The following is a 57,671-nucleotide window of genomic DNA, read 5'->3' on the forward strand; positions in this document are numbered from 1 at the left end:
TGATGATTTCATAGACGAAGCTTTATCATATGCAAAGCGAAATTTAGAGCAATCCAAAGAAACTTAGAGCAATTCTATGAAGATATTGTACTATTTTTTCATATTTAGTTTACAGAGCCTAATTAGATTCTATGTATTTTTTTCATGATGTAGAGATAATCTTGTAACTGCTCTCCAACGCAGTAAATATGCCTCAATCTTATCAAGAATAAAATTAAGAATAATACCTACTATTAATAAAATAAAAATACATGACATAACACGAGCAATTTTAAAATATGATGACGCATAAGCAATCATCCATCCAAACCCTGCTGAAGCCCCCATAAATTCTCCAATGATTGCGCCAATCAAAGAAGCCCCTACACCATTACGAATACCAGCTATTATCCAAGGCATACTAGATGGTAGCACAACATGGTATAGTGTTTGTATTGTTCCTGCACCCAGTAAATTGGCGGATTCAATAAGCTTAGGTTCTACATTTTGAATACCTGCATAAGTAGAGAAAAAAACATTAAAAAAGACCATTAATGCTGCAAGAAATATCTTTGATGTTAAACCTAGTCCAAACCATAATATATATACTGGTGCTAGTGTAAGTTGGGGTACACCATGAATAGCTGTAATCATCGGTAAAAAAATTTTACCTAATGATTGTACTTGTCCAAATAATAGACCAACAGAAATTCCTATAATAGTACCATAAAACAATCCAGCAAGTGCCTCACGTAAGGTTATAGATGTATGTTTTACTAAATCTCCGCTTAAAAAAAATTGTTTTAGGTCTAAAACAATCTCACTTGGATAACTTGTAAAAAAAGCATTATAAAGCTTAAATCTAGCGGTAATTTCCCAGAAAGATATAAATAGAATAACAATCAATATTCTTGTAATAATTATAAAATTATTTTTTCTCTTCTCCATAATCACCATCCTTTCATATTGGTCCAAAATTGTCGAATATTGTCAACAATATAATGCTGTATACATATAATAATCTATCAATATAAGATATTGAAGTGTTATTAAAAAAAATAATAGTAATTTAATTACTATTATTTTTCTTAATAATATATTTAATTTAAAATAACCTTGACATTGTTTTAGCTAAAATCTATACTCCGAACTTCCTCAACAAAAGATATTACCACTTAACTCTGTCCCCTTTTGTAAAATATTGCTATAGGAATGGTTATATTGGTAATATTTTTACCTTCCTGCACATTGTATTCTAACATAAAGCAATAAGTTGTGTTAGTATATACTTTGAAGCAGATTAAAATAGTGTAGTTGGGAGGTATTAATTTTGATTAAAGTAATTTTTGACTGTGATAATACTATGGGATTGCCAAACAAGGATGTAGATGATGGTTTAACCTTCATGTACTTAATAGGTAATAAGGCTATAGATTTGCTTGGAATTACCACTACTTTCGGAAATAGTAATATAGAAGATGTATTTGCAGCTACTACTAAATTGTTTAAGGACTTAAATATTACAAATATCCCCTTAAAGAAGGGGTCAGCAAAAGGTTCGGATAGAAGGAGTGAAGCAGCTAAATTTCTTGTAGATATAGTAAATAAATATCCTAATGAAGTTACTATATTAGCAACAGGTTCTCTATCTAATCTATATGGTGCCTATCTTCTTGACAATGATTTCTATAAAAAAATTAAGGAAATTGTACTTATGGGAGGACTAACTAAACCCTTGATAATCAATGGTAAAAACTTAAATGAGTTAAATTTCTCTGTTGATAATGAAGCAAGTCACAATGTTCTGCACTCTGGTGCAAAAGTCACTACGATGACAGGTCATATCTGTCTACAGGCAGAATTTAAAAAAGAAGAGTATGAAAGATTGATGAAAAATGAAGATATACCTTCTTATGTATATATCAAGGAAAACTCCTACGCTTGGTTTGAGTATTTTAGAGAATTATTTAATACTGAAGGCTTCTTTAATTGGGATATAGTTTCTGCTATATATATAACAAATCCTGAACTGTTTGATGATAATTTTAAATCTATAGTTTCAGATGTAGAAGACTTAAAAACTGGATTTTTAAGAATAGATGAAAGTAATGAAAAAGGAAGTAAAATAAATATCCCTACTATGATAAAGAATGTGAAGTTGTTTAATGAATTGGTTTTTGAAGCTTGGAGTAATGTGGCTGTAGAAAATAATTGATGTAATAAACTATTAAGTGCCACACAACTGGCACCGATAAAAATTCAAACTCCCAAATAGGCTTATCTGGGAGTTTGTCTAATATATTTATTTTACTAATTCAAATGAATATTCTTTTACACCTTCAATAGAATTTACTACGTTTTCATAACCAAGGTCTTCTAATTGCTTTGCTACTTCAGCACTCTTAGTGCCAGTATTGCAGTATAAAGCAATAGTCTTGTCTTTTGGTAATTTATCAAGATTTGCCTCTATAGCATTAAATGGAACATTGATAGCTCCTGCAATCATTCCTTCTTCTGCAACTTGTTTCTCTTCTCTAACATCTACTAATAGGATATCTTTATTTTCATCAATAAGTTTTTGGAAAGCAGCTCCTCTTATATCTTGGTAGTGAACTAAATCATATTCAAATTCTTTAACTCCTGCGGCATTAGTTACATCTTTAAATCCATTATTAACTAAAATCTCTGCAACTTGTCCACTTTTCTTTCCTGAATTACAGTAAGTAATAATTGGGAATTCCTTTAAATCTTCAAGTTCACTAATTCTATCTTCAAAACCTTCCACATTAATATTAATAGCATGTGGAATATGACCTTCTTTGTACTCTTCTGGAGAACGTACATCAATAATTAAAACTTTATCTTTTTCTTTTCCTGAATTTTGTTTTACAAGTTTCTCACCTGTCATTGTTTTTATTGTAGCTACATCTGAATTACCATCTGCTTGTTTTCCTTCATTTTTTGTACATGCAACTGTTAATGTCAGCGTTAACATCATTACCATTAATAAAGTAATAAATTTAGATCTTTTATTATTCATTTCTTCCTCCTTATTATATACATTGATTTTCCTCGTTGATTATAACATTATCAATTTTTATTTTCAATTTATATAGCAAATATCTATCCATTAAATAATTGGCATAGATTTATTTAATGATTTCATATTTATCGTTATAATGTATCAATTACTTAAGGTTGCTTTTATCATATTTTTAAGAGTAGAATCTATACTCCAAACTTCCTTAATAACCCCTCCATAAAATCTATATCCAAGTACTCCTTTATCTTCTCAAATGTATCCATATTCTTTATTTCTTTCTTAGGATCATGGTATTCTACATAGGCATGAGCACACCAACCTAAAGCTCTTAAATACAAATAGGGAGTATAGAGATCAACTCTATCTCTTATATCTCTATCCTTTCCATTTAATCCATTAATATAGTTCTTAAAGAATTCTTCTTTTTCATCAGAGCTCAATATATAGCTTGCCTTCCACAATGTAGTAGTAGGTGCGAGAAATTGAGTTAAATCCTGAGCAGGATCACTAATCACCGGTTTTTCCCAATCAATTAAATAAGATCTCTCTCCTATGATAAAATTATGAGAGTTGACCTCTGTATTATTTATTACATACCAAGGATTATCTATAAAGTATCTCTCTTTGTCTTTATTAATCTTCGCCCACTCTAAGAATTTATCAAAAAAGGATTTAACTCTTTTATCCACTATAGGACTGTCCCAGATATTAGAAAGAAGTCTTTCCCCTTCACCTATCCTAGCACTAAATATATTTTTTTCTGTTATAAAATGATTATCCTTAGCTATTTCTAAGGAGTGAATTCTCGAAAATATCCTTGCTGCCTTCATTAAATCCTTTCCATAATCAAGAGGTGCTCCTTCTAAGAATTCCATAATGAGTATCCCATAATCAAAATACATTAAAGAACCATCTACAAAGAATACCTTAGGAGTTACTGAGGATTTCTCTAAATATTTTAGAGAATTGAACTCATATCCTATTTGATTTTCTAATTGCAGCTGGCTTCCAGTATTTACTCTAAATACATATTTATTAGGAAAAGAGCTTAAGGTAAAGTTAATGTTATATTCACCCTGAGCTAAGAATTCAATTTCAAAATCTTCCTTTAAATCAAGTTCCCTTAAAGTAGTTTTTCTATTAATATTAATATATCCTTTTATTTGTTCTATCAACTTGTCCTTGACCAGTGTTCTCCCTCCATTCTTTTATAAATTTCACTGTTTTTAAAGCTATCTTGTCCCTATGACCTTCATATTTATCCATAAATGCAAATAAATCTTCCTTAGTGTCAATATCCATATATTTAGCAGCAAGACCTACCGTTAATCTTTGATTATTTGCCATATCTATGGTGGATTCCAGTACTGACTTTCCACCCCATTTTTTAGATATATGAAATATCCCCTCATTTGGTTTTTTCATCCCTATTAGGTAATATCCTCCATCATAGGATGGTCCCAGTACTATATCTTTTTCCTCTAATATTTTAAAGGAATGGAGTATATCTTCATTTTTAATATGTGGTATATCTGAACCTATTAATATTACCTTTTCATAGTCTAAAGATAATATATCATTTATTGCATTATACATTTTATTGCCTAAATCTTCTCCTATTTGGGGTAAAGTCTTAACAAACTCAGGTATTATATTTTCTATAGTATCTAATGAATTTTCAGGAGTATAGGTAAGATATATATCTATTTCTTTCAGCTTCTTGAAAGTATTGAATAAATCCTTCAAAAAAGCCATATGAAGCTCCGCACATTCATCTCCAGACATAATATCCATCAATCTTGTTTTCGTTTGTCCTGCCATTGGTATTCTTGTCATAAGTATTAGTGCATTCATTATCTCACCTGCCTGTATATTTTAGCCAATTTATCTGCTGGAGTGCCTAGCATATATAATATTTTTATTTTATGCATCAATAGGAGAGTTTTAAGTTGTCCTCCTTCTTTAAATCTTCTAGCAGAAGTTCCTATTTTTTTATCTAATACCTTCATCTTACCAAGTTTATGAATTCTGCGGGAAAATTCCCAATCCTCCATTAGTTCCATTTCCTTATATCCCATTAATTCTTCAAATATATCTTTTCTCATAAATATACCTTGATCCCCAAATATCAGTTTCAAATATTTAGCTCTTCTATTTGAAGAGTTTGATACATATCTCATAAAAGGAGTATCTAAGTCATAAAAATATAGCTTGAAGCATCCTCCAATATAACCATCTTCTATTATCTGTTCCATTTCTAATATACTATTTTTCTCTAATTTCGAATCGGAATGAACAAACCACAATATATTACCCTTTGCAATTTTTGCACCTGCGTTCATCTGTCTTGCTCTACCCCTGGTGCTGTTGATAACTATAGCATATTTTTTTGCAATATCCACAGTTTTATCACAACTACCCCCATCCACTACTATTATTTCTTTATTTCCCTCTATTTTAATTAAATTCTCCAAGTTTTCCTTTATAGTTTTTTCTTCATTCAACGCAGGTACTATTATGGACACCATAGTTTCACTTCTCCTTAAATATCTTTATACCTTCAATATCTATATCTATTGACACCTTATCTCCTACTTTATATATTTTAGAGTTTTGAGATATTATCTTTAGTTCCTTTCCTTTTATTAATACAGTATAATAAACTCTCTCCCCAGCATATTTACTAGATGCTACTATTCCTGTTAAGTCAGTGGTTTCTTCGGGATATATTTTTATATTCTCTGGTTTAATCATGGCCTTTGCTTTTTTTATATCCTCCATTTCTACAGGAAGGTTGCAAATATCGGATATAAACATATTATTTTCCACTAAACCATCTATATAGTTTTTTTCACCAAAGAAATCTGCTACTTCTATTGAAATAGGTCTTTCATATAGTTCTTCTGGAGTTCCAAATTGTTTAATTTCTCCATTGAGCATAATAGCTATTTTATCAGAGGACATCAAAGCTTCTTCCTTATCATGGGTAACCAAAATCGTTGTGATATTTAGCTTCCTTTGTATTTCTAGAGTAAATTCTCTCATATCTTTCCTTAATTTTGTATCTAAGTTAGAAAAAGGTTCATCAAGTAAGAGTACTTTTGGCTCTATGGCTAAAGCCCTGGCTAATGCTACTCTCTGTTGTTGCCCTCCCGAAAGCTTATTCGGATATTTTTTATTATATCCCTTTAGTTGGACTAATTCCAGCATCCTCTCTACTCGAAGGCTTATCTCTTTCTTTGGTATCCTCGCCATTTTAAGACCAAAACCAATATTTTCTTCTATATTCAAATGAGGAAATAATAAATAATCCTGAAAAACTATTACAGTACCCCTCTTTTCCACAGAAACATTTGCTATATCCTTATCTCCTAAAAATATTTCCCCATTATCAGCTTTAATCAGCCCTGCTATTATCTTTAAGGTAGTAGTTTTGCCACAACCAGAAGGTCCCAATAAGGAGACTACATTTCCCTCTGGGGCTTCGAAATTAATATTATTCAAGACCTTAATTTTATTAAAGGATTTCTCTATATTTTTCAAGGTAATTTTAGACATAATTATACTCCTTCAACTTATCTTTATAGAACTTATTTGTAATCCTTTCTACGATAATTAAAAATATCAAAGTAGTAAATATAAAGACTACGCTATAAACAGATGCCATCATTCTATCACCACTCTGAATATAGGGAAACATTAGCATTGAGAAGGTTATTATTCTTCCTCCTCCTATTAGAAATGTAAGGAAATATTGACTAAAGGATACTATAAAAGCCATACTTCCAGCAGAGATTATTCCAGGAAGTATCATAGGAAATGTTACATAATAAAAGGTCTGAAATCCATTAGCCCCTAAAACCCTAGCTTGCTCTTCCATTTCTTCACCTATTATTTCAAAAACACTTTTAAGGATTCTAATACTATATGGGATACAAGGTATAAGTTGTATCAATACTACTCCTAAAAAGGTATTAGCAAGCCCCATTTTAATAAACTGAAGATGTATACCCATGGCTACTGTAACAGTAGGCACTATAACTGGTGCAAATATTAGCATTTCTATTAATTTTTTCCCCTTGAATTTGTAAAGAGCCAGTGCCTTAGCTGCTGGTATAGTTATACCTAGAGTAATCATTGTCACTGCAAAGGATAAAAACATACTAAATAATAGAGTAGATAAGCTCTTTGACGATGGATTTAAAAAATAAGACCATCCTCTTAACCCCCAATTTTCTGGCAATAAATGAGGCCACGGCCAATTCTTTGCAAAGCTCCATAGAAATATAATTGCTAAGGGTAATAATAAAAAGCTTAAAAATATTCCTATTATTATTTTATATCTTAATTTAGTTTTATCTTTCATATTATCACCTGCCGTATTTATAGGCTTTTTCAAAGGCCTTATAATAAAGCCATGTAAGAATCAAAGCTATTAAAGTAATTAATATATTATATACCATGGCATATGGTCTATTTGCAAGTACTGGGTTGTTATATTCTATAAATGCCTGTACCGACAAAGCCTTAGGCTGTGTTGGTCCCAATAATAAAGGTACTTCATATGCTCCAAAGGAAAATGCAAAGATAATAATAAAGGAGGAAAAGACAGAAGGCATAATAAGAGGGAGAAGTATATAAAAAAATATCTGCCTCTTATTAGCTCCTAGATTACCTGCTACATCTGATAGTTTACTGCTGACCTTACTAAGTATGGTATAGGTTGTAAGAGCAACAAAGGGTATTTCCTTCCATAGATATGCTATTATTACACCAATTCCGTTTCTCTCGTAGAGAATAGACGGAAACTGGCTTTGATCAGTAATCAAGCCAGCTTCATATAAAATTCTCGGAAGAATTCCTGATTGAGATAAAATATTATATACTAATAAAACAGAAACTATATGGGGTACTATAATAGGTATTCTATATAGAGATTCTACCATCTCTTTTTTTCCTTTTACTTGAAGAATTGCATAAGATAAAAGTACTCCACAAACTACTGCCATAATAGATGAGGTAAAAGAAGTATAAAGGCTGAATCTAAGGGATGATATAAATCCCTTACTAGTTAATACCTCTTTATAGTATTTTAATGTAAATTCTGTTAAACCTACTGCCTTAAAATATCCTAAGCTTTGTATAAGCCCCATTATTATTCCTGAAACAAAAATGGTAATCAAAACAAATAGTATTGGAAATAGCAATAGATAGGGTTTTAATTTCTCCCTCAAATTACTCACCTTCACCTGGTATCATTTCCATCCATATTTTTTCAATTATTGGAACTAGATCTGCCGGCATCTCCGGAATTCTATGTTCTAGCAATACATCCTGAGGTAAAGTTGCCATACCTAAAGGAATAGATGCAAATCTATCTTTTTCCCCTTGACTTAATTTATCGTTATCTAATACTGGTAAATCTCCCCATGTCTCCGGCTCATATTTCGTGGCTTGAGATTCTACATTTAATATATAGTTAATAAGAGCCATAGCTCCTGCCTTATTCGGAGCATTAAATGGTATAGCTAGAAAATGGGTATTACCTATGGTTCCTTTGTCAAATATAAAGGTTCTAGTAGATTCTTTATATTCTCCCGTTGCAATTTTTCCTGATGCTGAGTTTGGATTGTAAGTCATAGTCATCCACACTTCTCCATCTGCATACATATTATCAAGAAGAGGTGCATCCCCTGGATAAGTCTTTCCTTCATTCCATAGATAAGGCTTTAGTTCCTTTAAATATTCAATAGCCGGTTCTATAGCCTTCCTTACAGTTTCTTCATCAGCATCCATGTCCATAAATTGTTCATACCCTACTATATCACATATTATATTTCTAACAAAAGCAGATCCTGTAAAATCTGGTAATGCTGGGTAAGTAAACTTACCTGGATTTTTCTTTGCCCACTCTAATAGCTCCTTGTGGTCAACAGGAGTCTTGTCTACTTTTTCACTATCATATACCATTACCATCTGAGCTTTTCCATAGGGCGCTTCATAACCTTCAACAGGATAACCAAAATCATATTTTACATCTGGTGAATCCTTATCTACGTATTTATTGAAATTCGGTAATTTATCAGTAAAAGGTCCAAATAATAAATTGTTTTCCTTAGCAGTAAAGAAATTTTCTCCATTAATCCATACTACATCTATATTTCCTTTTTCTACATTAAGCTGCTTCTCATTTAGAAGACTGTTTAATATTTCATCTATATTCATTCCAACTCTTTTTACGGTAATATCATAGTCTTTTTTTACATTCTCTGATAAATAACCATCTATCCATGAGTTAGTTTGCTGACTGCCACCCCATCCATAGAAGGTAACAGTCGTCCCTTTTGCAGCTTCTAATAATTCTTCAAAATCTTGATCTAATATATTCCCATTATTCACTGTCTTCGTACTGCATCCAGCTAAATTAAATATTAATACTACTGATAATATAAGTAACCATAACTTTTTATTCATTGATCTTGTCTCCTTTTCCTTGAAATACTTTTTTCATTATAAAAGAAATTAAAAACAACCCTATTAATAAGCCTATAGAAATATAAAAATCCTTTGAGCCAAATACTGTTGTCTTATCTCCAAGGTTTGTATATACTATGATGCCCGGCATTGAACCTATGGTTGTGGCCAATGCAAAATCCCTAAACCTTACATCTGACAATCCTGCACTATAGCTTACTATTTTAAAGGGGAATAAGGGGATTAATCTTAACATTAAAATCAAGAAAAATCCACTATTCTTTTTATCAAATAAAACTAATTCCTTTTTTATAAACTTCTTCACCACTTGTTGCCCCAGCTTTCTAGAAATATAGAATGCTATGGCGGCTCCAATTAATGAGCCTATTGTAGTAAGCACTGTCCCCCAAAAAAGACCAAATATCATACCACCTGCTATTACCAAAACAGAATCTGGAAATAGTAGCAAAGGCAGGGAAGATAGTAATGCTACATAAATAACCGGTGCCATAATACCTTTTCCTTGAATAAACTCTTTAATCTCATTTGGTCCATAGCCTTTAAGAATATTAAATTTATTGAGCAATAAAGCTAAAGCTATTATTAAAATAATTATTGCTATTGCTTTTAATACTGAGCTTCTATCCTTCATATTTTCACTTCCCTATATTCTTTCCTTTGTACCTATTAGTCCATTTTGTTATTACCCCTTGATTTTTCTGCTCCATATTTTGAAAGCCTTCAGTGAATAATAAATCAAGTATATGGTAAGATTTCTTACCACCTCTTCTCATAGACTCTACACATTCCTGACAATAGGTGATAATATATTCTGTTTTTGCTTCTTGGGCTCTTCTTATGGTATGAGCCTCAGATACATGATTTTGAGTAACTGACACCATACCACCTGAACCACAGCAAAGTGTTTTTCCCTTGTTATACTCCATTTCATCTATTTTAAAGCCCAGTTCATCCACTATTTGTCTTATGGAGCTGTGAATTATATCTATATCTCTGGTAGGGCATGGGTCATGAATCGTAAACTCTACATTTATAGATTTCCCAATACCTATTTTTTCTTCCGGTATTCCCACATTAGCTAGTACTTCCCACAAAGATATTACTTCTATATCCTTACTATTATTTCCTATGGTCATAAAGCAGTTTTGACATCCTGTTATTATTCTTTTAATATTCTTATCTCTAAATTCTTTTTCAAGAATAGAATAATACTCCTTAAATTTCTCATCTTTTCCCATAAATGCTGTAGGCTTTCCACAGCATTTAGTATATATTCCTATGCCCCCTATTTTAGTTCTTAGATATCTATATGTATCCTCTACTATCTTCGGACTATAAGAAAGAAGCCCACATCCTGGAAAAAATATGGTATCTGATTGTAGGTTTTGAATATTAGATGTAAATAGATTAGAGAAACTAAGTTTTTGATGTAAATCAACTCCATTTGTGTTAAGATTCCTAGCTAGTTTACCATTGCTTTGATTAACTACATCTCTCCTAAGTTCTAAGAATAAATTCTTTAAATCTACTCCCTTAGGGCATACCTTTGTACAATATCCACATAGCATACATGAGTAGGGTAAGATATAGTCAAATTCTCCATTACATTTAAGTTCCTTTAGTAATTCCTTCGGAGAATCACAGAATTTATCTAACATAGGGCAACCATTCATACATAGCTTACAGCCTATGCATTTTTCTTCCTCTTCGTTTATTATTTTTATAATTTTATCTGATATTTTCATTTATTACATCCTTTTTATTAAAGCAATGAAAGGATTGCTCCTCTCGAAGCAACCCTAACACACTCTCTAATTAATAGTTTTTTTGTTCTTCTCATTCCATATCTTTTTTATTAAAAATCCTAATGCACTAACTGCAAATAATATGAGAAGTCCCGTGACAAAGGTCTTTGCTCCACCCGTTAGCTTTTCACCTGCATAGGAGTATACTATCGTTGCTGGAAGTTGTCCAAGTCCTGTAGCCCAAAAGAAAGACCAAAAGCTCATGGAAGTCAACCCCGCAGCATAGCTAACTATATCAAAAGATATAAATGGTAAGAGTCTAGCTATTAATATTGCATAATTACCATATCTATCAAAAAAACCATCTATTTCTTCCAAAGCAAATTTAGATGTTAACCTTTCGGCAGTATTTCTTCCATATATTCTTGAAATATAGAAACATAGGGCTGCTCCTGCCATAGCAGATGTCCAAGAAAGAATTGCTCCCTTCACCCATCCAAATAATCCTGCGTTGGCAAAGGTAATTAAAAAGGCTGGTAATGGTGCAGCTACTGACTGGAATACCATAAGCAAGAATGATATTATAGGTGCCCATATACCGAAGGACAATATATACCCTTTTACTGCATCTACATCTAGCATACTAAATATAAATATAATTTGTTTTATAGCATTTCTAACTGGACTAACAAAGAAGTATATCAAAATTAATCCCAATACAACACCTAATTTAATCCATGTGGATTTTTTTATATTTTTCAAAGTATCAACAACCTTCCTGCAAATATATCTCTATTCTCCTAGAAATAGATTAGAGTCTATATATTTATCTGTATTATTTTTCTACTTCTAAATCAGCATTTCCAGACCAACTATAGAAGCTAGCATCATAGTTCCTTACGTTATCATATCCCATCATAGTTAATACTATTTGCATATGAGCAGAGCGAATACCTGCTGTACAATATGTTACTATTTCATCATCTTTGTTAATTCCATTAGAATCAAGTATATCTTTTATTTCTTTTGCTGTTTTTAAAGTACCATTTTTGTTCAAGAATTGGCTAAAAGTTATATTAATAGCTCCCGGCAAATGACCTCCTCTTGGTTCACCAAAATTTGTAGCTCCGTTATATTCATCTTTTCCCCTCACATCAATTATTACAAGATTATCCAAGTTGTCTGCCAATTCTTCAGTATCTATATTTGTCTTATTATCTAAGAATTCTATCACAACAGTTGCAGGAGTCGGTACTACATCATCTTTAGATACTTCATAGTCTTTTGACGTCCAGTATTCAAATCCGCCATCTAATATCTTTGTATTCTCAAATCCTGCTCTTCTCAGCATCCATACTATTCTTCCATCTTCTCCCCATCCATCTGGAGAAGTTGTATATACAACGATTTCTTTATCTTTCGTTATTCCGTATGCTGACAGTTTTTCAGATAAAGCTTTCGCTTCAAGAACCGTACCCCAATTAGGCTCTTTACCAGGTGCACCTTCCATATTTGAAAACTCTTGCCACATAATAGCTATAGCTCCTGGTATATGACCTTTTTTATGAGCATCTGCTCCTCTAGCATCTAATATTAGTAGATTTTCTTTTGCCATATTTTCCTTTAGCCAGTCAGCACTTACCATATAGCTAGTATCTACAAACTCTATAGTATCCTCTTCTAATTCATTTACTGATTCCTTTCCTTCTCCAACTGGAGGTTGCTGATGATTTCCTTCATCTACTACATCTTTTTTATTTGAACATCCACCAACTATTAATCCTAAGGCTAGAATAACTATTAGTATAAATTTAAATCTTTTCACCTAACCCACTCCTTTATATGACATTACTTTCACTTCTTAACACCGATTAAATTTTAACATATGAAATAATTTAAATAAAATCAAGATTATCTATAGTTTTTGTTTATATATAGATATTTTTTATATGTTCTGCAACTATTAAGTAGCTTATTTAAATAATTTTTCTAACACATTGACATTTATCTATATATAGTAATATAATTAACATATAGATATTCATCTATGTGTTATTGAATTCTATAAAATATTCTACTATAGAGAAGGGAAGTGAAGACATGAATATATCTTATACAGATTATGCGTTGCTTTTAAAGGCATTAGGAGATGAAACAAGGATTAAAATCTTTCATATGCTTTCCAGCGGAGAGCTTTGTGCATGTAAATTATTGGAAGAATTCCATATTACACAACCTACACTTTCTTATCATATGAAAACATTATGCGATTCTGGGCTTGTTAATGGAAGAAAGGATGGCATATGGATGAAATACTCCATCAATAAGGATTCCTTAGAACTATTAAAAGACTTGTTTAATGATATAGATAATCATTATGAAGAGATCTAATCAATTGTCTAATAATATTTAAAGAAGGTGAAATATATGGTTATTTTAAAATGGCTAAATACACAATTACTTAAAATGGAATGGCTTTTCAATCTAATTAAACTTCTTGTAGAAAATATTTTTGGCTTAGATATTCATAGTAGACTAGGTGGAAGCATCCACTTCTTCATCTATGATGTAATTAAGATATTTATCTTACTTTCAATATTAATATTTGGAATTTCCTATATTCAATCTTTTTTTCCACCAGAAAGAACTAGGAAGATACTAGGTAGATTCCATGGAATTACAGCAAATATCTTAGCTGCTTTACTTGGTACTGTTACACCATTTTGTTCCTGCTCTTCTATACCGTTATTCATTGGATTTACTAGTGCAGGCCTACCCATTGGTACTACATTTTCATTTTTAATTTCATCACCTTTAGTAGATTTAGCATCTATTATTCTATTGGCTAGTATATTCAATTGGAAAATAGCTATAGCATATGTTATAGTCGGTATAATCCTCGCTGTAGTTGGCGGAACAGTTATAAGTAAATTCAGATTAGAAAAATATGTGGAATCTTTTGTTTTTAACAATCCTGTACTTGATATAGCGGATCAGAAATTAGCAGTTATAGATAGAATAAACTTTGCTAAGGAGCAGGTATTAGATATTATAAAGAAAGTATGGATGTATATCTTTATAGGTGTTGGAATTGGAGCTGCCATCCATAACTATATTCCGGAATCTTTTATATCAGCAATACTAGGTCAAGATAAATGGTACTCTGTATTAATAGCTACCTTTGTAGGCATACCCATGTATGCAGATATATTTGGTACATTACCCATTGCAGAGGCATTAGTATTAAAAGGAGTAGGATTAGGAACAGCTCTATCTTTTATGATGGGTGTAACAGCACTTTCCCTTCCTTCAATGATTATGCTTTCTAAGGTTGTTAAGAGAAAGCTTCTAGGTATATTTATTGGTGTAGTTACTCTAGGAATACTTATTATAGGATATGCCTTTAATATATTTGGATATTTATTTATATGAATAAAATCCAGTCAAGATTAATTCTCTTGACTGGATTTTATTTTTACTAACATTTTCAAATCTATAAATATATACCATGTATAGATAATCATCTATCAATAAATATTGTAATTATATTTACATGTGCTATTGACAACGCTTTCCCAAGTGCATATAATTTATTATATAGACATATATCTATGTAGGGAGTGATTAAATGAAAGTTAATTATGAAGAAAACTCAAAAATTATTAAAGCATTATCAGATCCAAAGAGACTTCAAATACTTGATATATTATCTTGTGGTGAGATGTGCGCCTGTGATATATTAGAGCATTTTGACTTTTCTCAGCCTACCCTTTCTCACCACATGAAGGTTTTAATGGAGTCTAATCTAGTAAATATTAGAAAAGATGGGCTTTGGAATCACTATTCTTTAAATTTAATGGAATGTAATAAAATTATTCTATTTTTAATGAATATTATAACTGATACTGAAGATTGCATCTGTAAAGGTATATCAAAATGTGGCTGTAAATAAATAATAGGAGGGAACTAAGTATGAAAAAAATGATAATCTTTGACCCAGCTATGTGCTGTGCAACAGGAGTATGTGGACCATCTGTTGATAAGGAGCTTTTAAGAGTTGCAACTGTTATTAATAGGTTAGAAAAAAAAGGAGTATTAGTTGAAAGACATAATTTAACCAACAATCCTCAAATATTTGTGGATAATAAAATAGTAAATAAGATGTTAAATGATGAAGGTGTAGATGTTCTTCCTATTACAATAGTTGATGGAGAAGTCGTAAAAATAAAGGGATATCCAACTAATGAGGAATTTATAAAGATGCTGGAGATACCAAAGGAATATATCATGTCTGAATTAGAAGCTAGAAAATCTAAAAAGCAAAACAATGGCTGTTGTGGAGGAAAAGGATGTTGTTAAAATAGAAAAGAGGTGTATTATGTTTAAAGATTTTAATTTAAAAGATATAAACCTAACAAAATACTTATTTTTTACCGGAAAAGGTGGCGTTGGAAAAACCTCAACTGCTTGTGCTATTGCAGTTGCTTTAGCTGATGAGGGTAAAAGAATTATGCTTATCAGTACTGACCCTGCTTCAAACCTTCAAGATGTATTTGAAACAGAGTTAAATAATAAAGGTGTGCCCATAGATGAAATCCCTAATCTAGTAGTAGCCAATTTTGACCCAGAAGATGCTGCTGCTGAATATAAGGAATCTGTATTATCACCATATAGAGGTAAGCTACCAGAAGTTGTACTAAAAAATATGGAAGAGCAGCTTTCAGGTTCATGTACAGTTGAAATAGCAGCTTTCAATGAATTCTCTGGTTTTATAACTGATGAAAAAACAGCCGAAGAATATGATCATATTATATTTGATACTGCACCAACAGGTCATACACTAAGGATGCTTCAACTTCCATCAGCATGGACTAATTTCATTAGCGAAAGCACTCATGGCGCATCATGTTTAGGCCAATTATCAGGACTTGAAGCTAAAAAGGAAGTCTATAAAAATGCAGTAGAGAATCTAGCGGACAAAGAAAAAACTACACTTATACTAATCTCCCGACCTGAAGTATCGACTTTAAAAGAAGCTGATAGAGCTTCTAATGAGCTAAAAGACATCGGAATAAGTAATCAGCTTCTAATAGTTAATGGAGCCCTTAGAGATCATGATGATTATCTTTCTAATGCTATTTTTGACAAACAACAAAATGCATTAAAAGAAATACCAGAAGGACTTAAAAATATTGAAACCTATAAAATTCCTTTAAGACCTTATAATATGACGGGTTTGGAAAACCTAAGAGCATTTTTTAAAAGTGATAATATTAAATATAATGATGATAAATTAACTGTTGATAATATCCCTTCACTTAATATTATAATAGAAGATTTATATAGAAGAGATAAAAAGGTTATCTTTACTATGGGTAAAGGTGGAGTCGGTAAAACTACAATAGCTGCTACTATTGCTGTTGAATTAGCTAAAAAAGGAAAGAAGGTTCATTTAACAACAACCGATCCTGCAGCACATTTAAACTTTGTTATAGATGAAAGTTACGGAATTACAATAAGTAATATAGATGAAAAGAAAGAACTAGAAAAATATCAAGAAGAAGTACTAAATAAAGCTAAGGAAACCATGACTGATGATGATATTGCTTATATTGAAGAAGATTTAAGATCTCCTTGTACTCAAGAAATTGCAGTATTTAGAGCCTTTGCTGAAATGGTAGAACGTTCACAAAATGAAGTAGTAGTCATCGATACAGCTCCAACAGGTCATACTCTGTTATTATTAGAATCCACACAAAGCTATAATAGAGAAATTGCACGAACACAAGGAGATATACCTGAGTCAGTTAAGAAGTTATTGCCTAAGTTAAGAGATAGTAGTCAAACCGAAGTTATAATAGTTACACTTGCTGAAACCACTCCTGTTCATGAAGCTATGGGATTACAGGAGGACTTAAATAGGGCTGGTATCTATAGTAAATGGTGGATTATTAACTCAAGCTTCTATGCAACTAATACAACTAATGAAATCTTAAAAGTAAAGGCAAGTAATGAGATACAATGGATTAATAAAGTAAATGAGATATCTGATGGAGATTTTGCAGTGATTAAGTGGATCCCAGAAAAAATAAAGAGTGAAAATCTAAGTAAGCTCTTAAAATAGAGCTTACTTGATTCAAATTAGTAATTTCATATGAAAGGGGAATATAGATATGGCAAAAGAAAATCTACAATCAGGAATTAGTTTCTTTGAAAAATACCTTACATTATGGGTTGCTATATGTATGGTAGTAGGGGTACTTATCGGAGTCTATCTCCCAGATATACCTGAATTTTTAAGTAAGTTTGAATATGCAAGTGTTTCTATACCAGTAGCTATTCTTATATGGTTAATGATTTATCCAATGATGTTAAAGGTTGATTTTCATAGTATAAAAAGAGTTGGTGAAAATCCAAAAGGACTTATAATTACATGGGTTACAAACTGGTTGATTAAGCCATTTACAATGTACGCAATAGCAGTATTTTTCTTTAATGTAGTATTTAAAAGCGTTATATCTCCCGACCTAGCAAAGGATTATCTTGCAGGGGCAGTACTTCTAGGAGCAGCACCTTGTACGGCTATGGTATTTGTTTGGAGTCATTTAACTAAAGGCGACCCAGCATATACTCTTGTTCAAGTTGCTACAAATGACCTTATAATATTAGTTGGATTTGTTCCTATAGTTGCTTTATTATTAGGTATGAGTGATATATCAATTCCGTGGGCCACATTATTTTTGTCAGTTGTATTATTTGTAGTTATACCACTAGCTGCTGGTTGGGTTTCAAGGATAGTTATCACTAAAAATAAAGGATTAGAATACTTTGAAAAAACCTTTATTCCAAAGTTTAGTAATGTCACAATAATAGGGCTTTTATTAACTTTAATAATTATATTCTCTTTCCAAGGTCAAATAATCGTTGATAATCCTATGAATATAGTATTGATAGCAGTACCTCTAATAATACAGACATTCCTTATATTCTTTGTTGCTTATTTATGGGCAAAAGTATGGAAATTGCCTCATGATGTGGCCGCACCAGCAGGTATGATTGGAGCATCAAATTTCTTTGAACTAGCAGTAGCAGTAGCTATTTCTTTATTTGGATTGAAATCTGGAGCAGCAATAGCAACTGTAGTAGGTGTACTTGTTGAAGTTCCAGTAATGCTTACTCTTGTAAGGATAGCAAACAATACAAGGGGATGGTTTGATAAAGCTAAATAATCTTTATTTGGAGGAATACTAAATGAAAAAGAAGGTTGCCTTTATATGCGTTCACAATTCATGCCGTTCTCAAATGGCAGATGGCTGGGCGAAAAAATTAGGTAGTGATGTATTGGAAGTATATTCAGCAGGAACTGAAAATTATCCAGAAGTAAAACCCTTGGCAGTACAAGTAATGGAAGAAGTAGGCATAGATATGAGTGATCACTATCCTAAGTTATTATCTAATATACCTGAGGAAGTAGACATTCTTATAACTATGGGATGTAATGTAGTATGTCCCTTTGTTCCAAATAGTCATAGCGAGGATTGGGGTCTAACAGACCCATCTGGTGGACCCATTGAAGACTATCGGGAAACTAGAGATATAATAAAGAAAAAAGTGGAGGATTTGGCCAAAAGAGTTAGAAACAATGAAATTTAGTAGGCATACATTTATAATATTAAAAGGCTTTGAACAATTTCAATTGTTCAAAGCCTTTTTTATGAAAGTATTATTCAAGTTAGATGAATTCGGCATTCTATCAAGCTATAGCTAAATTAGAAATGCTTATTACATCACAAGAGGTTATTTTAATATTTCTTGAGAGTGTCATACATTATATCTAAAATTGCTTACCTGTATGATGTTTATGTTTTCCTATGAATAATATGATAACATAAAACTGACGACATAATCACAGCCTTCGAAATACATCTCCAATCTAACAATAAACGTTAGTAATTATCTGGTACCGTCCCTTACTCATGAATCACCTAGACACAACGAAACGTATTGACTCAAGTAAAATGATCAATCTGAAATTTAATTATGGAAAGTAAAATACAAATTGCAATTATGATATGATTATCTGCAAATAAAAAACCTGATAAAAGGGCATTGGAAGTCAAGCCAATTGATTATAGGTATGTTATTCTAGTTTATAAGGAGGTGCTTAGATATGCACGCATGGGAACAAATACAAACAACCATAGACTATATTGAGGAACATCTTTCAGAGGAAATTAAGATTGATGCTCTTGCCAAACTTGCTTCACTGTCTCAATTTTATTATCAAAGGCTGTTCAGTCGATTAGTCAAAAAGCCAGTGAATGAATATATTAAGCTACGCCGTCTTGCAAAAGCATCGGATGGTTTGCAAGATAACAACAAACGAATTCTGGATATCGCTTTGGATTTTGGCTTTTCATCTCACGAGACTTTTACACGAGCCTTTAAGGATGCTTTTGGAATGACTCCAGAGGAATACCGTACTAATCCAGTTCGTCTAAATCATTTTGTCAAACCCCAGCTGTTACTGAATTATACCCTTGTCGACGAGAATGTTCCTTTGGTTTCTGATGGAATTGTTCTTGAAATTACACGAAGAAATATTTCATCTCCCCAATATTTCATTGGACTTATATTAGAAGAACCAATTGATCAGATGCCCGGTAGCGGTAACACTGGTGTAGATGCACTTGGAAAGCTATGGGATATTTTTCACGAAAGTAAACTGACTATTGAAGGGCTAAAAGAGGGTGGTGACGAACTTGGTGTTGCTTATATGGGAACCAAGGATGGCTATTACCGTTATTTTGCTGGGGCTGAAGCTTCTTCTAATGAAGAGGTTCTAGGTTTTTCCTTATGGGAATTACCTAGAGGAGAATATATAGTCTGTTCTTTTGAGGCGGAAAACTTTGAACATCTTGTGATGGATGCCATATACAAGGCTCACAAATATATGTTTGAAACATGGCTCCCAAATCATAAGCTTACATCTAAGCCTTTTGCAGTTGAACGCTACACAAGCCATAGTCCAGATACAACTAGTATGGAGGTATGGGTAATGCCTATACCCAAAGAGTAACTCTTGTGGAAAAGGAGAGAAAAGTATGAAGTGGAGTGAATTATATGGTCCAAATAATCAGCCTTCATTAGATGAAATCAATAGTTACGTGAATACTCAGCTTTGGCAAAGGTTGAATTTGTTTTTACAAAGTGTTTATTATATTCATCCAAAACTATACTACAGCCAGTGCTCCATGCAGCCTGGTTGGAATGTGAAATACCGAAAATATGGAAAATCCTTGTGTACGCTTTACCCCATGTCAGGATTCTATATTGCTCTTATAGTAATCAGCAATAAAGAGAATCTTGAAACCCAATTAATGCTCCCATCCTATAGCGAATACACACAAAACCTATATCAGAACACCACTTCTTCTCATGGAAGCCACTGGCTAATGATTGAAGTTACAGAACCTAATGTTCTGGATGATGTAATCAGTCTAATTCAAATACGTGCAAAATCAACATGACACAGAGGGACGGTTCTTCTGTGTCATGTTCTTCTTATTATACTAAAACTAATTCCCGTCAGTCTCTCGATTTGCCTTATTGATAATCCTCTATCCTTTAATTTTTTAATGGCTTTATCTCTTTTTTCTTTTTCGAGTTTTTGAATTCCAATCGTATTCTCTACTCCAAATAATTCTATTATAATTTTTCTTGCTTCATTATCATCTACTCTTAGTGATTTCTCATATTCAAGACATTTATCATTATTCTCTTCATAATTGAATTTTTGAAACGCTGTTATTGCACCTTTTTTACCCTGTCCGAAGAATCCTAGTGCAAATTTAGTATCACAGATTCCCTCTTTTCCTAGATATTCATTATAGCTACTCCAAGAATATCTTCCTATCTCTCTTTCAATACCAGCCTTAATAGGATTTTGGTGAATATATCTTAGTACAGTTAAAAAATATTCATCATTTTCTACTACCTCAGATTTATATCTATCTTGAAATAGATGTCCAGTTCTACTATATTTTCCATTGTACCAATAGACATAGCTTGCTCCTATTCTTCTAAAGACTATCCCAAGGTCTTCTTTTCCTTCTTTCATTAGCAAATGTATATGATTGCTCATGAGACAATAGGCATATATCTCGTACTCACACACTCTTTTATACTCTCCAATACTTTGGATTAATCTTTCATAATCCTCATTATCTTCAAATATTATTTGTCCATTTATCCCCCGCAACATCACATGATATATTCCTGTATCACTTTTTTCTCTTGATTTTCTTGGCATAGAAATCACCTCTATTTAGCTTAACATAAACCATAGGCGATAACAATATAAAATGACACAGAAGAACCGTCCCCTTGTGTTCTTACAAACAACCTTACTCACTTACTAGCTTATATGCTGATATTTTACGAATGCTATAAGTAATAAGCATTGATGTAATATAAGATATAATTACAATAGCAATACTAAATGAAATAATCCAAAGAGTATTTATTATATAATTTGCTTTCATAACACCCATTGACTTCTGTGCTATTGACATAATTTTATTTCCTTGTGTCATTCCTGCTATAGTCCCTATAAATACCCCAATAATTACAGGAGGCATAAAACCAAAGGAAATCTGATTCATAAGCTGGAATGTTGTAAATCCAACTGCTTTTTGTATTCCTAATTCATGTTTTCTTCTTATAATGGCTGAACTAATGATAAGGTACAAAACAAAAACAACTACAGCCATTGTTATAATCAAAATTGCAATTCCAACCTTTGAAACAATGGATATATAGATTCCTATACTCTGTTCCATATTCTTATCTGCATCTACTATTGTCATTATAGAATCTCCATATGAATTTTCAAGGGTCTTTATAAATTCAGGGACATCTACTCCTTTATTCAGATATATTTGTAGATTTTGCTGTTTAAAGTTTGGGTTAAGCTTAAGTATCGAATCATATGTCATAAAGATTTTCATAAGCCCTCTATTAATGCCTTGAGATAAACCTGTAATAATAAATTCTACTTCTCTCTCACCATTTTTTAAGGTAATATTATCTCCAATATTCTTTTGAAGCATCTCTGCCAAATGCCCCGAGATAACTACCTCATTTATATGAATAGGATACCTTCCCTCATAGATTATATCAGTTTCCTTCTTAGAATAATCCTCCATAACATAGGTAAGGGTGTCATTATCATCTATTTTAACCATGGTTTCATCTATGAATTGAACTTTTCTTACACCATCTAAATCCCGTATTTTCTTTACCAGTTGCTCAGTATCAGCATCATCATTTAACACAGCCATAGCATTTGAAAGTTCAACTCCCGGAATCTCATTAAATGCCTTAGTATCAATTGCTGAATTATAGAACATTATAACTGCAAAGGTACTAGAAAAAGATACTGCTATCAATATTATTCCTATCATAACGCTCTGTTTCATATTCTGGAACATTGACTTAAAGGCAAGGACAATGGTTAAATTACCCTTCGATTTATGGAGAGGTAGATAATTTTTACGGAAATTATGTGTTATTATACCGCCTCTCAAAGCTATAATGGGATGAAGTCTTCGAATACGTGCTGCACTGATTAAAGTTACCATTACTACTGCCAATAGAATTATGCCCAAGGTAATTCCGCTGATTATACCATCAAATCCCTGTATCCAATGTAATCCAGACTGACTTTCAAATATAAGAGAATATATGGGAATTGTAAAATAGGATATACTTATTCCCCCTATACTGCCTGTAAATGAAATTAAAAGAAACTGTAGGGCAATGGAATATATAATTTGTCTGCTAGTATAACCTATGGCCTTTAATGAACCAATTTTCATCATATCCTCTTCTATATTGTTATTGATTTTAAACCTGATAACTATCAAGCATACTGACGCAACAATAGCAGAAAAAACTACTATCATCGCTGCCGTCATACTTGCCATCATAGTACGAGACAGCTGTATAATAGGTAAGTCTATACTCAATACTGACCTTGTCATCATATTACCCTGTTCAATCAGTTCTCTAATTCCTGTTTCAAGGGATTTATCGTTTTTAATAAGATTAGTAAAAACAACTGTACCTTTATAGCTATCGCCTAATATCTCTCTTACTTTTTCATAGGTTTCATGAGGCATATAAAGTCCCAAAACCCCAGTGTCTACAGAACTGAAAAACCCATCCTCTGTAAAACCTTTTATGGTAAACTCAATAATTGTATCATCAATTTTCATTTCAAATTCGTCATTAAGCTCATAGCCTCCGTCAACATTTAATACATATGGAACGTATATTGACATGGAATCTGTTGGCAAATACTCTCCTATAAGTTTCCATTTAGAAAGATTACGCTCTAAATCTCCATCATTTAAGAGAAATGCTAGCTCACGTGTATCACCATTATAAGGTATGGATGCCCAAGCATATAATGAATCAAACTTTTCCATTTCTAAAACATTATGATTATTTCTAATATATCGATCTACTTCTTCATTATATAAGTTCATACCTATTATATGATAAGCATCAGATGTATTAAGTTCATCAGTTATTTTTTCAAAGAAGTTTCCGAAGTTTATAAACACAAGTAAACCTGCATTTAATAAAAACCCTGCCACCAAAAACATTATAAAAAGAGAAACTGTCTGTCCTTTAGATTTTCGTATATTTGCGAAACTTAACATAAAAATTTTCTTCATATTTACCACCCCATTTCGGTGAGAAATCCTTGGAGTTTAATATGCCGTTCTCTATCACCACTTATATACTTTCCTAAGTCACAAACTCCATGAATAACACCGTCACGCATATATAGAATTCTATTTCCCCTCCTAGCAGATTTCAAATCATGTGTAACCATGATGACGCTTTGTCCTTTGTTATTTACTTCAGTAAGTAGATCAAGCACTGCTTTGCCTGCTGCTGAATTAAGAGAGCCTGTGGGCTCATCGGTAAAAACTACTTTTGGTTGATTAATCAATGCACGGACAATTGCAGCACGCTGAGCCTCTCCCCCTGACAATTGGGTGGGAAATTTTCTCCATATTGTTTCATCTAATCCAACCTGTATAAGGAGTTCCTTTGCTCTTGCTGTAATTTCTTTTCTATCCTTGCTTAGGAGCAAACCGCTCATAAGGATATTATCCAGTATACTCATATTATCCATAAGAAACATTTGCTGAAATACAAATCCACAATTAGCTCTCCTAAAAACTGCAAGTTTATCATTGGATAGCTTTGTAATTTCCTCATCAAAAAATTTAATGGAACCCAATGTTGGTTTATCCATACCTGATAATGCATATAAAAGGGTAGATTTTCCTGCTCCAGATGAACCCATTATGATAGTAAAATCTCCTTCAAATATTTCAATATCCAAATTCTTAAGTACATGCTGCTGCATTCCTCCGTTTGAAAAGGTCTTACAAAGCTTATTAGTTGATATAATCACATTTCTCATTGATTCCCTCCTATAAAAATAAGACTGTTAAAAGTTTGCTGCATTTAAAGCAGTTCATCTTTTACAGCCCTATTATATATTGTAAATCCTTAACCAGTCTTTAATCATTTCTTAACCAATTCTTAAATATTTAATGAGTTTAATTTTGTTGCATACTCACAGGTATATATTTCTTGAAAGCCCAAACTGTCATATAAACTTTTAGCTCTATTCCCCACAACGCAATAAAGAAAAACCGCCTCATTTCCCTCTGCAAGAATTTTATTGCAAATATATTTTACAAAGCTTCGTCCAATACCTTGCCCTTGTTTTTGTGATTTTACTGAAACACTCCCTATTTCGTTCCCATCAATATGAGCGTAACCAACTATTTCACTATTTCAAATATATACCAAGCGCTCATTTGATGTTTCAGCCCAATATTGACGCATTTTATCATTAGGTTGTTCAATAACTGAATCAGGAAAATCACCTACACTAATCCGCATCTCATGAAAAGCCTTCGCATACATTTCGTATGCAGATTCATAATCATCATCACAGTAATTTCTAATAAATAACTCTTGTACATCAAACTGGCTCCCTGAATACCTCATATAAACTGAAGAAAACTTCCTCGTATATCCATGTTTATTCGCAAATGCTTTTGAGTAAGGATTGTCAATTCGATATGTTGTCATAATTTGCTCAATGTCATTTTCATATAGTTTTTCCTCACATAGCTTAGGAGCATTAAATCCAATTCCGTTACCTCGATAAGAGGGATTAATAAAAATATACAAAAATGCCCTCTTATTGGTAATGATTTGTGCAATACCTACTAGTTTATCATAGTTATAAAGGCAATATATATTTTCTTCTCTATTATTATATGCTGTTAGAAATTCAGCATCTGCATCTTCAAAATCAATAAGCTTATTTACTTTTTCATAATCAATATCAGACATTTCTTTGACTTTAATTTTCATGTTCTTTCCTTTCTCTACCGAAGTTAACATTATATATAATCTACATTTTCAATTCTAGTCTATCTATATGTCGGACGCATTTGGTCATACTTTTCGACAACTTCGTTGAATGTAGTTTCTAACCCTTTTATAATATTTGTCATAGCTCTATCCCCTGTCATATAAATAATCCCACGCTAATTATAGCATAAAAGTCATGTTAAAAAAGACTATTGAGATAAGCTGCATCTAAAACAGTTATCTTTTACGAAATCCGTAGCTTGAGAATTAAGGCAAATCCAATATCTGTAGCTTTATATTCAATATCACCCTGCATTTTATTCATCAGATATTTGGAAATATATAGTCCAAGTCCTGTACCACTCTTCCTTATTGAATTTTTTCCACGATAGAATTTATTAAATAGAAGGGGTGCCTCCTCCGATGATATACCGAGCCCGTAGTCTTTAAACTCTAACTCAAGATATTGACCTTTTATATTTCCAATGATATTAATTGACGTATCTGCATATTTATATGAATTGCTTATTATATTTTCGATAACCTGCAACAGCCTCAAACTATCTACCGAAACAATACATTCAGGAATTATAGATACTATAGCTCTGTTATTATAATCAGCGTTTTTTATTAAATCATATAATTCTGTACTCCATATCTCTCCTACTATAACCTTTAATTCCTGCAATTCTTCTAAAGTAGCATTAAATATATTATTTATAAGTATATTTATCTGATCTGCTTTTGAATTAATGATGCCCAATTGTTTTTTATCCTCTTCACTATTAGATTTTACTATCATAATTTCAGAGACAGCCTTTATTGATGCAACAGGAGTTTTTATATCATGACTCAGTGATGCCACCAGCTCCTTCTTGCTCTGACTGGCTTTTCTTTCATTTTCCCTTGCTTTAGCCAGTTCCTCTCTCATTAAGTCAAAGCTTTCTGTAAATGCACCAAAGATATTACCTTCATCCATTTCAAGGGGCATATCTAATTCACCTGCCGCTACATGTCGGGCGAAGGCTTGCAGTTTGCGAAATGGTCTAAAAATAGTTCTGTCTATATACATTCCATAGGCAAGACAAAACAAAGTAGTAAACGTTACGATTAGTAAAGAAGTGATAAGCAAATTATCTCTATGCTGTTTCCAAAGTTCATTTGTATTATTATAAATAATAAGCTTACCTAGAACTTTTGTATCAAGTAAAATATCAACTATTGTATCTCGATTATTTACAGCAGAATTTATATTCTCATTAAGACCTTCTCTTGTTGATCCTATGAAATTCCCTTTATTATCCAAAACAACATAGTCAAGTCCATATTCTAAACAAGGTAAATCTAATTTATCTAGATCATTCCACTGTTTTACCAAGGATTGAGTAATATCATTTACCGCAACAGTATCAATTCTAATATTTTCGGTGTTATTGAAAAGATAAAGTATTATACTCATACCAATTAAAAAAATAGTAATTGCCAAAGCAGTTAATTTTTTAATCTTCATCTTAAACTCCTAATCAGCTTCAAATGCATAGCCTGTCCCCCATAAGGTTTTAATATAATATGGTTCATTTGGATTTTCTTCGATTTTTTCACGAAGTCTCCTAATATGAACATTTAGTGTTCCATCACTGGTAATTACGTCACCCCAAACCTTTTGAAAAAGTTCCTCTTTTGAAATATTACGGTTTCTATTTTGAATTAAATAAGCAAGGAGTTTATATTCCATAGCCTTTAACTTAATTTCCTTATCATCATTTATAAGCTTTTCCATAATAAAGTCGATTTTAAAACTCCCAAAATAGAATATATCCTCGTATCCCCTATATCGTTTCAATACAGCCTTGACTTTAGCTAAAAGAATATTCAATGAGTATGGCTTTTGAATATAGTCATCTCCACCTACATTAAGACCAAGGAGTACATCATCATCACTTGTTCTTGCACTTATGAAGAGGATAGGTATATTAGTTGTATTTCTCAATTTCTTGCATATTTCAAATCCTGAGGCCCCCCCTAAGTTAATATCTAAAAGTATCAAATCCGTTTTATTTTGGCTTAAAAAATCAAAACATGCCCTTTCATCTGCTGCCCAAAAGGTTTTCACTCCAAACATATTGAAATATTCACAGGTACTTTGAGATAATGCCTCTTCATCATCAACTATTAAGCAATCATATTTTCCCATAGTATATCTTCCTTTCAGGAAAGTAATAATCTATTTATTTGCATTTTATCATATGTATACTAGGATGTAAATGTCTCTTGTTTTACAGCTTTATTGCACTTTTCTATAGTACATAGACAGTTCTTTTCCTTTTTTCATTATTGAAGTATAATGAATTTACATTTAATTGATTTCTTCAACATGCCTTGGGGCTAAACCTCTAAAACCGCTAAAAAATATTTATATAAATCTTTATGTTACCTGTCATAAATTAGTCTTGGAGAAATATGTGAATCTTAGAAATGCTTTTCTAATTAATACAGAGAGGAGAAGTGAAATAATGATAATGTCCGCATCTCGCAGAACAGATATACCTTGTTATTATTCTCAGTGGTTTATTAATCGTTTAAATGCTGGATATGTTTTGTCCCGGAATCCAATGAATCACAGACAAATCAGTAGAATAGATCTGTCCCCTAATGTAATTGACTGTATTGTGTTTTGGACTAAGGATGCACAGAATATTATGGATAAGTTGCCTATACTTGATGGTTTTGGATATAAGTATTATTTTCAATTTACCCTCACACCTTATGACAATTCTATTGAGAGGAATCTGCGTAATAAATCGGATATAGAAGATACCTTTATAGAACTCAGTAAAATAATTGGTAAAGAACGTGTCCTATGGAGATATGACCCTTTAATACTTAATGATGTTCTTGATATAACTTATCACAAGAAACAATTTGAAAGAATGTGCAATAAATTACATAATTTTACAGAAATGGTAACCATAAGCTTTGTAGACATGTATTCAAAGCTCAAAACAAAGTCCATTCGTCCTATATCTAAGGAGGAAATTGCAGAAATTAGTATATTTATGAGTAAATGTGCCAAAGAGTATGGGTTAACAATAAAAGCATGCTGTGAGAACATAAATTTACAGATATATGGAATCCAAAAGGCTTCCTGCATAGATAAAGATGTTATTGAGCATATTCTCGGAGAAAAACTTAATATTGTCGCTGACAAAAATCAGCGTGATAACTGCGGCTGCTTTAAAAGCTTTGACATTGGTGCATACAACACCTGTAAAAACGGCTGTATTTATTGCTATGCAAATTACAGTGATTCATCTGTTGCCAAAAACTGTAGCAAGCACAATCCAATGGGAGAATTATTAATTGGTGAAGTAAGAGATGATGAAAAAATTATAGATAGAAGAGTGGATTCTAATATCCGTAAGCAATTAAAGCTATTTTAATGGGAGTATATACTCCTTGGAAATGTATAGAGCTTCCATATGTCTATAAAAATTATAGTTGAGTCATTCAAAATACTGATGCCATGGGATTAACCCGTGGCATCTTTTTAGACCTAATATTCTGTATTATTATCACAAAATAAGGGCAGATAAGATTATGCTAATAATTATGTAGTAATCATTTTTGTAATTTTGTATTTAATAGCTTAAATGCGTCCTCCATATATTCATTAGAAACTACCCGATATTTAAGCCATCCCCCCTCTCCACAAGGGTATTTATTGTCGCATATTTCTTGTGTATATGCAGATAATTCCCAATAGATTTTATCTATTTGTTTATTTGTTAATCGTATCATTATTGTAAATGCGTCTTTTTCAGGAAAAATATCACAGATATGTTCGTTTTTAAATTTGTGTTTTATTCCCCATCCATAATGATTTCCATAGGGAAAACGAATCTTAAATTCTGTTTTGTACTTAAATAAAATCTCTTGATTAAGACATTCAAATAGCTCTCCTGTAATTCCGCAATACTTTATCATTTCGTTTAGGGAAGGTTCTTTTAATTTATCGAGCATACGTTCATACATAAGATATATCTCCTTGCTAAAAATGAACTCTCTTTTCAAATATAACATACAAAATTTAGACTGAGAAGACACAAATTAGTATCTTTCCTAGTCTAATAATTTTAGAAAGTTAGGTAAAAAAAGATACCCTTGATTGTATCATACAATATGTTATAGTGCTTAACTTCTCCTATAAAAATGGTATCGTTTGATGTCGTACCCAACTTTGGACAGATATGGTGTAAATTTAAATCAAAATCTTACTAATAACAGGTTTTACTGGCATTATGCCCAAAATGTATATATTGATTACATCTTCTTAATTGGCAGCCATAGCTTCATTTCAGCCATTTCATCCGCTCCATAAAACCATTCTTTAGGAAAAATATGTTCTTCATAAAAGCATCGATGATTAAAGTCCAGCTCATAACCTCCGATTTCATTCATGCAATCAAACATTATTTGAGATGATTTTTGCATGGATGTCCCGATATCTATTGTGCCATCATCGTGAAATTCGTTAAAAATTATATCTCCTATTAAAAATAGGCCTTGTGGTGCAGCACATATATCCACATCCTTACATAAATCGCTGATATCTTCGTTGTCGAATAGAATCATTTGTGCATAATATTCATGTTTAACAGGGCCTTCGTTTGATTTATGCTGCTCACCCTGTGGATGATGTCCTTTAGGTGCACATCCAATGTATCTTCTCATAGAATAATCCTTGATATTACTTTTCACCCAAGTGCGCATTAAATTCCATGCATGTTTTTCAGGATCAATTTGATCTACAAAAAATGAGACTACTTGCTTGCCGACGAATTCCTCAATTTGTACTACTGGTTTTTTTCCCATATAAACATTTCCTCCGTTAATATTTATTTGGAACGAGATGGCTGGATAAGCCTTTGACACCCCTAATTTACGCACGGTGGTGGGTGACATTCCATGAAATTTTTGAAATGCTCGTGTAAATGAATCCGGGGAATCGTAGCCATATTTCAATGCAAGATCGATTACTTTTATGCTGGAACTTTTCAATTCATCAGCTGCCAATGCCATTTTCCTGTATCGAACATAATCTCCAATCGTCGTATCCGAAACCAAGGAAAATGTTCGTTGAAAACGTGTAAGTGAACAGCATGCAATACGTGCTGCAGTGGCATAATCAATCTTACCCTTAATATTCTCTTCGATATAACTTATCGCTTCATTTAACTTTGTTACCCATTCCATATTTATCTCCTCCGAAATAAATGTATCATAATCAATCAAAAAATACCCTGCAAAATAAATTAATTGCTGCAAGGTTCATTATATACTATATAATCATTACTTCAAATGTCCATTATTAGCCATCCTATAACTATCTTAATTTATTGTATTATAAAACTCAGGCTAAAAAAGATACAACTCTGTATCTTTTTTAGCCTGATGAATTTGTGCTATTAGGTCAAAATAGATGCAGGTAAGATTATGCTCATTATCGGGACACGGCATTATGCTGGCGAGTGTATACAAAGAATGTAATAGAAGCAGTTAATAGTGCCAGTGAAATCAAAACTGTAAAAATACTATATGTTTGCCAAACAAGTAACGTTGACCAATCGTATCCGAAGAGCATTGGGAAAACCCAGCACATAATGCACATGGCAAAAGTAACCATTAGCCAAACAAAGGTTATGAGTATTCTCTTTTTTGTTATTGATTGCCGCTCATTCATTTTCTTTCTACGTAACCCCAAAATAAAGAAAATGATAGCCAACAGACAAACAATAATTGTGGTAAACGAAAGAATGATATCCAAAAGCTGTATGCCACTTATTTTATACGACTGCGTAAGATTGCCGTCCAATATATCTTTAATACTTTTTACCAGACCGATATTGGTATTAGCGCCGTTGGTTAGCAGGCAGAAGGCTGTTCGTTCATTTGGCAGTATTACCACTTCAGTTGAGAAATTTGGATTTCCCCCCGAGTGCTCAATAATTGTTTTGTCAGCGTTTACCATCCATCCCGCTGCATAATACATTCCATTGACATCCGGAACAGATACGTCTCCATGATGTGATTTCATGATAACCCCTTTAAATACTTCAGGTATATCTTGTACACCACCCATCTGTATGTTCATCCAATGGGCCATATCCTTTGTACAGGACATGATATATCCCGCTGGTTTGTTACCAGCATAATCTGGCGCGTCATATGAGCTTGTTATAAAAAAAGAAGATCGGTAGCCCTGCGCCAGTTGCCCGGTCGCTTGGGCTTCTTCTTTATAAACATAAGTATGATATAAGCCCAAGGGGCGAAATACCTGCTCCGTCATAAAGCTTTCATAGCTTTGACCAGACACAACCTCAATAACCAAACCTAATACATCATAATTGACAGTTCCATACTCGTATTGCTTACCAAGGGGAAATGCCAGTTCAGCGTCTACCAATGCTTCCACGGTTTTTCGCAACATATCTGGCGTATTGCCTTGCGGGATGCTTTGAATATGCTTTCGATTTGTCAAGCCACTGGTATGGTGAAGAAAGTGATTAAGTGTAAGGCTCTGCATATCAACAGGCATCCCTTTATACTCCATCGTAAGCCAAGGCAAATATTTCTGAACAGGGTCGATCATGGACAGTAGTCCCTGCTCCTCTAACAGTAAAATGCCCACACCAGTAAAAGCCTTACTAACCGAAGCCAGCTCGTATAGGGTGTTTTCACTGGCGGGCAACCTTTTATCACGGTCTGCGTAGCCGGAGGAAAAGTAGAACATTTCATCTCTTGCGATTATAGAAATTGACATACCCGGTACACCAGATATACGACAGGCATCATCAAGCAATGCTTGTATTGCCGCAGATTGTGCGTCCGATATCGCATAAACCGGTGTTGCCAATCCTGTGAATAGCATAAGTAATACTATCATGGTAACGATGATCTTTTTCATTGAAGCCTCCATTATAAAAAATACCTGTACGGATAATATAAATTATCTTCAACTTAGTATAACATAAAAAATTAGGACAAAACAGATGACATCTTGCATCTGTTTTGTCCTATCATTCTGGCGGAGAGAGTGGGATTTGAACCCACGGTGCAGCTTGCACTGCACAACGGTTTTCGAGACCGCCACCTTCAACCTCTCGGACATCTCTCCTTATTATTTACTTTCATATTATAACATACAAAAATAAAATTTAACAGGTGAATAAGCATTAAATTTATCTTCCACTTAATATTTATTTAAGCACAAATTAAAGCTATAGGGATATTATATATATTAGATTGATATTTTTAAGAGAAGGGAGATCATCATGCTAGAAGCTTTTTTATTTGCATTATCATGCTCCTTAGATTCATTTGTAGCAAGTATTGCTTATGGAGCAAATAAGGTTAAAATACCTTTTTTATCAATACAAATCCTTAACCTTATTAGCACTTCAATATTGGCTCTATCTATATTTTGTGGGGCTATGGTAAGAAATATCCTTCCAGGTAACAGTGCCTTAATAATAAGTTTTGCCACTTTAGGATCATTAGGTTTATTTTATTTATTACAAGGTATTTCTAAAACCTATATATCTAAAAATCAAGGATTAGTTAAAAAATATATATTTACATTATTTGATTTGACATTTGTAACTAATATATATATCAATCAAATAAAAAATGATTTAATAAATGTAGAAAAGATTAGCTTAAAAGAAATTCTCTATCTTGGAGTTGCACTTTCTATTGATGCTGTTGTTTTAGGTTTTGCCAGCGCTTTGGGATCAATTAATTTAAAACTTGTGGTGTTATTTTCATTAATTACAAACTCAGTCTTTATATGGTTTGGATTACTTATTGGTAGAAAATTTGCCGAGAAATCAAAAATTAATTTATCTTGGCTCTCTGGCATAATCCTTATTTGTTTGGCAATCATTAAGTTAATATAGAAAAAGCATCAAAAACCACATACTAATATGTGGTTTTTGAACGTATTGATCGTAGGAAATATTTTAAAATTTCATTAGCCCATACAACTGCAGAAGCCATAATTATAATCTTTACCCAGACCGCAAATCTTAAAGGTACTGTATTAAAGAAATAATTATAATATGTCATAAATATTATTTGTGCACATCCTGTTGCAAGTAATGTTATCAATGCCAAATTATTCTTCCCAAAGTTAGGGATTATACTATTTAATCCAAATTCTCTGCAATTTAAAGCATTAAATAAAGCACTAAAAGCCAATAATGCGAATAATGATGTCTGCATTTCATTCCCAACGTAAATACCAGCCTGGCTATAATTACTTGTTGATACCCCTAAAGGATTCCAAAACATTTGTATAAATAATATTAGAGTAATAAAAGTTGAATTTACAATAATTGACTTTAACATAGTTTCCGAGATAATGTTACTATTTTTCTTAATAGGCTTTCTATTTAATAAATCTTCTCTTACCGGCTCTAAGCCTAAAGATAAGGCTGGCGGCCCGTCCATTATTATATTAATCCACAATAACTGTATTGTTGTAAAAGGCATATCTCTACCTATAATTTGAGAAATTATTGCTATTAAAAAAGCTACTATATTGACAGTTAATTGAAATTGAATAAATCTCTGAAAATTTTCATATATACCTCTTCCCCACTGTATTCCTCTTACTATAGTGCTAAAACTATCATCTGTTAAAATTATGCTAGCAGATTTTTTGGTTACTTCTGTACCAGCAATACCCATAGCTATACCTACATCTGCCTTTACTAATGCGGGGACATCATTTATTCCATCACCTGTTACTGCTACAACTTCACCATTATCTTGGAGGGCTTCTACTATCCTCATCTTTGTTTCAGGTTTTGATCTAGCTACTATTGAAATAGTCTTTATTTCCTCTCTTAGTTCTTGATCTGAGAGAGCATCTATAAAGGTTGATTCTACAGCTCTATTATTGTTCTCTAATAATCCTAGTTCATATCCAATAGCTACTGCTGTATTAATATTATCACCAGTTAGCATCTTAGTCTTCACTCCAGCTTTCTCTGCAATAGAAATCGCATCTTTTACATCAGGCCTTAGAGGATCTCTAATACCTACAAATCCTGTAAATATTAAATTTCTTTCGTAAAGATCCACATTAGTGTTGTTAAATGTATTAATATTTGATTTAGATATTTTTTTATAAGCAAACCCCAATGCTCTCATTGCCTGATCTTGAAGCTTTTTTATCTGTTCAACAATATATTGCTTTCTATCTTTTGTAAGCTTAACAATCTGACCATTTAAATATTCATATTCACAAGAATCTAAAATAACCTCAGGTGCCCCTTTAGATAAAAGTACATAATCTTCTCCTTCTCTAATAACTGTATCCATTCTCTTTGTCTTTGACGTAAAGGGAATCTGATAAGTAATATCTTTACTTTTCCTATATTCAAAATACTGCTTGTCTTCTAAATATACCAATAATGCACATTCTGTTGCACTTCCCATGTATTGCCATTCCCTATTTATATACTTTATATCCGCTGTTGAATTTATTATACAGTTATCTATAAAGTAGCTCTCATTTGAATCATACTTTTCTTTATAATCTCCATTAACAAAAACCTTTTCTACAGTCATTCTATTTTGTGTCAATGTTCCTGTTTTATCGGAACAGATAACTGAAATCGATCCTATTGTTTCACAAGATTCTTTTTTTGTTATCAATGCATTTATCTTTGCCATCTTCTGCATTGTAATAGCAAGAGTCATATTAATCATTGTAGGAAGCCCTTCAGGTACAGCAGCAACTACAAGGGCAACACAAACAACAAAAGCATTTTTCACCGGTTTAATTGAATTCAAAAACGGAATAATTCCAGAGCTATCAATAATAATTAATTTTTGAATAAGCATTTTCAATATCATAAATATAAATAATATTAGTGCAATGGAACCTGATAGTTTAGCAATGTTTTTACCTAAATCACCTAATTTTATTTGGAGTGGTGTTTCATTATCTACCTCATTTATACTTTGAGCAATTTTACCCATCTGAGTTGAATCGCCTATTGCAGTTACTATCATTTTGCCCCTTCCGCTGGCAATTAGGGTACCACCAAATAGCATATTTATTTGTTTTGCTGGAACTGGTTCTTGAATTATAGTATTTCCTTTGACTTCAATCTTTTCCATATCAATTATTATATCTGCGTGCTTATCAACATCATCAGATTCACCAGTTAGCATATCCTCTCTTGCCTTTAGTCCCATTGACTCCAATATTCTACCATCAGCTGGAACAATATTTCCTGTCTCTAAGAGCACGATATCACCTGGGACTAAATCATTTTTTAGTACAAGATTTACTTCTCCATTTCGAATACATTTAATAAAAATATTTTCCGTTATTTTAGATAATTCTTCAGCAGCTTGTTTAGATTTTTCTTCCGTTAAGTACCCAATTACAGAACCTAAAGTTATAGCTAAAATTATTCCAATTGCATCTATGTACTCTCCAATTAAAAAACTTATGGCTGCTGCAATCAAAAGTATAATTATCAGAGGATCTGATAAATCATCCCAGGATGAACTTGTCTTACTTTTTGAAAACTCATTTGGTCCATATTTCTCTTGTGCTGCTTTAACATCTAGATCACTCAAACCATCCTTTTCATCTGACATAAGTTCTTCTATAACTTCCGTCCTATCCCTATTAAAATATATCATAACACCCCTCCTCAGTAGTAAACTAATATTTAATACAAAGTTATGCTACGACTTGTCCTTCTAATCATATGTGAATTTTTTTGATTTAATGCATCATTTTTTATTTTATGAAATTTATTTGAAGTAATTTATATAAAATAGAACAAAATAAGGCTTGCCATTCTTTAGAAAATGACAAGCCTTATCTTATCTTTATATTAATAGAGCAAAAATTAAGCAGATTAACCCTATAGCAAACATGAGAAATTTGAAAGGGACTATACAAAGCATTATAATAATGCCTATTGTTCCGGATATTCTTCTTATCAGCATTCTTGTGTCGTTATTTCTGCTAAAGTATCTTCTCATAACTAACACTCCTATCCCTTTATACTATTTTATTCAAAGAAGTAAAAATTAGTTACAAAACAAGCTAATTTTTGCTAATTCAAGAGATTTTCCTATTTTATTTTTCTTTAAATAGAGATCTAAATCATTAATCCCAGGGTGATAAAATTATCTTTATTTACTTAAATAAAAATAATATAAATATAGAAAAATTAACATTCCTTAAAATGTCTAAAAATATTTAAACTTTTCCTTTGACAAATTTCATAAATCGTAGTATAATAAAAAAGGTTGTTTTTGACGACAGATATGGCCCCATGGTCAAGCGGTTAAGACATCGCCCTTTCACGGCGGTAACCCGGGTTCGAATCCCGGTGGGGTCACCAAAATTATAATTCACAATACACAATTAAATAATGTTTTATTGGTCTTTTAAATTTCAATTGTGAACTGTGAAATGACAATTGTGAATTTGAACATTTGGCCTGGTAGTTCAGATGGTTAGAATGCCAGCCTGTCACGCTGGAGGTCGAGGGTTCGAGTCCCTTCCAGGTCGCCATTAATCAATTAACAATTCACGATGCACAATGCACAATTGAGAAACGTTAGAAATGATATTCTGAGCAAAACTAAGAATATTGGTTTGAGAGTTTGGTTTTTCAATTGTGAAATGTGAACTGATAATTGTGAATTAAGTAAGTGCTGGCGTAGCTCAATCGGCATAAGTAGGGGACCGAAATTGTGGTTTTCAATTTCGTGTACATCACTTAGTCGGGCCGCCAAGAATCAAAAGTATGTAAGTCGTAGGAAAAAAATGAATAAGCATGCTGGCGTAGCTCAATCGGCAGAGCAACTGACTTGTAATCAGTAGGTTGGGGGTTCAATTCCTCTCGCCAGCTCCAGAATATTTTAACAAAGTACATAGATTAGTCTATGTACTTTGTTTTTTATCAAAACAAAATGGCACTGAATTTGAAGGAAAGCTTTCAAGTACGGTGTCATTTTCGTATTTTATAGAAAAATCATTAAAAACATCTCCACCATTGTTATAATAGCATTCTTAATATCATATATATTGGAAACCCATGAACTCTCTTCAAAAATGTTTACAAATCTCAATAATAGATATATAATATTGAATATATATTCAATGAATGGAGATTCAATAATGGGAATTCGTGAAAAACAAAAAGAAAAGCGAAGAAGTGAGATACTAAATGCCGGACTGGATTTATTCATACGCAAGGGATATTCTGCTACAAAAGTAAGTGACATTGCAGAGCAGGTTGGAATGAGTGTGGGATTGTTGTTTCATTATTTCGCTTCAAAGGAAAAACTATATGAAGAATTGATAAGTCTTGGCATTTCAGGGCCTATGAGTGTTATGGCTCCTACTGAAAAAGAACCCCTTGCCTTTTTTGAAGATGTCGCAAGGCAAATTTTTCATTATATCAAAGCCGAGCCATTTACTGCAAAGATGTTTGTATTGATGAATCAAGCCTTTTATAATGAAGTAGCTCCTGATTATGTCAAAGAGATGCTTGCCAGTTTTAATATTTATAAGCCAACTTCTGAGCTAATTTTGAAAGGTCAGGAAGAAGGTACGATCCGCAGTGGTGACCCTTATGCTCTTTCAATTGCTTTTTGGTCTGCTGTAAGGGGCATTGCGGAGGAAATTGCGCTTAATCCAAATTCACCATGTCCTGATAGTGATTGGATTATTGATATAATAAGGAGGTAAGGCTGATGAAAAAGGTTATTATTATCGGTGCTGGTATTGCTGGACTAACGGCAGGCGTATATGCCTGCCAAAGTGGTTTTGATGTGGTGATTTATGAGGCTCATTCCATTCCAGGCGGTGCATCTACAAGCTGGAAAAGAAAGGGCTATCTCTTTGAAGGTGGTATGCACTGGCTGACAGGTTCTTCTCCGAAAACTGCCCTCCATAAGCTTTGGCGTGAAATCGGGGCACTGGATGACAACACTTCCATTTATAACCGTGACCCGTTTTTTGCCTTTGAAGATAAGGGAAAGATGGCTTTTTTATATCGAGATATTGATAAACTACAGTCTCATTTGATTGAGTTATCACCTGAAGATGAAAAGCAAATAATGTGCCTTTGCAGGGATTTGAAAAAATTTATGAAAGTGGATATGCCCATTACGGATATTAAAAACGTAAAGGTTAAGGAAAAATCCGCTATACCGATATCAAAATTGATTTCTATGATTCCTGCATTTTTTAGAATGTCTTTCTACTCAAATCAAACGGTAAAAGAATATGCAATGCGATATAAAAATCCTTTTCTACAAGACTTATTTAAGAATATTGTCGGCGATGATAACAATGCCACAAGCATGTTATTCACATTATCAACTCTTGCAAAGGGTGATGGTGGATATCCTTCAGGTGGCTCACTTGCCATGGCGAGTAGGATAGCAAAACGGTTTGAAGCCTTAGGCGGTGTGATAAAATATAATAGTAAAGTTGAAAAGATTATAATTAAAAGTGGTAGTGCTACGGGTATTGTTTTTAATGGGGCAAAAATCTCTGCAGATGCAGTCATCATCACACAAGATACACTGGCTGCGATTGACACTCTGTTTGATAACCCACTTAGAGAGCCATGGGCGGATAAGATGCGCTCTGAAATTAAACCTATGCTAAATACTTTTATTTGTTTAGGAATCAAAGAGGACTTGTCTAATATTCATGAAAGTATGGTCTTTACAAGTGATACTCCGGTATTCTGTGCCGAAAAAGAAATCAAGGAAATCAGTATAAATAACTATGCGACTTACGAAGGCTATGCTCCAAATGGATGTACTGCCATTACTTCTATACTTCCAGGAGATAGTTATGAATGGTGGAAGGAGCAGAAGATAAAGGGTAACTATGAATCAGAAAAGCAAAAACTTGCGGAAAACTTCATTGATGTTTTGGCAAAAAAATATCCTCAGACTGCCGGTAAGGTAGAAGTGTGGGATATCGCTACTCCTCTGACTTATGAACGCTATCTGAATTCTTATAAAGGTTCATGGATGTCGATTATGGGTAAAGGTGTAAAAATGCATCCCTATCCCTCAAAACCTGAAAGTATATCCAATCTTTATTTTGCCGGCCACCGACTTATAATTCCCGGAGGACTTCCTGTTGCCCTTGAAACTGGCCGAAAATCAGTACAATATTTATGCATGGATACTAATATGGTATTTCAGGGAAATGCTTAAAACAGCAAAGTAACTTTAATTTTTGAGGTTACCTATAAAGAAAAATATAAAACGTACAACCTCAAGTTAAACTTCATTAATAGGTTCTCATTAAAAATCCGTTGCTACCAGCAATGGATTTTTTAATTTATATGATAAATTATGAGTATATCCTTAATCTTCACTTACGACTATTGTATTTAACACTTTTAAACCGAAGGCATATAATATATAAAGATCAATTTAAACTATATAAAAAGGGTGTAGCTATGAATAATACAATATTACAACTTCAAAAAAATAATGATGATAGTATTTTAAATAATAATAATGTTATATTTGATGAGACAATTAGTATGATAGGAAATATAAGTTATAATAATATTACAGGTACCATTACTATTTCTGAAAATGGTCTGTACATCATTGATTGGTATGTAGCTATGCAGTCAATCTTCGGTTCACCCAGCGTTATTTTTAAGTTAATTTCTGACAAAGGTCATGAATTTGATAGCAATTCACCAAATAAAACAGGTAATATGAATGGAATAGCTATTTTAGATGTCAGTGATGCCCCTATCAACATCTCATTGGTAAATACATCAAATACTACTGTTTTTTTCTCAAATACGATACCATCTAAAGCTAATCTGCGAGTTTTTTATTTAAACAGTGATATAGCTGATAATAGTAGTTGCTTTGCTTTAGAGCAATTTGCCCATGTTTTAGAACAAATAGTCAATATATATCAAGGTGATTCTGTTAGTATTTTCTCAAATAGACTTGCAACAGTTTCAGGACCGATTCACTCCCTTTACAAAGCTCCTGATACTGTAAGTATACCAATGCTCGTTCTCCAGTCAGAAGATGAATCATTTGCTTTTAATATTGATAAAATAACAATGCTTTATTTTCCAAATAGTATTTATGACGATTCCATAACTTATTTAAGTCCACCTAGCCCATTTCCTCAGAATTGTGATACTGACCAGCTTAAGAACATCTATAATTATGTTACAGTAGGTGACAGCATATCTGTAACTGCAGGTCCTAATACAAGTGCTTCTGGTGATGTGCATATTAACGAATATGGCATAATTGTTGTGGCTGATGCAACTTCAATAATATTTATGATGACTCCGCATATTTTTTCGATTACCGTAAATGAAGAAGGAGGCTTCAGTGGACAAAAACCAATTTCAGTTTCTACTGCCAATGTATAAAGAAACTAAAATAATCTAGTATATCAATATATTGAAGTATAGCTTTAAACAGGACCCAGTCCCTTACTTGCTTCCTATATATAATTGAAAAAGTAAGGAGAACTGGGTGTTTCTATATGTTTATGTGTTATAATAGACCAATATGGAGGTGGAATCTTATGGTTAAAAAGGCTTTGAAATCTGCAATAGGAGTGAGTATAGGAGTAACAATTGGGAGTATTATTTTACCTCGAATCCTTTTTTCTAAGCTCTACAACAATACATATCCTCCAATATTAGAACAGACATTAATTTATTTAGTGCTTTCCTATATTGTCTGCTTTCTTATTTCTTTTCTAATTGAATGGCTAAAAATAAAGATAAAAAAAGCTGATAAATTCTAATTTATCAGACATATAAAGCATTAGGAGCAACCTTTTGGTCGCTCTTTCTTTTATCTAAGCCCTATTTTTATGCATACTATATCTTTATTACTCCTGTACTATCTTAATGATATTATCAAAAACATCTTCATAGCTTTTACTTTGTGCTGATGGTGTTGCCTGTATTACGTAAACAATATTTGACTCTGGCAGAATATTTACCTCCTGACCTCCATATCCGCGACAGCTGAAACCGCCATCAAATAACCACAATAAGAAACCATAATTCCTTTCCCTTTGGGAAGGAGAAATAGCCTGTCTTATATAATTATCACTGACAATACCTTTCCCATTTTGCAAAAACAAAAAACCGATTTTAGCAAGATCATGAGCAGATAAATCCGATTGCATTTCAAGAATTGGGTTGTTGCTAATGCTATAATTCACACCATTCGAAAATGCAGCCCATTCACCACTGGTTATTCCAAGGGGCTCATATAAATTTATTCTGCAAAACTCGTATGTGCTCATACCTGTTGCCTTGCTTATGAGTGCAGATAGTAAAATAACATCCCATTCCTTGTACACAAATTTTGTACCTGGTACATCTGCCATAGCTGTATCTGAAAGATGTTCCAAACAATTTTCTGATCTCCAAAGCTGTTCAAGCATGGGGCAGTGATAATGAACACCGCCATTCCAATATATGCCTGATGACATGGTTAGAAGATGCCGAACAGTGATTAGCTTGTGATATGGATGAACATTCTGAGCAAATTCTGTTAAATAATTGCTTATAGGCTCGTCTAAGCTCTTAATATATCCTTTATCAAGACAAATACCTATACATATGGACAAAATACTTTTCCATATGGATTTTATATTATTTCTGCTATCCTTTGTAAATCCATTATAATATCGTTCAAGAATCAACTCATTATCCTTAAAAAGCAAAATGCTGTTGATAAGACGATATCTTCTTTGTTTTATATAATGGTCAACATATTCCTCAATTTCATGGTTCATTTCAAATACCGTCCTATTATAGAATTTGAGTTTTGTTTTAACTCTTTCGGTGTACCTGCTGCTATAATATTTCCGCCATCATTGCCTCCGCCGACACCCATCTCAATGATATAGTCACAATTTGATAACACATAAGGGTCATGTTCCGTGAGGATAACTGTATTACCTTTATCTACAAGTTCATGAAGAAGTTTTAATAGCTTTTTACTATCATGAAATGATAGCCCTGTAGTAGGCTCATCCAAGATATAAATTGCATCCTTTGCATTCTGTCCTTTTGAAAGCTCCTTTGCCAATTTGATACGCTGACTTTCTCCACCAGATATGGTAGGAGTTTTTTGTCCCAAAGTGATATAGTTCATACCCACACGTGAAAGCGTTGCAAGGATTTTATCAATTGATTTATCCTTTCCCTTAAAAAATTCCACTGCCTCATCCACCGTCATTGATAAGATATCTTTAATATTCTTTCCGTCAAGCATTACCTCTAAAACCTCGGGAATAAAACCTGTTCCGCGGCAAGCCTCACATTCCAAGTTAATAAAATTGCCAAAACCTACATGATAATGTATCTCACCGTCACCTTTACATACTTTACAGCCACCCTCGGAATTAACGGTAAAAAGACCTGCTGAAAGTCCGCTCTCCTTTGCAAACAAAGTTCGGATACGATCAAACATACCTGTGTATGTGGCAGGACAGGATGTACGGCTTCTTCCAATTGGTTTTTGGTCAATAACAAAGCATTTTTTTATATGTTCTATACCGCTTATAATTACATTATTAGATTCATAGGTAAACTCCCCATCTTCATCATCCGTTATGCACTTGGTATTCAACATTTCTTTTAACTTAGGCACAAGTGTGTCAGAAATAAGACTTGATTTTCCGCTTCCTGATACTCCGGCAACACCTACCATTAATCCAAGCGGTATCTCTGCTGTAACATTTTTCAGATTATGAAGTGCTGCATTTTCTATCTTTAAGACATTTAGCATATCGATAGTCCTGATTCGTTTTTCCATTTCCAGAGTTTCTTCACCTCTTAAATATGGTGATGTATTTGAATTTTTACAATACAAAAATTCTTCAAAACCACCTTGAAAAATCAGTTCACCGCCAAGTACACCTGCATTTGGACCTAGGTCAATGATGTAGTCAGCAGATCGTATAAATTTTTCATCATGTTCAACAGCTATAACTGTATTTCCACGACCAACGAGATTTTTCAAAATTTCAATCAGCTTAGCTTTTTCCACCTCATGTAATCCAATTGTCGGTTCATCAAATACAAAAATAATACTGTCCATTTCAGCAATGATATAAGAAGCTAAAAATAGTCTTTGAATTTCTCCGCCTGAAAGTGTTGGTACAGGTCGTGAAAGCGCAAGATGATGCAACCCCACATCAACCATACAATTTAGCTTTACTAATATCTTGCTTAACAAAGGTGATGTTATAGGGACTGTAGCTAAAAATTCGTACAAATCTTTTATATACATATTTTCAAGCTCAGAAATAGTTTTGCCTCCTATAGCAGTATGGGCAGCCTGTTCTCCAAGACCCGCGCCACCACATTTCGGACAAGATGCTTTGCCCATATATCCTGCATTGGTAAGCAAATATTCGAGGCGACTCGATGTTGAGAAAGCTCCATTTGTAGTATGCATTATCCATGGCACAAAACCCATAAAGGATGATTTTCCATTATCACCATATTTCAAAAAGTTTAATTGCTCATCAGTAAGCGTTGAGAGTTTGTCTGTGGGAGAAATATTATGATATTTACAAAAGCTATCAAGCATTCGCTTTGTAATTCCCCGTTTTCCTAATCCTAAGCAAACATCCTCTATTTTTTGCGATAAATCTTCAAACAGCTTTTCTTCATCAAGTTCTTTAATAAATCCCGTGCCCAGACACTTTACACACATACCCTTGGGAGAATTTTTTTGAAACATCTCCATCGTAAGGGGTATGCCATCATTATATTTGTCATCTCTCACCCCATAAGCGGCGAACAACATAGCAAGCATATTGCTTATTTTTGTTCGTGTACCAACTGTACTTCGAGGATTAGACTGACGGATTATACGCTGTTCTACTGCAACCGTCGGAGAAAGCCCTGTCATACTGTCAAAAGAAGGTGTACTGTCAACTATAAACTGTGTCCCAGAGAACATAAGATATCTTCGTTTTCCTTCCTCATAAAGGGTATCAAATGCAAGGCTTGATTTTCCGCTGCCAGATACACCAGTAATTACAGTTAGTTTATTTTTGGGGATCTTTACATCTACTCCTTTTAGATTATGTATTCGTGCATTTTTTATTTCGATGAAGCCGTTCATGGCAACTCTCCTTTATACCTAAATTCCTCCAATATTTACCCGTCAAATACAATTCTGTCTTTTTTGATTATAATAATTCATTCTATATTCAAAACTCTTTTTCCTTAGAAAATAATCCCTGATCTCATATGTTATCTTATCTTTGTCAATTCAATATAGATTAAATTTAAAATCATTATATATTGGTATTGAAAAAAAAGTCAAGTGTGTATTATTATTGATATAGACAATTAAATTTAATTATTGTAATAGTATAGTTTATATATTAAACAACAAACATAACAACCCTATAACATTAACCCTTTAGGGCTACTAAAAGTATATAAGGAAATAGAATCCATTGATATAATCCATTTTATCTTTAACTTCTTGCAATATCTTGCAATTATTGCAAGGATATGAATTTATCATCTTGCTATACTTTAATTAAAGGAGGAGAATACATATGGATTGCTTAGAGAGTACGAATAGGGCTTTGAATTTGAGATGTACTATGAAACTGCAAATGGAAAATGCTACGAAGAAACTTGGATTAGAGTTGCACCAAAAAATAATTTATAGAGGATATAGTCCGTAAAATACAACAATAAAGAAGTCTCAAGACCTATATATGCTGAGACTTCTTTATTGTTAGTTATTTACTTTCCCTAAGCTCCTTAAAAAAACTAGAAATTATACTGCTGCATTCATCTTCTAATACACCAAATTCCACTTCTAATCTATGATTAAATTTAGGATGATTCGTTAAATCCTCCACAGTTCCGCAGCAGCCTCTTTTAGGATCTCTAGTACCTATAACCAATTTTCTTATTCTAGCATTTACTATTGCACCTGCACACATGGCACAGGGTTCTAACGTCACATATATAGTGCAATTAAGCAGCCTCCACGCATTAAGATGCTTACTTGCTTCTTTTATTGCAAGTATTTCAGCATGAGCTGTTGGGTCATTTGAAGTTTCCCTTTGATTATAACCTCTGCCGATTATTTCTCCCTCATAAACAACAACAGCACCTACAGGCACTTCATAGATGCTATACGCCTTTTTAGCCTCTTCTAAAGCTTCTCTCATATATAAAATATCCATTGATATCACCTTATAATGCTAAATTTAGATACAGCTTTTTATTTGTATATTAAATGTGTATCATAGAACTTTTCAAGTGTCAACACATGCTAATCTTTACTTTTTTACCTATCTTTTCAAGACTTTCCCCTATTTCCTGTACAAGTTTCAATTTTGAAACAATATCAATTCCTGACCCGTCCTCCTGATGACTATGATTTACAGCATTTCCTAAATATATATTAATATCTGTTGCATCCTCGATTAACATACGTGTCAACATAGCAGCACCATCTTTTCTCTTTTCTAATTCAAGTAATATAATAGCGTTCTTCTCATACTCATGTATAAGCTTAGGAATATTTTTTAAGGTAATGATACCTTCTGTCACAAGATCTACTCCTTCTATTTTCGCCATAGCAGGTATCCCCTCAGATGATGTATTCTCTAAAGGCATAAGAGGTGCTTTTAAGAATTTGGAAACCATTTTAGCTGTACTTCCGCCGCATACAACATGTTTTCCTTTTTTTCTAAAAAACATACTTAATATTTTGTCATCTTCATCTGGATTCTCTGGAGGGCCGATTATAATATTTATGGCTTTCCGTTCCCGAAGCTGCAGTGTCAATAGTGTTATATCATCTTTAGGCTTTCCATCATAAAGACATAAGCAGGCATTCATCAAACGGGCCCCTAACCATGCAGCTGAAACTCCTGGTTTATACCATTGCTCCAAAAGCTTTACAACTTCACCATATCCTAATTCTTTGCCAATTTCGCTATCTATACCTGCATTTGTAACACCATCAGTCATCAGAAAAAGCATATCATCAGAAAGCAACGGTACTGTACTTTCCCAAATCTCTTTTTCTTGAATGAAAAAACGTGCAGACTCATGACTTATACTTTTTCCGCTTCGAAGGAGTATAGCAGGAGGATTATCAAATTGTGCCAGATATACCTTATATCTCTGTATTCTCGCCGCTACAAATGTAGCATAGGCTAGCTTCCGCTCCCTGCACATGGGCAATGTCTGAACTGTAGTAAAAACAGCATCTTCTAAGAGCATACCTCCTGAAAGTAATGTACCTAGTATTTGAGAAGTCAGCGTTGCAAGTATATTTGCCTTTACACCGCTGCCTAAGCCATCAGAAAGAACTAAAGTGGTTCCATCTTCTGTTGTTTCCTTATAGTAAAAGTCACCGCAAATACTTTCTGTATATTTATTATAACTTATCTTTGCAAAATCTAATACATAATCCAGCATATAAGCCACCTATCCTAAAAAATCTCATCATCCATAAGTATTGTTTTTTTCAAATCCATTATTGCCAGCTTAGTTTTTGCAGCTGTTTCTCCTAAAAGAGAAGCTATCTCATGTACTGTACGTAACTGAGCCTCCACAATTTCATCAGCCATATTAGCAGAATCCATCTTTGCTTGACGAATCCTATTCTTCTCCATGCGAAGCTGAGTAATATCTTTCATTATACAGCTTATTATGCTATTTCCCTTATCGTATATGAGTGTCTGCTCTAAGTATAAACCGTATTCTGCAACATATATATTTCTGCTTATTCTCTCTTCCCCACTTGCAATTAAATCAATAAAATTATACTCATCTAGTATACGTGATACAGGAGAACCAAGGATATCCTCAGGTGAGGATAGATGGAATGCTTTACATGTGGCATTGTTAATCATTATGACACACATATCAATATCCACAGCTAATATAAGATTGGGTGATACTTCTATTACCTTATCTGCAAAAGACTGCGTACGGGCTTTCATAAATGGCAAACACATGTTGATATCTGCTTTATTCTCATAGATAGCAACTGCTTTTTCTCTACAGCTTGGATATCCACACGAACCGCAGTTTAGCTCATCTTCTACAGTATTTTTTCCCATCTTCTTCAATATTGCAGCCAATTGCCATTCTGTCGGAGGCATACAGACTATTTTTTTATCAAGAAATTTTTGTTTCAGCGAAAAATCAGTTCTTGTCTCAAAATCAATATTCTTTCCACTTTCATTTACTGCTTGTTTTCTAACCAGAGTCTTTCCAAAAATCTGCTTATTTTGGCTTTTTTGAAAAGATGGTCCCCCTATACAACTTCCAGTGCATGCACTCATTTCAATAAAATACCCCTTTAAATTGCCTGAAACGATTTCCTGCAATGCATTTATACAATTTTCAATCCCATCAATAGCGATGTATTGAAAGCTGCGATTTTTTAACATGCTATCTAATATACCTCCGCTATATGGAAATGATCGTGAAAGCTTTGGCGTAGGTATTGAACCGTCTTCTTTAGGTTCTATACTAGAATTTTCAAACCATCCTTCAAGCTCATCAAAGGTAATTACATAGTCTGCACCATTTTCACCACATTCAGCTTTCTTAGAAATACATGGACCAATAAATATCACTATAGCATTAGGGTATAAATCCTTTAACTTGCGAGCACTTACCTGCATAGGAGAGATTATTGGAGCCAAAAAATCCAGTGCCTCGGGAAAATGATGTTCAATGTATAGATTTATAGTCGTACAGCAGGAAGATATGATTACATCATTCCATTTATCCTCAACCAATTTTTCATAATGGCTTTTCACAACATATGCTCCTTCTGCTGTTTCAGAAACATAAGAAAAACCCAACTCAGCAAGTGCATCAGAAAAGGTCTGAAATGATGCCTTGGGATATGCAGTAATCCATGAAGGCGCTACAGTTGCCACAATTTGACGCCCTTGGCTAAGTAACTCTAATATTTTAGGAATATCATTACTGTCCTCCTTTGCATTTTGAGGACAAACAACAGTACAGGTTCCACATAATATACATTCTGATTCAAGTATTTGTGCTCGTCCATTTTTAACTGTTATTGATTTAACAGGACAATGTCTGACACATTTATAACAATCCATGCATTCAATTTCTTTAAAACTTAAAATCGCCATATGATTCCCCTACTTTGAAATAGTCTATTTGATACAAATATAAGAAAAGCTTCTAATAAAGGATTTCAAGTAAGCTTTTCTTAGCTACTGCATAAGCGACTTGCACAAAATCAATGATTTCAGCAATCTGCTTAAAACTCATTGAGAGCACGTTTTAGAATGAAAAAAATTAGAATCTTCCTATAAGTTATAAAAAGATTATTATAAATCTTAATAATCCTCAAAAAAGACTTATTTTCATTCATTATATACCTAATTTATCTATATTACACTAGTTCTTTGTTATAATAATAACAGTATGCATCTATGATGTCAATCAAGGTAATAAAAATAGTCAATAGAATCCCCCTATAAAGGTAAAAACAATGGCTTATAAAGATAATTTAATCTCTTTCTTCTCGAACCATAATATAAAATTCATCTCCAGACTTGGAATGATTAACAGTCTTTAATATTATAAAACCAACTTTTTTATACAAACTGATAGCACGCCTATTAAAAGAAGCAACTGTCAGTCGGTATTTTTTAGATTGAAATTTCTTTCGAGCAAAGTCTATACCTTTATTTAGAAATGAATATCCTAATCCTTTTCCGCACAGAAGTGGATTCATACCTAATCCAATGTCTAATGCTTCTTCAGAGTATGTATAGTCATGAGTTGGTATTTGCGCCGACTTATCAAAACAGAAATAACCAGACAATTGATTTTTATCGTCAATAAAAGCATAATAATCACCGCTCATAAGTTCAAGAATGGTTTCTGAATTGTTTTCAAAACTATACATTGAGTAAGGATCTTCATAAATCCAATTTGAAATATCTATAGCGAAATCTTTTGTCATTTCAATTATTAAACTCATATAATCTCTCCCTGCAAATTTATTCTAAGCACTCATATCATATTTCACAATATTCCCTCCGCCTCCTGCCAATCAACCAAAAGATTGTAGCGATTTGTCTCAAAATGCAAAATACAATAGTCTGGATCGTCAGGACCGTTGAAATGCTGCCCCATTCCCGGATACCACATTTCTTCCTTGATGGCTAGATCTGTTACAACTTCAATTGTTCCAACTAAAGTGATGTTATATGCCCCGTCCTTATTAAAGCACACGCTTGCGCGGTTGCAGTTTGCTATACGTTTTGCCTTGTTACCTTCAAGCCCGGTGCAAAAGGTAATCCAATTAATTCCATGGGCTTTTGATGCCGTAATCGTTGAAGCTGTAGGATACCCGTCCCTATCAATGAGTGCAAGAACACAATAAGGCTCTGAACCCTCCAATGAACTGTGAGCTGTATTTTGACGAATAATTTCTTCTGCTTTTGCAATAACCTCTTTACTCATTTACCCACCCCCGTAATAATAAATTTTCTTTATCCTTTAATAAATTTCAAAATCTTTTTTAACTCAGCATTAGGATTGAGTATAAAAACACGCTCCGTTATTTTTTCAATTGCCTCATCTTTCTCGATTTTTACAGCCTTTTCAAATACATCTTCCCCCCAAAAATTCTCAGTTGTACAAAATACAGTTGAAGACCAGCCGTACTCTATTCCTTTTTGAGATATTTTTTGCTGCCTTCCACACATAGTCAAATACATTTTCATTTGCAGTTCTGTCAAGGCTCGGTCAAACTGAGACTTTTCCTCTTTTCCAAAGCCTGCCAACTGCTTTATTGCATGTAATGGCAACGTCCCATTTTCGAGGATAGTGTCATAAATTCGTTTCCCATGGTTACTGATTTCACCATCTGCATATTTCTCATCAAATGTCCTATTTTCTCGCCGAACTGCGAGAAAATAGGGAACCCATTCTCTGACCATATATCCGCTTTTCTTGAAGAATAATTTTGCATAAGCAATATCGTTACGCTCGTCTAATACACGCATACGCCACTCCCATGGGTCAGTATCTGGATTTCCTGTATGCCAGCATATAGGTGTTTCGTAAGGCGGTGATTCCTCCCAATTCCATGGAATCACGGAGAAAATGCCTTCACTATTCCCACCCCCCATTGAAAACCCGGCATCCAGCAATGTACTAACAAAATCTCCATAATTTTTTATCGGTTTACTATTCAATCCAAAACCCTCCTTTTGAAAGAATCATATCACATTAAACAGGACAACATCCTGTCCTGTTTATTTATAGTGTTCCAAAATATTAACAGCGATTCGTTTTATATGCTCCGCCATGTCAGCAGGTTCAAGTACCTTTGCCTTATCTCCAAACCCCAAAATCCATGATATAGTAAAATCCCTATTTGTATACCCAATTTCAAGACGAAGCAGGCCTTCTTCAGTTTCTGTGCAACAATTAAGTCCATATGTTTCAATGAGCTGATAACGAACTGATGGGTCAAATAGAACAACTAGCTTTTTATCATCGGGAAGACACTCATTAAAGTCCCTCTTTTCAGGTGGAATTTCACGGGGAATATAGGTCTCAGTGCAAAGACGTAAATCCCATAACCGCATCATCTTAAACAACCGCCAATCCTTTCGCTCTTGACAAAATCCAAATATATACCACGCCGCCCACTGGAAAATTATAAAGTATGGCTCGATACGGCGATGTGTAATACCCTTTTCATAATAATAGTCAAATTCAATTAATCTCTGCTCATGAATCGCTCTTTTAATAAGTTCAATCTTTTCTGTCAAGCTGCCCTTGTAATGAGAAGCAAGATCGATTACAATGGGTTCCCTTAGCGATACAACGATATCTTTATTAGCAGATAATTTATCTAGAGTTTTCTCAATATGGGACTTTTCCGATACGCTTCCAATACCTTTGAGACCAGCAATAATCCCTGAAAGCTCATCAACAGTCAGAACGCTTTTGTCAAGCTTGAACCCCTCTGCAATAGAAATACCGCCACCGCTGCCTTGATATGTAATAATAGGTATCCCCGATTGGCAAAGAGTATCAATATCTCTGCCAATGGTACGGCGAGTAACTTCAAATTTCTCAGCAAGATAGGGAGCTGTTACCCGTTCATTTTGAAGCAGGATTGTGAGTATTCCAAGCAAGCGGTCAATCTTCATGGACACTCGCCTCCAGTTCTCTCTAGTATCTCTTTGGCAATTTGCGTCATAGAAGCACCTCCTATTAACATTATAACACATGAAATCTCAACTAAACTTCTTGACTAATATCAAATATATTAGTATATTGATACATACCAATATACGGTATGTATGTGAGTAAAATCAAAAAAACTCTCAACATTGCACAATCTGCTTTATCTTGACATCTTACTATATTAAAAGTTCATGGGATTTTAGACTTTTCCAAATCTGGTCAAAACATAACTTATAATCTCGCTTACCATAGGGTGAAAAGGGTAATCGATATAGAACATATCATTGTTAAAAGAAAGTAATAAAAGGTATTATGTCTAATCTAGAAAGGAGAATTTAAAAATATGGAACATAAATTAGAAAACCCTCAACGGTTAAAAGAATTAAATCCATCAGAAACACTTAAAAATCTTGGTCTTGGGGATGGAAGTTCTTTTTGTGATATCGGTGCAGGAACAGGAATTTTTACATTTGCAGCATCTAAATTAACTAATTCCAATATATATGCAGTAGATATATCCACTGAAATGCTAGAAGTATTAAAAGTTAAAAGAACAGAACATAATGCAGATAATGTTATACTAAAGAATGATGTTCAAGATGTACCTTCATCCTCTTGTGATATTGTCCTAGCTTCTACTGTTTTCCATGAATTGGAGGATATAGATGGTATGGCAGATGAAATCAAGCGTATTCTAACTAATGGTGGACTCTTGGCTATTATCGAATTTCATAAACGTAAGACTCCTATAGGTCCACCTACCAATCATAGATTGAGTCCTGAACAAATTGATAATCTGCTGCAAAAACATGAATTCAATAAGATAAAGTATTTTGAATTGGGAGAGAATTTTTATATATCGATTTTTACTCTAAATCCTTAAAAAAAGAAGTAGAAGAATATTAGCAATCCTCCAATAAGGATGTTTACGAAAATCATAGTTGTTTAGCATATAGTCAAACGATTACCGATGAATTGTAAATAATCTTTATTGGAGGATTTGCTTTATGGCAAAGTGCAAACTCTTCCACACTGCACTCAGTATCACGCCCTCCTGTTTGGCAATCTGGCGCATAGATATACCTTTCAAAAATGTAGAATAAATCGTTGCCGTTGCACTTGTGTTAAATCTTCGCTTTTGAGAAGCCGTTTGGTCGTTTCTATGACTTTTTTCGTGACACTTTCATGTATCAGTTCCGCATCAAGAGAGGCCTGTAGAAAGTAGTTCGATTTCAGCTAATCCGTTAATGCTGACTTGTCCGATTTTTGTCTATAACTTGCTGATGATAGGTTTCATCCGACAGGGCCTTCAGTTCCAGAAAGTCCTCTGCAGTTTTTTTATTACCGCAGGGTAACATTCCTTTGCAATTTACATTACTTCTGTAGTATTTTCAATGTCTAAATCGCCTTTGGGGACGATTGCAAATCACTTGAACTAGATGTTTTTTTGATTTTGCATCAAGTCAATATCGGTTTTGAATCAAATCATATCATCTCGAAGGGCGTCAATAATATTTTCTCTTTTTATCTTGCTAATAGCATACAGCATTGTGATGAACACCACAAAGAGCACGCTGAACACGCTGATTGCCATACTGCCCCACGGGAACACAAAACCAACATTTCCGCCGCCGATGATCATGCCCTTATAAATTAGACAGGAAAGAATTCCTGCAATGGGCAGCCCCCAAAGCATCGTCCGCGCTCCATAAAGAGTGCATTCAAAGCGCATCATCTTATTGAAATCCCGATCGGACATCCCTACAGAACGGAGCATGGCAAATTCCCGTCTGCGCAGCTTGATATTGGTGGAAATCGTGTTGAAGACGTTCGCAACCGCGATTAGCGAAATCATCGTGATAAAAACAACCGAGAACAGATTGACAATGAATGTGATATTACGGTTTTGCTCCAATATCCCATAGACATTGTACAGATTATAGTCGGCGGTAATGCTGGCTCCATCAATCATCGTCTGCATCTTAGCTGTAGACTGACCAGGATTTTCTGACTTGAATGTCATGCCCAGCTTTGTAGGCTTTACAGTCGCACTTAGTGCGTCAAACTGCGGCTTTACCTCGTAAGGGGCCATCACCATAAGCGTGTATCCGGGCCACTCACCTGGCTCCGTGGGCAGCAGATCCGGGTAGTCTTTTACAAAGGTTACATGGATTGTTTTAGTCTGGTCCCCGGTCTTGGAGCGGAGCGTAAATTCCATAGGCTGTTCCTGCGTATACCAACTCCCGGGCAGAATTCCTGCCATGATCATTTTTTTGTCCTGCCCGGTGTATTCCTCTGCGGACAAACCGAGGCCTTCGAGCAGGTTCTGATAGACGCTGTCCTCAACAAACTGAATATCCAACAGCACTTCCACCGTTTCACTTGCCCCATCATAACCGATGGGCTCGCCGTACTCGTCAAAAAAATGGTTTGGCAAATCACTTGTATTAAGCACGCAGGAATAGGTCGAAAGTGCCTGATAAGAGCTTTCGGTGACGCCGTCGGCAGTTTTCAGCTCATCGTAAAGCTGGAACAGCTCGCTTTCCTCCATGTCTCGGGTATAGAAACAGATGTCATATTCTTCAACTACCACAGAGGAATTCTCCGCGATCTGATTCAGATAGGTTCCGAAAGAGCTTGCCGACACAAACAACACGATGCTTAACGTAAGCGACAGGATAATGCTGCGGTAACGTCGCCTGTTTCTCTTAAAGTTTTTTAACGCAAGTGTTTCCTCTAAACCGTAAAGGTGTTCCGCGAGCTTTGAGGTTCTTATCGCTTTGGCTTCCACCTTGACCTCGTTTGTCTGACGGATACACTCCATCACAGGCGTACTGGCAGCCTTCTTTGCCGGAATATAGGCCGAAATTAGAATGGTGATCATACTGATAACCACCGCAGCAACAAGAGCAGGAACAGACACCGCCAAAGTCAACGGTACATTGTCATACATGACATTTGCGAAATTCTTTGCCACAAGAGAAAGCACAAGCTTGATGCTTGGTATCCCGACCAAAATGCCGATGGGAATGCCGATTGTACCGATGCAAAGTCCCTCAAACAGGACAGAATTGCGCAGCTGTTTTTCCGTGGCACCTACTGACATGAGAATTCCAAACTGGTGTGTGCGTTCATTCAATGAGATGTTGAATGAATTATAAATCAGGAACACCGACCCGAGCATAACTAGGGCAATCAAAATGCCGCCAATCGAGTACAGGAGAACTGTAAGCATCTTTTCCCCTGAAAGTCCCATAAAACGCAGTACATCATCGTTCAAAACGTAACTGTAATTGTCTGATATGCTGTCTGCATAAGAATGAACCTGATATGGGTTCTTCAGCGTGATAAATACAGTAAGACTGTCCGCTGCGGCTGTATCCTCTGTTGTGATTAAAGTATATCCGGGTGCAGCATACTCCTCGATTGCCGGTCGTTGGCAGATGCCGACAACCCTATATGTTTTCTCTGTCGTGGTTACAAGCTTTTCCTCCCCAGCACAATACGAATCGTGCTGGCTGAGCTTCTGATCGCCGCCTATACGGTTGCCGACCGAGAGGGTGAGTGTGTCGCCCACCGAAATTTTCACGCCGCCGTTTGCCGCAATATGAGCCGGTATCACGACCTCGCTGCTGTTTTCCGGCAGTCTGCCGGAAAGCAGCTTGATGGGCAGAGCATCCAAGGCTTCCTCGTTCCATCCGGCAATAAAAAGATATGGCTTGTCGGGATTTTGTCCGCCTTCCAGTGTGGAATAGCCAATGTTCTGTAGCGGTACAACATTTGCCACTCGGCTGTCCTCTGCCTGTTCCAGCACAAAGGAGGAAGCTGCGTCCGGGATTTCAATATGCCAATCACCATATTTGGCAGCAGCACCGTTTATCATATAGCTTTGCAGAGACACGGCAAAGGTAGCGACTGCCGTAATCATGGCGGCGGACAGAACCACTCCGATCACCGTAACAATTGTTCGGGTACGATTTTTTTTCAAGCTTTGCAGAGTGACTTTGTTAAAAATATTCATGGCCGCACCCTCTCATCTCTCGCTACTTTGCCGTCTGATATGCCGATAATGCGGTCTGCTTGCAGGGCGATATTTTCGTCATGGGTGACGAGGATCAGGGTCTGCCCATATTTTTTATTGCTTTCTTTCAGCAGCTTGATGATTTCATGTCCATTCCTGCTGTCCAAACTGCCGGTTGGTTCATCGGCCAGCATGACTGCCGGAGCATTCACCAAGGCGCGCCCAATAGCGACACGCTGCTGCTGACCACCTGAAAGCTGGTTTGGCAAATGTGTTTTGCGTTCTTGCAGTCCAAGCAGTTCGAGTAAGTCACCAAGCCTCTCCCTGTTAACCTTCCGCTTGTCCATCAGGATAGGCAAGGTGATGTTTTCTACCACATTCAGAGTGGGAATGAGGTTGTGAAACTGGTAAATCAGTCCAACCTGCCGCCTGCGGAAAATGGCGAGTTTTTCATTGCTTTGGCCATATACATCCTGCCCCTCCAAATACACCTTTCCGCTTGTCGGCACATCCACGCCGCCGATGCTGTGAAGCAATGTGGATTTACCCGAGCCGGAGGAACCGATGATTGCGGTAAACTCCCCCTTTTCGATAGTAAGCGAAACATGGTCAAGGGCGGTAACTTGATTTTCACCCTTGCCGTAGACCTTGCATAAATTTTCAATTTTTAAAAACTCCATTATGCGAGTCTCCTTTCTTATGTTTTACTCATATAATAGAACTTTCAACTTACATTTCTGTGACTTTAAGGTGAGAGATTCGTCACTTTGGGAAACGAATGGAAAAAATCGCGCCGCCCTGCGGGTGATTTTTGGCGGTAATCGTCCCCCCCTGCCGTGTTATAATCATCTTGCAGAGAGCCAATCCAATCCCGTATCCTGTTACACCTGCGTTTTTCCCACGATAGAACCTGTCAAACAGGCAGGGTAAATCTTCTTTTTCAAAGCCCCCGCCGCTGTCGTGGATGGCAATCTCGGTATACAGTGGGTTGTCCTCACAAACAATCTCAATCTTCCCGTTATCGCCTGCGGTTTCCATGCAATTTTTGAGGATGTTTTGAATTGCTTCCGAAAGCCAACCAGAATCTCCCTGAATGATTGTCCCTTTTGGCACGTCTATTTGCAAAGCAATATCGTGCAGCTCCATTGGGATCAAAAACGGGTGAAGCGCGGCGCTTATCAAAGTGTTCACATCTATCTGCTCGCCTTGGAAAACCACAATGCCCGCGTCCAGGCGGGATAATTTCAACAGGGAAGTAAGCAGCCAATCCATCTGTACAAACAATTCCTTTGTTTCCCGTATCAATGCTTTCCGTTCATTTTCGTCAGGGTTATTCTCTAACAATGACAGAATAAGGTTCACGGATGTGAGAGGGGTGCGGAGTTGGTGGGCTATGTCAGCAAGAGAATCGGCAAGATGTTCTTTTTCTCTTTTCAGTGCGTTGTTTTGCTCCCGAATACGCAGCGTCATTTTTTTTATCTCGCTTTGCAGAATGGAGAGTTCGCCCTCATCCGATTCACCAATATACAGATAGTCAGCATTATGAAGCACAAGATCAATTTGATCTGAAATCTGCGCAATGC

At 34.2% G+C, this 57,671-nt stretch carries 54 protein-coding genes and 4 tRNA genes (1 of these 58 running past the window's edge); 21 read left to right on the plus strand and 37 right to left on the minus strand.

From position 1 onward, the window contains the following. Positions 1–129 precede the first annotated feature (129 nt). On the minus strand, positions 130–927 hold the full coding sequence (locus tag KQI38_RS07805) for an ABC transporter permease (protein ID WP_216557778.1): 798 nt from the start codon (positions 925–927) through the stop codon (positions 130–132). Between the two features lie 382 nt (positions 928–1,309). Between KQI38_RS07805 and KQI38_RS07810 the strand changes: the two genes are divergently transcribed. Further along, positions 1,310–2,194 (plus strand): nucleoside hydrolase, encoded by an 885-nt coding sequence (locus tag KQI38_RS07810; protein ID WP_216557781.1) that lies wholly within the window; start codon positions 1,310–1,312, stop codon positions 2,192–2,194. Positions 2,195–2,281: 87 nt separating this feature from the next. On the opposite strand, the gene KQI38_RS07815 is transcribed toward KQI38_RS07810, so the two are convergent. The 12 genes from KQI38_RS07815 to KQI38_RS07870 form a co-directional block, all read right to left on the minus strand. Next, positions 2,282–3,019, minus strand: a complete 738-nt coding sequence (locus KQI38_RS07815) for a rhodanese-like domain-containing protein (RefSeq protein ID WP_216557784.1) — start codon at positions 3,017–3,019, stop codon at positions 2,282–2,284. 188 nt (positions 3,020–3,207) lie between these two features. Continuing rightward, positions 3,208–4,197, minus strand: a complete 990-nt coding sequence (locus tag KQI38_RS07820; RefSeq protein WP_216557787.1) for a phosphotransferase — start codon at positions 4,195–4,197, stop codon at positions 3,208–3,210. After that, entirely contained in the window at positions 4,169–4,876 is a 708-nt protein-coding gene (locus KQI38_RS07825; protein ID WP_094898765.1) for a TIGR04282 family arsenosugar biosynthesis glycosyltransferase, read from the minus strand. The genes KQI38_RS07820 and KQI38_RS07825 overlap by 29 nt, the downstream gene beginning before the upstream one ends. Next, positions 4,876–5,550: a TIGR04283 family arsenosugar biosynthesis glycosyltransferase gene (locus tag KQI38_RS07830; RefSeq protein ID WP_094898764.1), complete on the minus strand. Its 675-nt coding sequence runs from the start codon at positions 5,548–5,550 to the stop codon at positions 4,876–4,878. The genes KQI38_RS07825 and KQI38_RS07830 overlap by 1 nt, the downstream gene beginning before the upstream one ends. Positions 5,551–5,554: 4 nt before the next feature. Then, positions 5,555–6,580 (minus strand): ABC transporter ATP-binding protein, encoded by a 1,026-nt coding sequence (locus KQI38_RS07835; RefSeq protein WP_094898763.1) that lies wholly within the window; start codon positions 6,578–6,580, stop codon positions 5,555–5,557. Beyond that, positions 6,573–7,388, minus strand: a complete 816-nt coding sequence (locus tag KQI38_RS07840; protein WP_094898762.1) for an ABC transporter permease — start codon at positions 7,386–7,388, stop codon at positions 6,573–6,575. Before KQI38_RS07840 ends, KQI38_RS07835 begins: the two co-directional genes overlap by 8 nt. 4 nt (positions 7,389–7,392) lie before the next feature. Next, a complete protein-coding gene (locus KQI38_RS07845; protein ID WP_094898761.1) occupies positions 7,393–8,256 on the minus strand; it encodes an ABC transporter permease in 864 nt (287 codons plus the stop codon). A gap of 1 nt (position 8,257) precedes the next feature. Beyond that, positions 8,258–9,496 carry an ABC transporter substrate-binding protein gene (locus KQI38_RS07850; RefSeq protein ID WP_216557790.1) on the minus strand — a complete coding sequence of 413 codons (1,239 nt, stop codon included), beginning with the start codon at positions 9,494–9,496 and terminating at the stop codon, positions 8,258–8,260. Then, positions 9,489–10,148 (minus strand): TVP38/TMEM64 family protein, encoded by a 660-nt coding sequence (locus tag KQI38_RS07855; RefSeq protein WP_094898759.1) that lies wholly within the window; start codon positions 10,146–10,148, stop codon positions 9,489–9,491. Before KQI38_RS07855 ends, KQI38_RS07850 begins: the two co-directional genes overlap by 8 nt. Positions 10,149–10,152: 4 nt before the next feature. Further along, positions 10,153–11,262, minus strand: a complete 1,110-nt coding sequence (locus tag KQI38_RS07860; RefSeq protein WP_094898758.1) for a (Fe-S)-binding protein — start codon at positions 11,260–11,262, stop codon at positions 10,153–10,155. 66 nt (positions 11,263–11,328) lie between these two features. After that, a complete protein-coding gene (locus KQI38_RS07865) occupies positions 11,329–12,024 on the minus strand; it encodes a TVP38/TMEM64 family protein (RefSeq protein WP_201259606.1) in 696 nt (231 codons plus the stop codon). Positions 12,025–12,097: 73 nt separating this feature from the next. Next, the gene (locus KQI38_RS07870; protein WP_094898757.1) at positions 12,098–13,087 is read right to left on the minus strand and encodes a sulfurtransferase; all 990 of its coding nucleotides are present in this window, start codon (positions 13,085–13,087) and stop codon (positions 12,098–12,100) included. A 275-nt stretch (positions 13,088–13,362) separates the two neighbouring features. Here KQI38_RS07870 and KQI38_RS07875 point away from each other — a divergent pair, with 275 nt between their 5' ends. From KQI38_RS07875 to KQI38_RS07915, 9 genes are all read left to right on the plus strand, one after another. After that, the gene (locus KQI38_RS07875; protein ID WP_094898756.1) at positions 13,363–13,653 is read left to right on the plus strand and encodes an ArsR/SmtB family transcription factor; all 291 of its coding nucleotides are present in this window, start codon (positions 13,363–13,365) and stop codon (positions 13,651–13,653) included. 36 nt (positions 13,654–13,689) lie between these two features. Further along, positions 13,690–14,694, plus strand: coding sequence for a permease (locus KQI38_RS07880; RefSeq protein WP_094898755.1), 1,005 nt, complete (start codon positions 13,690–13,692; stop codon positions 14,692–14,694). A 196-nt stretch (positions 14,695–14,890) separates the two neighbouring features. Then, positions 14,891–15,214, plus strand: a complete 324-nt coding sequence (locus KQI38_RS07885) for an ArsR/SmtB family transcription factor (RefSeq protein WP_094898754.1) — start codon at positions 14,891–14,893, stop codon at positions 15,212–15,214. Positions 15,215–15,234: 20 nt separating this feature from the next. Continuing rightward, positions 15,235–15,621, plus strand: a complete 387-nt coding sequence (gene arsD / locus KQI38_RS07890) for an arsenite efflux transporter metallochaperone ArsD (RefSeq protein ID WP_216557793.1) — start codon at positions 15,235–15,237, stop codon at positions 15,619–15,621. A 19-nt stretch (positions 15,622–15,640) separates the two neighbouring features. Next, positions 15,641–17,386 (plus strand): arsenical pump-driving ATPase, encoded by a 1,746-nt coding sequence (gene arsA / locus KQI38_RS07895; RefSeq protein ID WP_216557796.1) that lies wholly within the window; start codon positions 15,641–15,643, stop codon positions 17,384–17,386. A gap of 49 nt (positions 17,387–17,435) precedes the next feature. Then, on the plus strand, positions 17,436–18,491 hold the full coding sequence (gene arsB / locus KQI38_RS07900) for an ACR3 family arsenite efflux transporter (RefSeq protein WP_216557799.1): 1,056 nt from the start codon (positions 17,436–17,438) through the stop codon (positions 18,489–18,491). A gap of 22 nt (positions 18,492–18,513) precedes the next feature. After that, entirely contained in the window at positions 18,514–18,915 is a 402-nt protein-coding gene (locus KQI38_RS07905) for an arsenate reductase ArsC (RefSeq protein ID WP_216557802.1), read from the plus strand. Between the two features lie 517 nt (positions 18,916–19,432). Then, the gene (locus tag KQI38_RS07910) at positions 19,433–20,341 is read left to right on the plus strand and encodes a helix-turn-helix domain-containing protein (protein WP_216557805.1); all 909 of its coding nucleotides are present in this window, start codon (positions 19,433–19,435) and stop codon (positions 20,339–20,341) included. 25 nt (positions 20,342–20,366) lie between these two features. Beyond that, positions 20,367–20,792 (plus strand): DUF3788 domain-containing protein, encoded by a 426-nt coding sequence (locus KQI38_RS07915; RefSeq protein ID WP_216557807.1) that lies wholly within the window; start codon positions 20,367–20,369, stop codon positions 20,790–20,792. Between the two features lie 23 nt (positions 20,793–20,815). Here KQI38_RS07915 and KQI38_RS07920 read toward each other — a convergent pair whose 3' ends face one another. The 7 genes from KQI38_RS07920 to KQI38_RS07950 form a co-directional block, all read right to left on the minus strand. Then, positions 20,816–21,574: a transposase gene (locus tag KQI38_RS07920; protein WP_216557810.1), complete on the minus strand. Its 759-nt coding sequence runs from the start codon at positions 21,572–21,574 to the stop codon at positions 20,816–20,818. Positions 21,575–21,668: 94 nt separating this feature from the next. Further along, positions 21,669–24,005, minus strand: coding sequence for an ABC transporter permease (locus KQI38_RS07925; RefSeq protein ID WP_216557813.1), 2,337 nt, complete (start codon positions 24,003–24,005; stop codon positions 21,669–21,671). Between the two features lie 2 nt (positions 24,006–24,007). Continuing rightward, complete coding sequence (locus KQI38_RS07930; RefSeq protein WP_216557816.1) at positions 24,008–24,766, minus strand: ABC transporter ATP-binding protein; 759 nt, start codon at positions 24,764–24,766, stop codon at positions 24,008–24,010. Between the two features lie 122 nt (positions 24,767–24,888). Then, entirely contained in the window at positions 24,889–25,137 is a 249-nt protein-coding gene (locus KQI38_RS22800) for a GNAT family N-acetyltransferase (RefSeq protein WP_216558144.1), read from the minus strand. A 9-nt stretch (positions 25,138–25,146) separates the two neighbouring features. Continuing rightward, positions 25,147–25,764: a GNAT family N-acetyltransferase gene (locus tag KQI38_RS07940; protein ID WP_216557819.1), complete on the minus strand. Its 618-nt coding sequence runs from the start codon at positions 25,762–25,764 to the stop codon at positions 25,147–25,149. Between the two features lie 214 nt (positions 25,765–25,978). Beyond that, a complete protein-coding gene (locus KQI38_RS07945; RefSeq protein ID WP_216557822.1) occupies positions 25,979–27,244 on the minus strand; it encodes a HAMP domain-containing sensor histidine kinase in 1,266 nt (421 codons plus the stop codon). A gap of 9 nt (positions 27,245–27,253) precedes the next feature. Continuing rightward, on the minus strand, positions 27,254–27,928 hold the full coding sequence (locus KQI38_RS07950) for a response regulator transcription factor (protein ID WP_216557825.1): 675 nt from the start codon (positions 27,926–27,928) through the stop codon (positions 27,254–27,256). 268 nt (positions 27,929–28,196) lie between these two features. Between KQI38_RS07950 and KQI38_RS07955 the strand changes: the two genes are divergently transcribed. Beyond that, positions 28,197–29,174, plus strand: a complete 978-nt coding sequence (locus KQI38_RS07955) for a DUF1848 domain-containing protein (protein ID WP_216557828.1) — start codon at positions 28,197–28,199, stop codon at positions 29,172–29,174. A 178-nt stretch (positions 29,175–29,352) separates the two neighbouring features. On the opposite strand, the gene KQI38_RS07960 is transcribed toward KQI38_RS07955, so the two are convergent. From KQI38_RS07960 to KQI38_RS07975, 4 genes are all read right to left on the minus strand, one after another. After that, a complete protein-coding gene (locus tag KQI38_RS07960) occupies positions 29,353–29,766 on the minus strand; it encodes a DUF3788 domain-containing protein (protein ID WP_216557831.1) in 414 nt (137 codons plus the stop codon). A gap of 288 nt (positions 29,767–30,054) precedes the next feature. Further along, positions 30,055–30,987: a helix-turn-helix transcriptional regulator gene (locus KQI38_RS07965; RefSeq protein WP_216557834.1), complete on the minus strand. Its 933-nt coding sequence runs from the start codon at positions 30,985–30,987 to the stop codon at positions 30,055–30,057. A gap of 247 nt (positions 30,988–31,234) precedes the next feature. Beyond that, positions 31,235–32,698 carry a serine hydrolase gene (locus KQI38_RS07970; protein ID WP_216557837.1) on the minus strand — a complete coding sequence of 488 codons (1,464 nt, stop codon included), beginning with the start codon at positions 32,696–32,698 and terminating at the stop codon, positions 31,235–31,237. A gap of 118 nt (positions 32,699–32,816) precedes the next feature. Next, positions 32,817–32,908: transfer RNA gene (locus KQI38_RS07975), tRNA-Ser, on the minus strand. A gap of 157 nt (positions 32,909–33,065) precedes the next feature. Between KQI38_RS07975 and KQI38_RS07980 the strand changes: the two genes are divergently transcribed. Then, complete coding sequence (locus tag KQI38_RS07980) at positions 33,066–33,689, plus strand: manganese efflux pump (RefSeq protein ID WP_094898738.1); 624 nt, start codon at positions 33,066–33,068, stop codon at positions 33,687–33,689. A 22-nt stretch (positions 33,690–33,711) separates the two neighbouring features. On the opposite strand, the gene KQI38_RS07985 is transcribed toward KQI38_RS07980, so the two are convergent. Further along, a complete protein-coding gene (locus tag KQI38_RS07985; protein WP_216557839.1) occupies positions 33,712–36,456 on the minus strand; it encodes a calcium-translocating P-type ATPase, PMCA-type in 2,745 nt (914 codons plus the stop codon). A gap of 638 nt (positions 36,457–37,094) precedes the next feature. Here KQI38_RS07985 and KQI38_RS07990 point away from each other — a divergent pair. From KQI38_RS07990 to KQI38_RS08020, 7 genes are all read left to right on the plus strand, one after another. Continuing rightward, positions 37,095–37,169: transfer RNA gene (locus KQI38_RS07990), tRNA-Glu, on the plus strand. A gap of 96 nt (positions 37,170–37,265) precedes the next feature. Continuing rightward, positions 37,266–37,342 (plus strand) — tRNA-Asp (locus KQI38_RS07995). A gap of 267 nt (positions 37,343–37,609) precedes the next feature. Then, positions 37,610–37,685, plus strand: a tRNA-Thr gene (locus tag KQI38_RS08000). A gap of 248 nt (positions 37,686–37,933) precedes the next feature. Continuing rightward, positions 37,934–38,524 (plus strand): TetR/AcrR family transcriptional regulator, encoded by a 591-nt coding sequence (locus tag KQI38_RS08005; RefSeq protein WP_216557842.1) that lies wholly within the window; start codon positions 37,934–37,936, stop codon positions 38,522–38,524. A 5-nt stretch (positions 38,525–38,529) separates the two neighbouring features. Next, complete coding sequence (locus KQI38_RS08010) at positions 38,530–40,014, plus strand: phytoene desaturase family protein (RefSeq protein WP_216557845.1); 1,485 nt, start codon at positions 38,530–38,532, stop codon at positions 40,012–40,014. A gap of 131 nt (positions 40,015–40,145) precedes the next feature. Then, positions 40,146–41,216 (plus strand): hypothetical protein, encoded by a 1,071-nt coding sequence (locus KQI38_RS08015; protein WP_216557849.1) that lies wholly within the window; start codon positions 40,146–40,148, stop codon positions 41,214–41,216. A 158-nt stretch (positions 41,217–41,374) separates the two neighbouring features. Further along, positions 41,375–41,599, plus strand: a complete 225-nt coding sequence (locus KQI38_RS08020; RefSeq protein WP_216557852.1) for a hypothetical protein — start codon at positions 41,375–41,377, stop codon at positions 41,597–41,599. Between the two features lie 87 nt (positions 41,600–41,686). Here the strand turns inward: KQI38_RS08020 and KQI38_RS08025 are convergent, their stop codons facing one another. Together KQI38_RS08025 and KQI38_RS08030 are read right to left on the minus strand one after the other, a co-directional pair. Further along, positions 41,687–42,604, minus strand: a complete 918-nt coding sequence (locus KQI38_RS08025) for a serine hydrolase domain-containing protein (protein WP_216557855.1) — start codon at positions 42,602–42,604, stop codon at positions 41,687–41,689. After that, positions 42,601–44,949 carry an ATP-binding cassette domain-containing protein gene (locus KQI38_RS08030; RefSeq protein ID WP_216557859.1) on the minus strand — a complete coding sequence of 783 codons (2,349 nt, stop codon included), beginning with the start codon at positions 44,947–44,949 and terminating at the stop codon, positions 42,601–42,603. Before KQI38_RS08030 ends, KQI38_RS08025 begins: the two co-directional genes overlap by 4 nt. 445 nt (positions 44,950–45,394) lie before the next feature. On the opposite strand from KQI38_RS08030, the gene KQI38_RS22295 reads away from it, so the two are divergent. Beyond that, positions 45,395–45,526, plus strand: coding sequence for a hypothetical protein (locus tag KQI38_RS22295; RefSeq protein WP_256310806.1), 132 nt, complete (start codon positions 45,395–45,397; stop codon positions 45,524–45,526). Between the two features lie 57 nt (positions 45,527–45,583). Here KQI38_RS22295 and tadA read toward each other — a convergent pair whose 3' ends face one another. The 7 genes from tadA to KQI38_RS08065 form a co-directional block, all read right to left on the minus strand. Then, positions 45,584–46,036 (minus strand): tRNA adenosine(34) deaminase TadA, encoded by a 453-nt coding sequence (tadA, locus tag KQI38_RS08035; RefSeq protein ID WP_216557862.1) that lies wholly within the window; start codon positions 46,034–46,036, stop codon positions 45,584–45,586. Positions 46,037–46,115: 79 nt separating this feature from the next. Continuing rightward, the gene (locus KQI38_RS08040) at positions 46,116–47,282 is read right to left on the minus strand and encodes a SpoIIE family protein phosphatase (RefSeq protein WP_216557865.1); all 1,167 of its coding nucleotides are present in this window, start codon (positions 47,280–47,282) and stop codon (positions 46,116–46,118) included. 14 nt (positions 47,283–47,296) lie between these two features. Continuing rightward, a complete protein-coding gene (locus tag KQI38_RS08045; protein ID WP_216557868.1) occupies positions 47,297–48,982 on the minus strand; it encodes a [Fe-Fe] hydrogenase large subunit C-terminal domain-containing protein in 1,686 nt (561 codons plus the stop codon). Positions 48,983–49,365: 383 nt separating this feature from the next. Beyond that, the gene (locus tag KQI38_RS08050) at positions 49,366–49,842 is read right to left on the minus strand and encodes a GNAT family N-acetyltransferase (RefSeq protein ID WP_216557871.1); all 477 of its coding nucleotides are present in this window, start codon (positions 49,840–49,842) and stop codon (positions 49,366–49,368) included. A 44-nt stretch (positions 49,843–49,886) separates the two neighbouring features. After that, positions 49,887–50,327, minus strand: a complete 441-nt coding sequence (locus tag KQI38_RS08055; RefSeq protein WP_216557874.1) for a pyridoxamine 5'-phosphate oxidase family protein — start codon at positions 50,325–50,327, stop codon at positions 49,887–49,889. A gap of 29 nt (positions 50,328–50,356) precedes the next feature. Then, positions 50,357–51,064, minus strand: coding sequence for an AlkZ-related protein (locus KQI38_RS08060; RefSeq protein ID WP_216557877.1), 708 nt, complete (start codon positions 51,062–51,064; stop codon positions 50,357–50,359). Between the two features lie 60 nt (positions 51,065–51,124). After that, on the minus strand, positions 51,125–52,030 hold the full coding sequence (locus tag KQI38_RS08065) for a helix-turn-helix transcriptional regulator (protein ID WP_216557881.1): 906 nt from the start codon (positions 52,028–52,030) through the stop codon (positions 51,125–51,127). A gap of 380 nt (positions 52,031–52,410) precedes the next feature. Between KQI38_RS08065 and KQI38_RS08070 the strand changes: the two genes are divergently transcribed. Continuing rightward, complete coding sequence (locus KQI38_RS08070; RefSeq protein WP_216557885.1) at positions 52,411–52,950, plus strand: class I SAM-dependent methyltransferase; 540 nt, start codon at positions 52,411–52,413, stop codon at positions 52,948–52,950. Between the two features lie 597 nt (positions 52,951–53,547). On the opposite strand, the gene KQI38_RS08075 is transcribed toward KQI38_RS08070, so the two are convergent. The 3 genes from KQI38_RS08075 to KQI38_RS08085 all read right to left on the minus strand — a co-directional run. Continuing rightward, the gene (locus tag KQI38_RS08075) at positions 53,548–56,088 is read right to left on the minus strand and encodes an ABC transporter permease (protein ID WP_216557888.1); all 2,541 of its coding nucleotides are present in this window, start codon (positions 56,086–56,088) and stop codon (positions 53,548–53,550) included. Beyond that, positions 56,085–56,768: an ABC transporter ATP-binding protein gene (locus KQI38_RS08080; RefSeq protein WP_216557891.1), complete on the minus strand. Its 684-nt coding sequence runs from the start codon at positions 56,766–56,768 to the stop codon at positions 56,085–56,087. Before KQI38_RS08080 ends, KQI38_RS08075 begins: the two co-directional genes overlap by 4 nt. Positions 56,769–56,850: 82 nt before the next feature. After that, positions 56,851–57,671, minus strand: the 3' portion of a protein-coding gene (locus tag KQI38_RS08085; protein ID WP_216557895.1) for a sensor histidine kinase. 169 nt of this gene lie beyond the right edge of the window; 821 of the gene's 990 nt are visible here — the last part of the coding sequence; its start codon lies off the right edge, out of view; it ends in the stop codon at positions 56,851–56,853.

It is taken from the genome of Tissierella carlieri (assembly GCF_018917285.1).
Taxonomy (GTDB): domain Bacteria; phylum Bacillota; class Clostridia; order Tissierellales; family Tissierellaceae; genus Tissierella; species Tissierella carlieri.

Excerpts from the sequence above, each read along its gene's own strand:
- KQI38_RS07805 (WP_216557778.1), bottom strand. The coding sequence starts at position 927 with ATGGAGAAGAGAAAAAATAATTTTATAATTATTACAAGAATATTGATT.
- KQI38_RS07815 (WP_216557784.1), bottom strand. The coding sequence starts at position 3,019 with ATGAATAATAAAAGATCTAAATTTATTACTTTATTAATGGTAATGATG.
- KQI38_RS07825 (WP_094898765.1), bottom strand. The coding sequence starts at position 4,876 with ATGAATGCACTAATACTTATGACAAGAATACCAATGGCAGGACAAACG.
- KQI38_RS07830 (WP_094898764.1), bottom strand. The coding sequence starts at position 5,550 with ATGGTGTCCATAATAGTACCTGCGTTGAATGAAGAAAAAACTATAAAG.
- KQI38_RS07835 (WP_094898763.1), bottom strand. The coding sequence starts at position 6,580 with ATGTCTAAAATTACCTTGAAAAATATAGAGAAATCCTTTAATAAAATT.
- KQI38_RS07840 (WP_094898762.1), bottom strand. The coding sequence starts at position 7,388 with ATGAAAGATAAAACTAAATTAAGATATAAAATAATAATAGGAATATTT.
- KQI38_RS07850 (WP_216557790.1), bottom strand. The coding sequence starts at position 9,496 with ATGAATAAAAAGTTATGGTTACTTATATTATCAGTAGTATTAATATTT.
- KQI38_RS07855 (WP_094898759.1), bottom strand. The coding sequence starts at position 10,148 with ATGAAGGATAGAAGCTCAGTATTAAAAGCAATAGCAATAATTATTTTA.
- KQI38_RS07860 (WP_094898758.1), bottom strand. The coding sequence starts at position 11,262 with ATGAAAATATCAGATAAAATTATAAAAATAATAAACGAAGAGGAAGAA.
- KQI38_RS07875 (WP_094898756.1), top strand. The coding sequence starts at position 13,363 with ATGAATATATCTTATACAGATTATGCGTTGCTTTTAAAGGCATTAGGA.
- KQI38_RS07880 (WP_094898755.1), top strand. The coding sequence starts at position 13,690 with ATGGTTATTTTAAAATGGCTAAATACACAATTACTTAAAATGGAATGG.
- KQI38_RS07885 (WP_094898754.1), top strand. The coding sequence starts at position 14,891 with ATGAAAGTTAATTATGAAGAAAACTCAAAAATTATTAAAGCATTATCA.
- arsD (WP_216557793.1), top strand. The coding sequence starts at position 15,235 with ATGAAAAAAATGATAATCTTTGACCCAGCTATGTGCTGTGCAACAGGA.
- arsA (WP_216557796.1), top strand. The coding sequence starts at position 15,641 with ATGTTTAAAGATTTTAATTTAAAAGATATAAACCTAACAAAATACTTA.
- arsB (WP_216557799.1), top strand. The coding sequence starts at position 17,436 with ATGGCAAAAGAAAATCTACAATCAGGAATTAGTTTCTTTGAAAAATAC.
- KQI38_RS07905 (WP_216557802.1), top strand. The coding sequence starts at position 18,514 with ATGAAAAAGAAGGTTGCCTTTATATGCGTTCACAATTCATGCCGTTCT.
- KQI38_RS07910 (WP_216557805.1), top strand. The coding sequence starts at position 19,433 with ATGCACGCATGGGAACAAATACAAACAACCATAGACTATATTGAGGAA.
- KQI38_RS07915 (WP_216557807.1), top strand. The coding sequence starts at position 20,367 with ATGAAGTGGAGTGAATTATATGGTCCAAATAATCAGCCTTCATTAGAT.
- KQI38_RS07920 (WP_216557810.1), bottom strand. The coding sequence starts at position 21,574 with ATGCCAAGAAAATCAAGAGAAAAAAGTGATACAGGAATATATCATGTG.
- KQI38_RS07925 (WP_216557813.1), bottom strand. The coding sequence starts at position 24,005 with ATGAAGAAAATTTTTATGTTAAGTTTCGCAAATATACGAAAATCTAAA.
- KQI38_RS07930 (WP_216557816.1), bottom strand. The coding sequence starts at position 24,766 with ATGAGAAATGTGATTATATCAACTAATAAGCTTTGTAAGACCTTTTCA.
- KQI38_RS07940 (WP_216557819.1), bottom strand. The coding sequence starts at position 25,764 with ATGTTAACTTCGGTAGAGAAAGGAAAGAACATGAAAATTAAAGTCAAA.
- KQI38_RS07945 (WP_216557822.1), bottom strand. The coding sequence starts at position 27,244 with ATGAAGATTAAAAAATTAACTGCTTTGGCAATTACTATTTTTTTAATT.
- KQI38_RS07950 (WP_216557825.1), bottom strand. The coding sequence starts at position 27,928 with ATGGGAAAATATGATTGCTTAATAGTTGATGATGAAGAGGCATTATCT.
- KQI38_RS07960 (WP_216557831.1), bottom strand. The coding sequence starts at position 29,766 with ATGTATGAACGTATGCTCGATAAATTAAAAGAACCTTCCCTAAACGAA.
- KQI38_RS07965 (WP_216557834.1), bottom strand. The coding sequence starts at position 30,987 with ATGGAATGGGTAACAAAGTTAAATGAAGCGATAAGTTATATCGAAGAG.
- KQI38_RS07970 (WP_216557837.1), bottom strand. The coding sequence starts at position 32,698 with ATGAAAAAGATCATCGTTACCATGATAGTATTACTTATGCTATTCACA.
- KQI38_RS07980 (WP_094898738.1), top strand. The coding sequence starts at position 33,066 with ATGCTAGAAGCTTTTTTATTTGCATTATCATGCTCCTTAGATTCATTT.
- KQI38_RS07985 (WP_216557839.1), bottom strand. The coding sequence starts at position 36,456 with ATGATATATTTTAATAGGGATAGGACGGAAGTTATAGAAGAACTTATG.
- KQI38_RS08005 (WP_216557842.1), top strand. The coding sequence starts at position 37,934 with ATGAATGGAGATTCAATAATGGGAATTCGTGAAAAACAAAAAGAAAAG.
- KQI38_RS08010 (WP_216557845.1), top strand. The coding sequence starts at position 38,530 with ATGAAAAAGGTTATTATTATCGGTGCTGGTATTGCTGGACTAACGGCA.
- KQI38_RS08015 (WP_216557849.1), top strand. The coding sequence starts at position 40,146 with ATGATAAATTATGAGTATATCCTTAATCTTCACTTACGACTATTGTAT.
- KQI38_RS08020 (WP_216557852.1), top strand. The coding sequence starts at position 41,375 with ATGGTTAAAAAGGCTTTGAAATCTGCAATAGGAGTGAGTATAGGAGTA.
- KQI38_RS08025 (WP_216557855.1), bottom strand. The coding sequence starts at position 42,604 with ATGAACCATGAAATTGAGGAATATGTTGACCATTATATAAAACAAAGA.
- KQI38_RS08030 (WP_216557859.1), bottom strand. The coding sequence starts at position 44,949 with ATGAACGGCTTCATCGAAATAAAAAATGCACGAATACATAATCTAAAA.
- KQI38_RS22295 (WP_256310806.1), top strand. The coding sequence starts at position 45,395 with ATGGATTGCTTAGAGAGTACGAATAGGGCTTTGAATTTGAGATGTACT.
- tadA (WP_216557862.1), bottom strand. The coding sequence starts at position 46,036 with ATGGATATTTTATATATGAGAGAAGCTTTAGAAGAGGCTAAAAAGGCG.
- KQI38_RS08040 (WP_216557865.1), bottom strand. The coding sequence starts at position 47,282 with ATGCTGGATTATGTATTAGATTTTGCAAAGATAAGTTATAATAAATAT.
- KQI38_RS08045 (WP_216557868.1), bottom strand. The coding sequence starts at position 48,982 with ATGGCGATTTTAAGTTTTAAAGAAATTGAATGCATGGATTGTTATAAA.
- KQI38_RS08050 (WP_216557871.1), bottom strand. The coding sequence starts at position 49,842 with ATGAGTTTAATAATTGAAATGACAAAAGATTTCGCTATAGATATTTCA.
- KQI38_RS08055 (WP_216557874.1), bottom strand. The coding sequence starts at position 50,327 with ATGAGTAAAGAGGTTATTGCAAAAGCAGAAGAAATTATTCGTCAAAAT.
- KQI38_RS08065 (WP_216557881.1), bottom strand. The coding sequence starts at position 52,030 with ATGAAGATTGACCGCTTGCTTGGAATACTCACAATCCTGCTTCAAAAT.
- KQI38_RS08070 (WP_216557885.1), top strand. The coding sequence starts at position 52,411 with ATGGAACATAAATTAGAAAACCCTCAACGGTTAAAAGAATTAAATCCA.
- KQI38_RS08075 (WP_216557888.1), bottom strand. The coding sequence starts at position 56,088 with ATGAATATTTTTAACAAAGTCACTCTGCAAAGCTTGAAAAAAAATCGT.
- KQI38_RS08080 (WP_216557891.1), bottom strand. The coding sequence starts at position 56,768 with ATGGAGTTTTTAAAAATTGAAAATTTATGCAAGGTCTACGGCAAGGGT.